This window comes from Xanthobacter cornucopiae (genome assembly GCF_043195065.2).
Classification (GTDB): Bacteria; Pseudomonadota; Alphaproteobacteria; order Rhizobiales; family Xanthobacteraceae; genus Xanthobacter.
In genome coordinates, this window is record NZ_CM195531.1 from 3304973 (window position 1) to 3361878 (window position 56906).

Below are 56906 nucleotides of genomic sequence, written 5' to 3' on the forward strand. Positions count from 1 at the left end.
TGTCGTAGCGCTCCTCCATCTTGCGGGCGACGTTGATCATCGCCTTGGAGCACACCATCATCGCCGCCTTGGCGCGGTGCGAGGACGCGACGTCCTTATACTTCCCGTCACCGGAGATGCAGGCCAGGATGCGGATGCCCAGCTCGTCGAGCAGCGGCTTCACCTGCCACAGCTCGCCGGACAGATTGTATTCGCCGATGATATTGATGTCGTAGGGGGTGGTGTACTCCGGCTCCTCGGTGCCGATCACATGCTCCAGAATGGCCTCGCCCGCCAGCTTGTTGCCCAGGTTCTTGGGGCCCACGAAGCCGGGGGAGTTGATCGGGATCACCGGCTTGCCGAACTTCTCCTTCGCCGCCTTGCAGACCGCGTCGATATCGTCGCCAATCATGGCGGGCACGCAGGTCTGGTAGACGAAGACGGCCGGAGGATCGTATTTCTCGATGATTTCCTTGATGGACTTGAACAGGCGCTTTTCGCCGCCGAACACCACGTCGGTCTCGTTGATGTCGGTGGTGAAGCCGGTCCGCCAGATGTTGGAGCCGGACGACTTGGCGCCGCGATTATCCCAGGAATTGCCTTCGCAGGCGATGGGGCCGTGCACGAGATGGGCGACGTCGGTGAAGGGCTGAAGCGCGATCTTGGCGCCGTCGAAAGCGCAGCCACCGGCCGCGCCACCGGGCTGCAGCTGCTTGGTGCACCCCTTCTTCTTCTCGGCTTCGGACTTGTTCTGGTTCTTCCCGCATCCCGGTTCGTTGAAGACGGCCTGAATCGTGCTGGACAACGAGCTCATGGATCTCTCCTTCAACAAAGGGGCTGTGTCGGATCGCGGAAAATCTTGGGATTCCCCCTGCAGGGTCGGCCGGGCGGGGCCCCGGACCGGCTCGCGGTCACATCCTGAAAAACCCGGGCGGGAGAGCCCGCCCGGGTCGAGGACATCAACGGATGATGTCGAACGAGTAGTCGGTCTTCGCCGGCACGTTGGTGTTGGCGTCGATGGTGTCGAAGATCTTGTCGAGGATGGTGATCAGGACGTTCATGCCGCCCTGATAGCCCCACACCGGACGGCGGTGGTGGTGGTGACGGTCGAAGATCGGGAAGCCGATGCGGATCAGCGGGGTGCCCGTGTCACGCTCCAGATACTTGCCGTAGGTGTTGCCGATCAGGAAGTCCACCGGCTCCGTGAAGAGCAGCGACCGCATGTGCCACAGGTCCTTGTTCGGGTACACCTTGCAGTTCTGGCCGAACGGCGAGGAGTCGAACACCTTCTGAACCTTCGCCGCCCACTTCGGGCCGCCGTTGGTGGACAGCACGGTGGTGGGCTCGGCGCCGAGCTCGAGCAGGAAGGAAGCCAGGCCCAGGCACAGGTCGGGATCGCCGTAGATGGCGAACTTCTTGCCGTGGATGTGGGCGGCGGAGTCGGCGATGGCGTCGACCAAGCGGCCACGCTCGCGGGCGAGCTCCTCGGGGATCTCCTTGCCGGTGAGGCGGGAGACTTCCATCAGGAACTTGTCGGTGCCGGCAACGCCCACCGGGTGGTTGAACGCCGCCACTTCGTGGCCATGGTTGGCGATGAAGGGCAGGGTCTTCTCGGTGCAGTATTCCTGCATGGAGATGGTGGCCTTGGCGTGCACCGCCTCGGCGGCTTCCTCCAGCGTGGTGCCGCCGTCATACATGCGGAACTCGCCGTCGGTGGGGGTGTCCCACACGTCGGAATTGTCGCCGAGGATGGTGTATTCCACGCCCATCAGGTTGAAGATGCGCTTGATCTCGCGCAGGTTGCCGACGGTGTAGCCGTCGAAACCGCCGAGGAAGTTGATCTTCCCGTTAGGAACGCGCTCGATCTTCGGCGCGGTGCCGGCCTTGCCGTCCCAGAAGTGCTCCAGCACACCCTTCATGGCGTTGTCGTAGCCGGTGACGTGGCTGCCGACGAAGGCCGGGGTGTGGGCGAAGGGAACGTCGTACTCAGCCGGGACCGAGCCCTTTTCCTTCGCGGTCTTGATGAAGGCGTTCAGATCGTCACCGATGACTTCCGCCATGCAGGTGGTGGAGACCGCGATCATCTTCGGCTTGTACATCGAATAAGTATTGGCGAGGCCGTCAATCATGTTGTTGAGGCCGCCGAACACCGCCGCGTCTTCCGTCATGGACGAGGACACGCAGGAGGTGGGCTCCTTGAAGTGGCGCGAGAAGTGCGAGCGATAGTACGCAACGCAGCCCTGCGAGCCGTGCACGAACGGAACCGTGCTCTCGAAACCAACCGCCACGAACACTGCGCCGAGCGGCTGGCAGGCCTTGGCCGGGTTCACCGTCAGGGCTTCGCGGGCGAAGTTCTTTTCCTGGTACTCGGGAGTCTTGGCCCACTCACGGATCCGCTCCACCTCGGCCGGATCGCGGGGGTTCTCGAACATCCGCTTCTTATTGGCCAGCATCTGCTGGTATTCGGGACCACGGAAAAGCTCGAAGTGATCGAGCACGTTATCTGCATTTTGTGGCATAGCGAACCCCTTATGGTGGGTCTTGAACTCGACTTGCCCGCCCGGTGCCCCTCCCGCGGACGGGAGGGGCGGGGACGAACGTTCGATGGCGAACGCTTAACCGCGCGCGATCACTCGGCGGCCAGCAGGGTCGGCTTGGACGGCGACTTCTTCCACGGGGTCTGGGTCATCTTCCACACCGGGGAGTTGATCGCCATGTCCATGTCGCGGGCGAAGATGGCGAAGCCGTCATAGCCGTGATACGGGCCCGAGTAGTCCCAGGAGTGCATCTGCCGGAACGGCACACCCATCTTCTGGAACACGTACTTTTCCTTGATGCCGGAGCCGACCAGGTCGGGCTGGATCTTCTCGACGAACTTCTCGAACTCATAGCCGGTCACGTCGTCATAGATGATCGTGCCATCCTTGACGTAGTGCTGGGCGGTGCGCTGATAGTCGTCGTTGTGGGCGAACTCGTAGCCAGTGCCCACCACTTCCATGCCCAGGTCTTCGTAGGCGCCGATAACGTGACGGGGACGCAGGCCGCCCACGTACAGCATCACGGTCTTGCCTTCGAGCCGCGGACGGTACTTGGCGATGACCGCGTCCATCAGGGGCTGGTACTTGGCGATGACGCGCTCGGCGCCTTCCTTGATCTTGTCGTCGAAATAGCTGGCGATCTTGCGCAGCGATTCGGCAATCTTCGACGGACCGAAGAAGTTGTACTCGCACCACGGAATACCGAACTTCTCTTCCATGTGCCGCGAGATGTAGTTCATCGAGCGGTAGCAGTGAAGGACGTTCAGCTTGGCCTTGGGGGTGTTCTCCAGCTCGGCGAGCGAGCCGTCGCCCGACCACTGGGCGATCACGCGCAGGCCCATTTCCTCGAGCAGGATGCGCGAAGACCAGGCGTCGCCGCCGATGTTGTAGTCGCCGATGATGGCCACGTCATAGGGGGTCGACTCGAACGGGGCGACCCGGTTCGGATCCTGCTTGTCGAAGATCCAGTCACGGATGGCGTCGTTGGCGATGTGGTGGCCCAGCGACTGGGACACGCCACGGAAGCCTTCGCAGCGCACCGGAACGATGGTCTTGCCGTCGTATTCCTTGGACTTGACCTTGGACACGGCCTCGATGTCGTCGCCGATGAGGCCGATCGGGCACTCGGACTGGACGGTGATGCCGTTGTTGAGCGGGAACAGCTCCTGGATTTCGTCCATGATCTTGGCGAGCTTCTTGTCGCCACCGAAGACGATGTCCTTTTCCTGGAAGTCGGAGGTGAACTGCATCGTCACGAAGGTGTCGATGCCCGTCGTGCCGATGTAGTAGTTACGACGCGCCGCCCAGGAGTACTGGCCGCAGCCGACCGGGCCGTGGGAGATGTGGATCATGTCCTTGATGGGACCCCACACCACGCCCTTCGAACCGGCGTAGGCGCAACCGCGGATGGTCATCACGCCCGGGATGGACTTGATGTTGGACTTCACGCCGCAGTCCGACTTGCCGGACTCGTGGACGTTGAGGTGCTTCGCGCGGCGCTTCGCGGTCTTTTCGGGATAGACCTTGAGGACTTCCGCGATGAGTTCCTTGTTGCGCGCCTTGATTTCGGCAACGCTCTGCTTTTCGGCCAAGCTCATCTTGAAATCTCGCTCTCGTTGGGGTTGCCGTCGAGCCGGCCGGCCCGCGTCGCGGACCAGCCGGGTTCGTCATATTCCGCCTCAGGCGGTGAGCTCGGCGGCGGTCTTGCCGACCTGGCTCTCGTCGACGGCCTTCATGATGCCATGCTCCATGAGCAGGTCTTCGAGCTCGTCCATGGTGATCGGGGTCGGGATGATGCCGTTGCCGGCATTGGCGTGCACCTTGGTCGCCAGGTTCCGGTAGTGCTGGGCCTGGGCGCTGTCGGGCGCATACTCGATCACGGTCATGCGGCGCAGCTCGGCGTGCTGCACGATGTTGTCGCGCGGCACGAAGTAGATCAGCTGGGTGCCGAGCTTCTTGGCCAGGCTCTCCGCCAGCTCCAGCTCCTTGTCGGTCTGGCGCTCGTTGCACACCAGGCCGCCCAGGCGCACGCCGCCGGAGTTCGCATACTTCAGGATGCCCTTGGAGATGTTGTTGGCCGCGTACATGGCCATCATCTCGCCGGACATGACGATGTAGATTTCCTGCGCCTTGTTCTCGCGGATGGGCATGGCGAAGCCGCCGCACACCACGTCGCCGAGCACGTCGTAGGACACGTAATCGATGCCCTCGTAGGCGCCGTTCTCCTCAAGGAAGTTGATGGAGGTGATCACGCCGCGGCCGGCGCAGCCGACGCCCGGCTCCGGGCCGCCCGACTCCACGCAGCGGATGTCGCGGAAGCCGACCTTCATCACGTCCTCGAGCTCGAGGTCTTCCACCGAGCCGGCGTTGGCGGCCAGCGACAGGATGGTGTCCTGGGCCTTGGCATGCAGGATCAGGCGGGTCGAGTCGGCCTTGGGGTCGCAGCCCACGATGAGGATCTTCTGGCCCATCTCCGCCAGGGCGGCCAGGGTGTTCTGGGAGGTGGTCGACTTGCCGATACCACCCTTGCCGTAAAACGCGATCTGTCGCAGCGACATCTTGCTCTCCTAATGAACTTCAGCCGGTGGCGGCGAACCGCCGGGGCGCGGTTGCCGCCCGTTCAACCGATGCACCCCCGTTGCCCGGGCGCACCCCTTGCACGCAGCGCTCGGGTGCAGATGCAGCTCTGTTTAAGCTCGCAGGGCCTGCAACCCGTTGCCCACCTTGAAGGATAGCAACGAGCGTGCCAGCGGCATCCGCAGTCAAAAACTATTCAAATGTAGAGGGATAGCCGGGTAGCTGCGGAGCCGGACCGCATGTTCAGAACCCGACACAGCAATCTGGCGCCGGACAACCGCCCCGGCGACTGTTGGAAATGAAACATGACAGCCCAAAGCCCCCGTCCGCCCTGTCCGCGTCCCGGCGACCGGGAGCCAGGGATTGGGGTGGCGCTGGCATGCCGGCTCGCCCGCAGGCGCGGCCATCCGGCACGCCCAATGGCCACCACCGGCCGAACAGCCGTGACGCGGCCGGGGCCTCCGGACGCGAAGAAGGCGGCGGAGGCCTGGACCGGGAGCCACCAGGCGCCGGCCGCCGCTTCGGCGCCGACAATCGCCACGCGGCAAGCGACAGGGAAAGGATTGGCGGGGTGGAGCGAAAGGGGACAGGCGAGCGGCGCCGAGTGTGCGCCGGATCCCGGCGGCTCCTGGCGGCCTTCAGCCAGCGGCGGCCACCCCGCGCTGGCTGACCTGCCCGGGCCGCCCCCGGCGATACCAGAGCGTAGCCGGGAAGCGCGCGAACGAATTGGACTCGCGCCTTGGCAAGCGCGCGCCGCCACCGTCCCTTCGGGCGTAAAAAACGCACGGATGGGCCGTGCCGAGATGTGGGGGCAGCCGCGCCCGGCGAGGCCACGGCCGGAAAACAAAAACGCCGGCGCGAGGCGCCGGCGTTGGGATCAACCGAACAGGCTCTCAGCCTTCTTCAAGGCGTGCACGAACCGATCCACTTCCTCGCGCGTATTGTAGAGACCGAACGAGGCACGACAGGTGGCCGAGACGCCGAACCGTTCCAGCAGCGGCATGGCGCAATGGGTGCCGGCCCGGACGGCGATGCCGTCCTGATCGATCAGGGTCGCGAAGTCGTGGGCATGGCCGCCTTTCATCTCGAATGAGATGATCGCGCCCTTGTCCTTCGCGGTGCCGATCACGCGGATCGAGTTCAGCTCGCGCAGGCGCTCCATGGCGTAAGTCAGCAGGTCCTGCTCATGCGCGCGGATCCGCTCCTTGCCGATGGAGGTGATGTAATCCAGCGCCGCGCCCAGGCCGGCGGCCTCGACGATCGCCGGCGTCCCGGCTTCGAAGCGATGGGGCGGATCGCCATAAGTGACGGTATCCTGCCGCACCTCGCGGATCATCTCGCCGCCGCCATTGAACGGCGGCAGCGTATCGAGCACCTCATACTTGCCGTAAAGCGCACCGATGCCGGTGGGTCCATACAGCTTGTGGCCGGTGATGACATAGAAATCGCAATCGATGTCCTGCACGTCCACATCCAGGTGGACCGCGCCCTGGGACCCGTCCACCAGCACCGGGATGCCGCGCGCGTGGGCGATGCGGGTCACCTCCTTCACCGGGACGGTGGTGCCAAGCACGTTCGACATCTGGGTGATGGCGACGATCTTGGTGCGATCGGTGAGCAGCTTCTCGAACGCGTCGAGCAGGAAATTGCCCTCGTCATCCACCGGCGCCCACTTGATGACCGCCCCCCGGCTCTCGCGCAGGAAGTGCCAGGGCACGATATTGGCGTGATGCTCCATGATGGAGATCACGATCTCGTCGCCCTCGTTGATGTGGGTGCGGCCAAAGGTGGAGGCAACCAGATTGATGGCCTCGGTGGCATTGCGGGTGAAGACGATCTCTTCGTTGCGCCGGGCATTGAGGAAACGCGCCACGCGCTCGCGCCCGCCCTCGTAGGCCTCGGTGGCGGCATTGGCGAGATAATGCAGCCCGCGATGCACGTTGGCATATTCCGCCGTGTACACCTGCTGCATGCGGTCCAGGACCGCCTTCGGCTTCTGGGCCGAGGCGCCATTGTCAAGATAGACGAGGGGCTTGCCGTTCACCTGGATGCCGAGGATCGGAAAATCCTCGCGCACCCGCATGACGTCATAGCCGCCGTTGGTCACAGCGGGATGCATGGTCTCACTTCCGCTCGAGGAGCCAGGTCTGGGTGGCGTCGGTCAGGGCGGCGCGCACCCCTTCATGACCGATAGCATCAATCACCTCGCCCACGAAAGCCTGGATCAACAGCGCCTCCGCTTCCTTCTCAGGAATACCCCGGGCCATCATGTAGAATTTGAGCTGCTGATCCAGCGATCCGGTGGTACAGCCGTGGCCGCACTGCACGTCGTCGGCGAAGATCTCCAGCTCCGGCTTGTTGTCGGATTCCGCCGTGTCGGACAACAGCAGCGCCCGGCTCATCATCCGCGCGTCGGTCTTCTGCGCGCTCTGGCGCACGGCGATGCGGCCCTGGAAAATGTCCTGAGCGGAACCGTCCACCACGGTGCGGAACTGCTCCCGGCTCTGGCAATGGGGCGCGACGTGCTCCACCGACAGCATGGTGTCGGAATGCTGCTTGCCGGCCAGCAGGCTCACGCCCGACAGGCGCGCCTCGGTGCCCTCTCCCAGGATCTGCACCAGCAGCTGGTTACGCACCGTCTGGCCGCCAAGGGTGAAATTGGCGTTGGCGAACCGGGCATTGCCCGCCACCTGAGCCAGCAGGGTCGAGATATGCAGGGCCTCGCCGCCTTCCGCGGTGATCTTCACTCGCTCGACGCTCGCTCCCTCGCCCACCACCACCTCAAGGGCAGTGTTGACGTGATAGGCGGCACCGTCCGGCCCTTCGTGGCTCTCCAGCAGCAGCACGCGCGCGCCCTTGCCCGCCAGCAGCAGCGAGCGGGTGAACGTGGCCGTGGCTGTCGTCTCGGTGGTCACGTGGATCACCAACAGCGGCCGGTCGATCTGCGCCCCATCGGCCACCGTCACCACCACGCCGTCGCCCATGAAGGCGGTGTTCAGCGCCAGGGCAGCATCGGCACTGGGCACCGTCTTGCCCAATTGCGACACCACCAGCGGATCCGCCACGGCGAGGGCCGACGCCAGCGAGGTGATGGCAAGGCCCGGTTCCAGATCGGCGAGATCGGACAATTCCGGGGCGAACGCGCCGTTGACCACATAGAGCCGGCGGGCGGTGATGCCGCCCAGCATGGCGGCGCCGGCGGCGGCCCGGGCGAGCGCGTCGGCGCCCGGCGCGGGCGCCAGCGCCGGCGCCTCGCGCAGCAGGGCGCGCAGATCGGTGTACTTCCAGCTTTCCACCCGCCGGTGGGGCAGGCCCACCGCCGCGAAGGCGTCAAAGGCGGCATCGCGGCGCGCGGCGATCTCGGCGTCGCCCGGCAAGGCGGACTTCACGGCGGCGAAGGTGTCGGCGAGAGCCAGCTCCGCGGCGGTCTTCATGAGGCGAATATCTGCGGCCATGGTCGTCACGCCGCTTCGTTCTGGTACTGGGCGTAGCCAGTGGCCTCGAGTTCCAGGGCCAGCTCCTTGCCGCCGGTGTGGACGATGCGGCCGGCGGCGAACACGTGCACCACGTCCGGGACGATATAGTCCAACAGGCGCTGGTAATGGGTGATGACCAGCATGGAGCGCTCCGGCGAGCGCAGGGCGTTCACGCCGTTCGACACCACCTTGAGCGCGTCGATGTCGAGACCGGAATCGGCCTCGTCAAGGACACAGAAATACGGCTCCAGCAGCATCATCTGGAGCGTCTCGTTGCGCTTCTTCTCTCCGCCGGAGAAGCCGACGTTCACCGGGCGCTTCAGCATCTCGGTGTCGATGCCGAGCTTCTTGCCCAGTTCGCGCACCTTGCGCACCAGCTCCGGAGAGGTCAGCTCCGGTTCGCCGCGCTTGCGGCGCTGGCTGTTCACCGCGGTGTGCAGGAACGCCATATTGGACACGCCGGGGATTTCCAGCGGGTACTGGAAGCACAGGAACAGGCCCTGCGCGGCGCGCTCGTCCGGGGTCAGGGAGAGCAGGTCAACGCCCCGCAGGAACACTTGGCCGGCCGTCACCTCGTAGCCCGGCTTGCCGGACAGCACATACGACAAGGTGGACTTGCCGGCGCCGTTCGGCCCCATGATGGCGTGCACCTCGCCCGGATTGATGGTGAGGTTCATGCCGTTGATGATCTTCCGACCGCCGGCGATCTCGGCATGAAGATCGCGGATTTCCAGCAAGGGGGTCATGGCACGGATCCTCTGTTTCAAGATTTCGTCGAAGCCGGGGTCAGCCGACACTACCTTCGAGGCTGATGGAGATCAGCTTCTGCGCTTCCACCGCGAATTCCATCGGCAACTGCTGGAGCACATCGCGTACAAAACCGTTCACCACCAGGGCGACCGCGTCCTCCTGGCTCAGGCCGCGCTGCATGCAGTAGAACAGCATGTCCTCGGAAATCTTGGAGGTGGTCGCCTCGTGCTCGAACTGGGCCTTGGGGTTCTTGGCCTCGATGTAGGGCACGGTGTGGGCGCCGCAGGCGTTGCCGATCAGCAGCGAGTCGCAATTGGTGAAGTTGCGCGCGCCCTCCGCCTTGCGATGGGCCGAGACGAGGCCGCGATAGGTGTTGTTGGACCGCCCGGCGGAGATGCCCTTGGAGATGATCCGGCTGGTGGTGTTCTTGCCCAGATGGATCATCTTGGTGCCGCTGTCCACCTGCTGGCGGCCATTGGAAATGGCGATGGAGTAGAACTCTCCTGACGAGCCCTCCCCGCGCAGCACGCAGCTCGGATATTTCCAGGTGATGGCAGAGCCGGTCTCCACCTGGGTCCAGGAAATCTTGGAATTCCTGCCGCGGCAATCGCCGCGCTTGGTCACGAAATTATAGATGCCGCCCTTGCCCTCGGAATCTCCTGGATACCAGTTTTGCACCGTTGAATACTTGATCTCAGCGTCGTCGAGCACCACCAATTCCACCACCGCGGCGTGCAGCTGGTTCTCGTCGCGCATCGGGGCGGTGCAGCCCTCCAGGTACGACACATAGGCGCCCTTGTCGGCAATGATGAGCGTGCGCTCGAACTGACCCGTGTTCTTTTCATTGATGCGGAAGTAGGTCGACAGCTCCATGGGGCAGCGGACGCCCGGGGGAATGTAGACGAACGACCCGTCCGAGAACACCGCCGAATTGAGCGTGGCATAGAAATTATCGGTGGTGGGCACCACCGTGCCAAGATACTTCCGAACCAGATCGGGGTGCTCGCGCAATGCCTCGGAGATGGGCATGAAGATCACGCCCGCCGCCTTCAGCTCCTCCTTGAAGGTGGTCGCCACCGAGACGCTGTCGAACACTGCGTCCACGGCGATCTTCGGGCGTTCCCCTTCCGGCACTTCCACACCGGCGAGGATTTCCTGCTCGCGCAGCGGAATGCCGAGCTTCTCATAGGTCTTGAGAATCTCGGGGTCCACCTCGTCCAGAGACTTCGGGGCCTTGAACTTCTTGGGAGCGGAATAATAATAGAGATCCTGGAAGTCAATTTGAGGGAAATCAACGCGGGCCCAGGTCGGCTCGGACATATTCAGCCAACGACGATACGCGTCCAGGCGCCACTCCAGCATCCATTCCGGCTCGTCCTTCTTGGCGGAAATGAAGCGGACGATGTCTTCCGACAGGCCCTTCGGCGCCTTCTCGGATTCGATCTGCGTTTCGAAGCCGTATTTGTACTGGTCGACGTCGATGGAGCGAACCTGTTCGACTGTTTCCTGTACGGCCGCCATTTCGTCCTCCGTTCAACTTCCCAGTGTTCACGGCCGCCACACCCCGGCGCACCGCATTGATCTCCGAAAGGCGGCGCGCGAAACCCAAGGGGGCAGGCACGTTCAAGCTCCGGACATCGGCGACAACCTCATGGATCGATGACGCTCGATCCCACTTGCTTTTCCATCCCGGCGATCAGGCGGCCGGTGCGGTTCGCCGCGCACGGCGCAGGCGAACCGCGAAGCTTCGGAGGACGCGCGAAAACCGAGCCCGAACGGCCGCGTCGCACATCCTCACCGAAGAAAACTGAAGCGCCGAAGATGGTGACCCCGGCGCACGCCAGCCACAGGCCGGCACCAGGGCCGTCAGGCCGGAACGCAGGTATTCTCCACCGGGCACACCACCGCGCACTGCGGCTTGTCGAAGCTGCCTTCGCACTCGGTGCACTTCTTGGGGTCGATGACGTAGGTGTCGCGCTTCAGGCTGATCGCGGCATTGGGGCACTCGAACTCGCAAGCGCCGCAAACGGTGCATTGAGAGGTAATGATCTTGTAGGCCATGGGCTAGCTCCGCTGTGTGCAGATAATGGCAGGCCCACTCTCCCTTTCAAGCCGCGTGCCAGACGCTAACTTATTGATCTGGAATTATTATTTTTCAGCATCCAGAGACGGCGCCTGTCGTGCCCCCGACACCCTGTCGCAAGTGCGACACCCCTGCCATGCGAAAGGCCGGTGAGAAGGGTTTCTCACCGGCCTTTCGAAGACTTTCCGTCATATCCCGCCGGCGTCGACGACGGGCGGACCGGATCAAAAGCGCTTGATCTCGATGTCGTGCTTCTTGAGGGCGTAGCCGATCTGCCGTGGCGTGAGGCCCAGCAGGCGCGCCGCCTTCGCCTGCACCCAGCCGGCACGCTCCATGGCATCCACCAGGCGCTCACGCTCCGACGGATCGTCGTCGTCGCTGGCCGGGCGGACCGCGGCGGCCGCCGCCGACGACGACGCGAGCGGCACCGGAAGCGGAGCCGGCAGACGCGGCGCCGTGTTCGAGTTCGCCGCCTCGCCCGTGGCCGCCGGCGGCGGAGCGGCCACCACCGGCAGCGGGATGTCCACCGCCCGGCGCGCCCCGGCCTCGGCCGGATTGCGCCACAGCAGCGCCGACAGACATTCGTTGTGGCGACAGGCGAAATCGTCGCGATGAATGGCGTCGCCCTGGGCCAAGGTGGCGGTGCGCTGCACGCAGTTTTCCAGCTCGCGCACGTTGCCGGGGAAGCCGCAGTTCATCAACACGTCCATGGCGTCGCGGCCGAACATCAGATCGCGGGTGTTCTCCCGATTGAAGCGCTCCAGGAATTCGGTCGCCAGCAGGGGGATGTCGGCGCGGCGGTCCCGCAGCGAGGGCACCAGCACCGGGATCACCGAGATCCGGTAATAGAGGTCAGCGCGGAACTCGTTGCGGGCCACCGCCTCCTCGAGGTTGCGATTGGTCGCCGCGACGACGCGCACGTTCACCTTGAGGGTATGGGAGCCGCCGACCCGCTCGAACTCCTGCTCCTGCAGCACCCGCAGCAGCTTGGCCTGGAAGGCGGGAGAGATTTCGCCGATTTCGTCGAGGAACAGCGTGCCCTTGTCCGCCAGCTCGAAGCGGCCCTTGCGAGCGCCCACGGCGCCGGTGAAGGCGCCCTTCTCATGGCCGAACAGTTCGGATTCGAGCACCGATTCGGGCAGGGCCGCGCAATTGAGCTTGATGAACGGCCCCTTGGCGCGGTTGGAGAGCTCGTGGATCGCCTTCGCGATCAGCTCCTTGCCGGTGCCGGACTCGCCGCGCAGCAGCACCGGCGAATGGGACTTGGCGACGATGTTGATCTTGTCGAGCAGCGACCGGATCTCCGGGCTGTCGCCAACGATCCCGTCCACGAACACCTTGCGCCGCTCGCGGGTCGGCTTCAGCTCGGACAACTCTTTCTGCAGGCGCCCGCTCTCCGCCATCAGCCGCTCGCGGTCCCGGGAAACGACACGATGCAGCTGCACCGTCTGGCCGATGAGGTTGGCCACCATGGTCAGGAAGCGCACGTCCGAATCGAGCCGGAACACCGAGCGTCCGTCCCACACCCGGTCGATGGTGAGCGTGCCGATGACGCGCGAGGCGACGCGAATCGGCACGCCGATGAAGGACACCCGCGTCTCGTCGGAGGCGCCCAGGGCCGCTGCGTCGGCGGCGCTGAAGGCCGGGTGGCTGGCCACGTTCTCGGCGATCAGCGGCACCGCCGTGGCGATGACCTGGCCGATGGCCTTCTCGGGCAGGCGGGCGCGATAGCGCGCATCCGTCCCCTCGTTCCAGCCGACCCCCACGGTGATATCGGGAATGCCGTCATCCTCGAGCAGCGAGATGACGCCGTGGCGCATCTGCAGAAAAGACGACAGCAGGTTCACCACGCTCGACAGCGTGGTCTCCAGGCGGTTCGGTCCCGTCAGGATCTTCGAGATCTCATAGATCCCCGTCAGAGCCACATCGCTCAACGACACGACAGGCATGTGCGCCGATGCAGAATCCCGTTCCAAGTGAACCGCTTCTTCTAAGGCCATGGTGCTGTCTCCGTCACCTAGGACCGTTTCCCCATACCGTTTGTCTGATTAGCGACATTTTGAGTTAGTTTGGTTCTCATGTCGTGCACAACCTGAAGGCAAAACCGCCCACTTCTTGGGCATGCCATCATAACGAGCTGTGATCATGGGGAAAATCGACATGCGGATGCCGCATGTATTTTTCGTCGCATCCGCGACATGCGTCAGGCTCGCGGACATACAATTTGTTTCTCTACGAGAAATAGGACAGTTTCCGCCCCCCGCGCGGCATTTTCATGCCCAAGCTTCACCTTGGCGTGATCTTGCGCCGTGCGCACGCGCGCGATCTGTTGTTCCGGGCCTGCTGGAGGTCCTGCGCCACCGGCCGCCGGGGAGCGGGCGAATCGCCTGCCACGTCGCGAACGCGGCGCCCCTAAAGGAACAAGGCGAGGCGGGCGGCGGCCGCCTGCTCGCCCTCGGTCCGCAGCAATGCCGGCACGTCCTGGCCGGGCAGCGGCCGGAAGAACAGGAAGCCCTGGGCACTTCCGCAGCCGCGCTCGCGCAGGAAGCGGGCCTGGCCGGCGGTCTCCACCCCCTCGGCCACCACCCGCATGCCGAGATTGCGCCCAAGCTCGAGCACCGCGCAGACGATGGCGGTGTCGAAGGTGTCTTGCCCGATGTCCTTCACGAAGCCGCGGTCGATCTTGATGGTGTCGATGGGCAGCTGCTTCAGGTGGATCAGGCCGGCGTAGCCGGTGCCGAAATCGTCCAGCGCCACACCCACCCCAGCCCGCTTCAGCTCATCCAGGATCGGCGCGACATGATCGGAATCGCGGCCGAGGAAGACGGTTTCGGTGATCTCCATGTCGAAGCGATCCGGCTGCAGGCCGGCGGCATGGAACTGGCGCAGCAGCTTGGACGCGAGATCGCGGTGGGTGAACTCCGCCGGCGAGAGATTGATGGCGATGCGGCCGCAGTCGTAGCCGGCCTCGATCCAGCCCCGCACGTCGCTGGTGACCTTGCGGACCATCCGCTCGCCGATCAGCACCGCCACCTCGCGGTCCAGCAGCGCCATCTCAAACGCCGCCGGCGCCAGCACCGCGTGGGCCGAGCGCCGCCACCGCACCAGTGCCTCGAACCCGGCGAGCCGCCCGGTGGCCAGCGAAACCTTCGGCTGGTAGTAGGGAACGATCTGGTCCTCGGCGAGGGCGTCAATGATGTCGCGCAGCAGCGACAGGCGCTCCGACACCGCCTGCCGCATGACCGGCGTGTAGATCATGAGGCGGTCCCGGCCCTGCTGCTTGGCGGCGTAAAGGGCGAGGTCCGCGTCCTTCATCAGCTCGCCATAGGAACAATCGTGCTCGGGACAGGCCGCGAGACCGACGCTGGCCTTGGTGGACAGCTGGCGTCCCCGGTGCGACACCGGGCGCCGCAGGTCGCCGAGAATGCCCTGGGCCAGCCGCCGGCCCGCCTCCAGCGCCTCGGGCGCCACCAGCAGCACCACGAATTCGTCGCCGCCCAGCCGCGCCACCGTGGCCCGCTCCCCCGCCAGCGCGGCCAGGCGTTGCGCGGTCTCCGACAGCAGCAGATCGCCGGCGTCATGGCCCAGGGAATCGTTGACGTCCTTCAGCCCGTCGAGATCGATCAGCAGCAGGCACAGCCCCTCGGCCGGCCGCCGCGTCGCCAGCGCCGCCTCCAGGCGGGCATGAAAGGCGGCCCGGTTCGGCAGGCCGGTGAGGGCGTCGTGGGTGGCGGCGTGGCGGACCTGCTGCTCCACCGCCGTGCGCTCGGTGACGTCGATAACGGCCGCCACCATGCCCGGCGTGCCGCCCAGCTCGATCGGCGCCGCGGCCACCAGCACCTCGCGCCGGCTGCCGTCCGCGAGCCGCACGCTCCCGGCGAAGTCGGTCACCGCGCCTTCGTCCCGCAGCCGCCGCAGCAATTGCTCGCGCTGCTGTGGCGAGACGTGGACGTCGGAGATCCGCAGCCGGGCGATCTGTTCCCGGGGAGCGCCGTAGAAACGCAGGGCAGCCTCATTGAATTTCAGCACCGCGCCGTCCGACAAGGTGGTCACCACCACCGGCAGCGGCACCGCCTGGAACGTCTTCTCCAGGAGATTCTCGCTCTCCCGCAGCCGCGCGTTGGCGCGCCGGGCCGCCCGCACCGCGGCCCACTGCAGGCGATCCATGCGGTTGGAGCGCGACAGCACGATCATCAGGGCGGCGTTCAGCGTGGCCACCGCCACCCCCAGCCCGAGCAGCAGGCGCAACGGCAGGGCCGGGTCCAGGTAGCCCGCCAGCAGCATGGCGCTGGCACCCACGCCGTTGAGCACGCACAGCGCGAACGGCACCGGAACCGTGAGATAATAGATGGTCGGCAGCAGCACCACCACGAACAGCGCCAGTTCGCTGCGGCTGGTCACCAGCACCGCCACCCCGATGCCCGTCGCCCACTGCCACGCGCTCGCCACCACGTCGAGCGCGCGCACCCGCCGGCACAGATGGGCCGCCATCAGGCAGAACAGCGAGATGAAGATGACGCCGAAGCGGGCCGAGAGCGCCACCACAAAATGGGGGCTGCCTTCGAAACGCCAGTCGCTCAGGAGGAAAAAGGCGTTGAGCACCGCCGACAGGGCGAACAGCACCCGCGCATGGCGTTTGGCCTCATCGAGCCGGTCCGCCCGGAACGCGGCTTCCGTCGCCGGATCGGCGAACTCGCCGCCGAAGGCGGCCAGGCGCAGCTCCTCGGCGTTCGTCGACTGCGCCACGGCCCCCTCCGTCTCACACACCGGCTATATACGACAGGGAACGCTAAAAGTCTAAGTCTCGTCAATCATCTACGCCACGATTTCGGGATCCGGCAGGGGCCCATGCCCGTGCGGAAACGGGCCGCGGCGGCGGCCGGACGAGGCCGGTCGGGGAGCGGCTCGCGCCCGCCGGGCGCCCGCGCTATATGCCGTGCGAGCCGCCGGGCTCCAGCCCCGGCGGCGTTTCCGTGGCCTTACCGGAGCCCGCCGATGCTCGCTGCCCAGCGCATTCTCCTCGTCATCGGGGGCGGCATCGCCGCCTACAAATGCCTTGACCTGATCCGCCGGCTGAAGGAACGCGGCGCCACCGTGCGCGCCATCCTCACCCCGGCGGCCCGGCAGTTCGTCACGCCGCTGGCGGTGGGTGCGCTCAGCGGCGAGCGGGTTTTCGCCGATCTGTTTGATCTCACCGCCGAGCAGGACATCGGCCACATCCGCCTCTCGCGCGAGGCCGAGCTGGTGGTGGTGGCCCCCGCCACCGCCGACCTGATGGCCAAGATGGCGGGCGGCCACGCCGACGACCTCGCCAGCGCGGTGCTGCTGGCCACCGACAAGCCAGTGCTGATCGCCCCCGCCATGAACCCGCGCATGTGGGCCCACCCGGCCACGCGCCGCAACCTCGCCACGCTGACCGACGACGGCATCGCCGTCGTCGGCCCCAATTCCGGCGCCATGGCGGAGCGGGGCGAATTCGGCGAGGGCCGCATGGCCGAGCCGGCCGAGATCCTGGCCGCCATCGTGGCCCGGCTCGCCGCGGCGCCGGGCCCGCTGTCCGGCCGGCGGGTGCTGGTCACCTCGGGGCCCACCCACGAGCCCATCGACCCGGTGCGCTACATCGCCAACCGCTCCTCCGGCAAGCAGGGCCACGCCATCGCGGCCGCCGCCGCCGCCGCCGGCGCGGAGGTGGTGCTGGTGAGCGGACCGGCCGAGGCGCCCGATCCCGCCGGCGTCCGCGTCATCCATGTGGAAACCGCGCGCGAAATGCTGGCGGCGGTGGAAGCCAACCTGCCGGTCGATGCCGCCGTCTTCGCCGCCGCCGTCGCCGACTGGCGCGTCGCCGGCGCCGCCGGGCAGAAGATCAAGAAGGGCGCCGCCGGCGCGCCCGCCCTCACCCTGGTGGAGAATCCGGACATTCTCGCCACCGTGTCCCGGCACCCGACCCTGAGGCCATGCCTGGTGGTGGGCTTCGCGGCCGAGACCGAAACCGTCATCGCCCACGCCGAGGCCAAGCGCGCCCGCAAGGGCTGCGACTGGATCGTCGCCAACGACGTCTCCCCGGCCACTGGCATCATGGGGGGGGATAGCAACACCGTGCACCTGGTGAGCGCGGCCGGGGTGGAGCACTGGCCCCCCGCCTCCAAGGCCGAGGTGGCGGCCGAGCTGGTCGCGCGGATCGCCCGCGCGCTCGCTCACGAAATCGAGCCGAACCGCGAAGAGGACCGTCCATGAGCCGCCCCGTCGTCCCCATCCTGCGCCTGCCGCACGGCGCCGGGCTCCCCCTGCCCGCCTATGCCACCGCCGGCGCCGCCGGCCTCGACCTGCCCTGCGCGGTGCCCGAGGACGCGCCGCTGACGCTCGCGCCCGGCGCCTTCGCGGCGTTGCCCACCGGCTTCGCCCTGGCCCTGCCCGAAGGCTACGAGGCGCAGGTCCGCCCGCGCTCGGGCCTGGCCCTGAAGCACGGCATCACCGTGCTGAACAGCCCCGGCACGGTGGACTGGGACTACCGGGGCGAGATCAAGGTGATCCTGGTCAACCTTGGACCGGAACACTTTACCTTCACGCGCGGCATGCGCATCGCCCAGATGGTGGTGGCGCCAGTGGCGCAAATAATGCTGGCAGAATCCGGAGATTTAGTAGAAAGTGCGCGTGGTGCCGGTGGTTTTGGATCAACAGGCCTGTCCGGCGCGTGATCTAGAGATAGTCACAGAAAAATGCCGCGTTTATCCGACAAGAGCCTTCTCGCCATTGCCGCCGTGGTTGACGTCGCCGTCCATGCGCGCGGCACCCCGGTCGCCGCCAAGGCCCTCGCCGCCCGGCATGGCCTCCCCCCCCGCCGGCTGGAACCGGTGCTGCAGGCCCTGGTCCATGCCGGGGTCCTGAAAGGCGTGCGCGGTCCACGCGGCGGCTACGAGCTCGCCCGCGAGCGACGCCGGGTCTCGGTCGCCGAGATCGTCCGCGTGGTGGAGGGATCGGAGGAGGAGAAGGAGATCATCCTTCCGCCCCTTGTCACGGACGTGGTACAGCCAGCCGTGGCCTCCGCCGAGACGACCTTCGACACGGCCCTGGACGCGGTGACGCTGGAAGATCTCTGCCGCGCCGCCGACAACAAGGGGCACGGATCGGATCACGGCCGCATTGATTTTGCCATTTAATGGCCCTGCGGCTGCCTTGCAGGGCCGCAGCCCATAACGATCCTCAGGAGCGCGCCCATGGCCGAATCCGCCAAAATCATCCCCGCCAAGCTGCCGCGTCCCGGCCGCGGGCTGGTCTATGATTCCATTACCGACACCATCGGCAACACCCCCCTGGTGCGCCTGAAGCGCCTGCCGCAGCTGCGCGGCGCCAAGGCCGACATTCTCGCCAAGCTCGAGTTCTTCAATCCCATCAACAGCGTCAAGGACCGCATCGGCGTCGCCATGATCGAGGCGATGGAGGATGCCGGCGTGCTGGACGCCGACACCGTGCTGGTGGAGCCCACCTCCGGCAACACCGGCATCGCCCTCGCCTTCGTGGCCGCCGCGCGTGGCTACCGGCTGATCCTGGTGATGCCGGAGAGCATGTCCATCGAGCGCCGCAAGATGCTGGCGCTGCTGGGCGCCGAGCTGGTGCTGACCCCTGCCAACCTGGGCATGAAGGGCGCTGTCGCCAAGGCCGAGCAGCTCATTCAGGAGCTGCCCAAGGCGGTGATGCCCCAGCAGTTCAAGAACAAGGCGAACCCCGAGGTGCACCGGCGCACCACCGCCGAGGAAATCTGGAACGACACCGAGGGCAAGGTGGACGTGGTGGTGGCCGGCGTCGGCACCGGCGGCACCATCACCGGCATCGGCCAGGTGCTGAAGGCCTACAAGCCGTCGCTGCGGGTGGTGGCGGTGGAGCCCGAGGATTCGCCGGTGCTGTCCGGCGGCGCGCCGGGCCCGCACAAGATCCAGGGCATCGGCGCCGGCTTCGTGCCGGACGTCCTTGATCGCTCCATCATCGACGAGGTGGTGACGGTGGGCAACCAGACCGCTTTCGACACCGCCCGCGCGCTGGCCCGCTACGAAGGCATTCCGGGCGGCATCTCCTCCGGCGCGGCCATCGCCGCCGCCCTGGAGATCGCCGCGCGCGACGATCTGGCCGGCAAGACCATCGTCGCCATCGTTCCCTCGTTCGCCGAGCGTTATCTGTCCACGGCCCTGTTCGAGGGTCTCTGAGCCGCGCTGCCGCGACGGCCGGGCGTCTCGCCCGGCCGTCGCGGCTTCCTCATCCGGCCCGCCGCGTCCTGGCCCCCGCCGCGTCCTGGCCCACCTCCTGCGGACACCCAGGCCTGCGTAGACCGGGCATCAGCCGGCGCCCTCGATAGTCCCGTCATCCCGGCACGACGAGCACCCGCCCGCCCGGACCGGCCGCGCGCGGGCCTTCCACAGGCGGATCAGCGCCGCATGGCGCGCCGGATCGTAAAAGCCGGCGCCCGCCCGCCCCGCCCGCCGCGCCTCGCGCAGCGCCCGCGCGATGTCCTGCGGCTGAGCGAACATGACCGCCAGCGCCACCCGCCGCCGCTCCACCTGCGCCTCCGCCTCCTCACATCGGAAAGCCCTGATCCGTCCGCCGCGCGCGCCGATTCCCATGGCAGCCTCCTGCAACACGGCGCCATGCTGCGGGACAGGAGCGATAAGGGGGATAAGTTCCTAGACCGACGACTTCGCAAGCGGTTCTCGACGGACACAATATCTTTTATTATCAGGTTATTAATGCGCGCATGGCCGCTCCCTGGACAGTGAGCCGGTCCCCCTGCTTTTGCGGCCCCACATGATGGATGTAGGAAAAGATACCTACTACATGAGGTTGCAATGCCCCCGGTCGCCGCCCCGTCCCTGCCCCCGCCCGGCCCGAGCGAACCCCGAACCTGCGCGCTGCCACGTGTCCTTCCCCCGGCCCGCGATCCCGCCACGCGCGCCCGGATCGCCATCGCCCTCGTGTCGGCCGCCGATGGCATCGCCGTCGATGCCCTGCTCGCCCTGCGGCGCTCGTCGGCGCCGGTGGCAGCGGCGCGACAGCTCGCCATGTATCTCGCCCATGTGGTCCTCGGCCTGTCGCAGGCCGACGTGGCGCGCGCGTTCCAGCGGGACCGCACGACCGTGGCGCACGCCTGCCGCCGCATCGAGGATCAGCGCGACGGCGCCGGCTTCGACCGGCGCGTCAGCGCCCTCGAAGCCTGCATCCGCTGGGCGGCGGAGCACTAGGCCATGGCCCGCGCGCCCCATCCCCCCTCCTCCGTCGCCCCGGCTCCGGCCCCGGCGCCGCGTCGTCCCCGTGCCGCGCCGGGCCCTGCCACGCCCCGCCACAACATCTCGGAAAGCCCCCTCACCTGGCTGGCCCGCCGCAGCGGCCGCGACGGTCGTCCCCTGGTGGACGCCGCCCAGCTCGCGGCCGGCGAGCGCCTCAGGGCGGATTTCACCCGCGCCCAGCTCACGCCGCGCGTCACCAGCCGCTGGGAGCCCACGCCCGGCGGCGGCAGCGGCGGGCCGGAAGCCTTCACCGACATGGTGCTGGCCGCCAAGTCCCGCTTCGACAAGGCGATGGCGGCGGTGGGACCGGAACTGTCCGGCGTGCTGCTGGACGTGTGCTGCTTCCTGAAGGGCCTGGAGGAGGTGGAGCGGGACCGCCGCTGGCCGGCCCGCACCGCCAAGGTGGTGCTGGGTCTCGCCCTCGACCGGCTCGCCGCCCATTACGGCCTCAGCGCCACCGCGCGCGGCCGCGACCGCGCGCCCCTGCGCGGCTGGCAGGCCCCGGCCGACACCCCCGCCGCGCCGGAGCCCGGGCCGTAGCACGCCACCTCACCCCAGCGCCTGCGCCGCGTCGCAGATGACATCGAAGGCCGAGGCCACGTCGGCCTCGGTGGTGCTCATGGCGCCGGCCTGGAAGCGGATCGCCAGCCGCCCATCGACCCGGGTGGGGGTGAGGTAGATCCGGCCACCGTCATTGATCGCCTGGAGCAGCGCCAGCATGTGCTGGTCGCCGTCGCGCCCGTCGCCGGGATCGTGGCGGAAGGCGAACAGGGACAGCACCGGTTCCGCCGCCAGGCTGAAGCCCGGCGCGGCGGCGATCCGGGCGGCGAGCGCCTGGGCCCAGCGCACATGATTACGGATCATGCCCCTCAGCCCCTCGAGCCCATGCGCCCGCAGCACGAACCACAGCTTCAGCGCCCGGAAGCGCCGGCCGGTCTGGATCGACCATTCGCTGTAATCGACGATGCCCTCCTTGCCGTGGGTCTTCAGGTATTCGGGCTGGATGGCCAGGGTCCGCCGGTGCTGGTCGGGATCGCGGACGAAGTGGGCCGAACAGTCGAACTGGGCGCCCAGCCATTTGTGCGGGTTGAGCACAATGCTGTCGGCCCCCGCCACCCCCGCCCACAGCGGGCGGAACTCGGGGCAGATCATGGCGCTGCCGGCCCAGGCGGCGTCCACGTGCACGAACAGGTCGTGGCGCCGCGCCACCGCCACCACCTCGTCCACCTCGTCCATGGCGCCGACCCCGGTGCCGCCGACGCAGGCCACCACCCCGGCCGGCCGCAGGCCCGCCGCCCGGTCGGCGCGGATGGCCGCATCCAGCGCCAGCGGGTCCAGCCCGCGGCGCGACCCGCGGACCGGGATCCGCACCAGATTGTCCTCGCCGATGCCGGCGATCCAGCAGGCCTTGTCGATGGAGGAATGCACCTCGCCGGAGGCATAGACCCGCACCGGCGCCTGGCCGGCGAGGCCGCGCCTGTTGCCCGTGAAGTCCAGCGCCCGCTCGCGCATGGTCAGCAGCGCGCACAAGGTGGCGGAGGACGCGGAATCCTGGATCACCCCGCGCCACGGCGCCGGCAGGCCCACCGCCTGCCGCAGCCAGTCGATCATCACCGTCTCCATCTCCGCGGCGGCGGGGGAGGTCTGCCACAGCAGGCACTGGGCCCCCATGGCGGCGGTGAGAACCTCGGCAATGACGCTGGCCGGGCTGGCATTGGCGGGGAAATAGGCAAAGAAGCGGGGGTGCTGCCAATGGGTCATCCCCGGCACCACGATGCGCTCGAAATCGGCGAACAGGTCGGCCAGGGGCTCGGCCGCCTCCGGGGGCGCGGCCGGCAGGGCGGCGGCGATGGCGCCGGGAACGGTGGAGGCGCGCACCGGACGATCGCCGAGCCCCTGCCGATAGTCCGCAGCCCAGGCGGCGGCCCGCCCTGCCCACTCCCGGAAATCCCCATCGTCCATGCCGGCCTCCCCGCTTCGCGTTTAGCCGACATATCCTAGTCCCCGGCGCCGGGAAAACCGCCGTCGCGCCGCAGGCCGGGCACCGGGCCCGGCTGTCACCTTCGTGTCGGGCGGGGGCGCCCGCGCCATGCTAGACTTCCTCTCAAAACCCTTTTCCCCGAGGCAACGCCGCTCTAAGACGGCCGGACGAGACGCGCCGGGCCCGTCACGGCGCCACCAAAGAGGCAACGAGGAACATGCCCCAATACCGCTCCCGCACTTCCACCCACGGCCGCAACATGGCCGGCGCCCGTGGCCTGTGGCGCGCCACCGGCATGAAGGACGGGGATTTCGGCAAGCCCATCATCGCCGTGGTGAACTCCTTCACCCAGTTCGTGCCCGGCCACGTGCACCTGAAGGACCTCGGCCAGCTGGTGGCGCACGAGATCGAGAAGGCGGGCGGCGTCGCCAAGGAGTTCAACACCATCGCGGTGGACGACGGCATCGCCATGGGCCATGACGGCATGCTCTATTCCCTGCCCTCGCGCGAGATCATCGCCGACAGCGTGGAATACATGGTGAACGCCCACTGCGCCGACGCCATGGTGTGCATCTCCAATTGCGACAAGATCACCCCCGGCATGCTGATGGCGGCGCTGCGCCTCAACATTCCCGCCGTGTTCGTCTCCGGTGGCCCCATGGAGGCCGGCAAGGTGCTGCTCTCCACCGGCCCCAAGAAGGTGGACCTGATCGACGCCATGATCGCCGCGGCGGACGACAAGGTGAGCGACGCCGACGTGCAGGTGATGGAGCGTTCCGCCTGCCCCACCTGCGGCTCGTGCTCCGGCATGTTCACCGCCAATTCCATGAACTGCCTCACCGAGGCGCTCGGCCTGTCGCTGCCCGGCAACGGCTCCATCCTCGCCACCCACGCCGACCGCCGGCGCCTGTTCGTGGAGGCCGGCCACCTGGTGGTGGATCTTGCCCGCCGCTATTACGAGCAGGACGACGACAGCGTGCTGCCGCGCGCCATCGCCTCGTTCCAGGCGTTCGAGAACGCCATGACGCTCGATATCTCCATGGGCGGCTCCACCAACACGGTGCTGCATCTTCTGGCCGCCGCCAACGAAGGCGAGGTGGCCTTCACCATGGCGGACATCGACCGGCTGTCCCGCAAGGTGCCGGTGCTGTGCAAGGTGGCCCCGGCGGTCGCCAACATCCACATGGAGGACGTGCACCGGGCCGGCGGCATCATGGGCATCCTGGGCGAGCTCGACCGTGCCGGCCTCATCCATACCGGCCTGCCCACCGTCCACGCCCCCACCCTCAAGGACGCTCTGGACCGCTGGGACGTGAAGCGCACCCACCTGGAAAGCGTCACCACCTTCTTCCGCGCCGCCCCGGGCGGCGTGCCGACCCAGGTCGCCTTCAGCCAGGCCAGCCGCTGGGACACCCTGGACACGGATCGCCAGAAAGGCGTCATCCGCGATGTGGAGCACGCTTATTCCAAGGATGGCGGCCTCGCCGTGCTCTATGGCAACATCGCCCTCGACGGCTGCATCGTGAAGACGGCCGGCGTGGACGCCTCCATCCTGACCTTCCGGGGCCCCGCCCGCATCTTCGAGAGCCAGGACGCGGCGGTGGAGGCGATCCTCTCCACCGGCGGCGTCAAGCCCGGCGACGTGGTGCTGATCCGCTACGAGGGCCCGCGCGGCGGGCCCGGCATGCAGGAGATGCTCTACCCCACCTCCTACCTGAAGTCGAAGGGCCTCGGAAAGGCATGTGCGCTGGTGACGGACGGGCGCTTCTCCGGCGGCTCCTCGGGCCTGTCCATCGGCCATGTCTCGCCGGAAGCGGCGGAAGGCGGCGCCATCGGACTGGTGGAGGACGGGGATATCATCGAGATCGACATCCCCAACCGCACCATCCGCGTGGCGGTGTCGGACGAGGTGCTGGCCGAGCGCCGCGCCGCCATGGAGGCCAAGGGCGACGCCGCCTTCACGCCCGCCAGCCGCAAGCGGGTGGTGTCCCAGGCGCTGCAGGCCTATGCGGCGCTCACCACCTCCGCCGCGCGCGGCGCGGTCCGCGACGTGCGCGGCCTGAAGCGCTGACGGCGGCGCCGGCGGTCGTCCACCCGCATGTCGTCCACCCGCGTCCGCCCCCCACGCGGACGCGGGGCCGGCGTCCCGGTCCGGCTTGAGGTCATTGGCTCCGGCCTCCGAACGGCGCCAAGGGGACGCCTGCGCCCCCGATGGCTGCGCCGAAGGCTGGGCGTGCAGGGCGGGCGTCCCCTCTTCATCTGAATTTGACCTAGGTGCGCGAGCTGAACTCACGGACCCCGGTTGAGCACGCGCGGCGTCTGAACGACCCCACCTGGGGCCGATCGAAGACCGGGGCATGGCATCGGAAGTGCCGGCCGCCGGGCCAGGTGCTGACATGGCGGACGCCGGACGACACGACGGCGCGTGAGGTTCCCCGAAACACCATGCCCGGTCCGCGGTCGCCCCGGGGCCGGCTCCGGCCGGCACGGCCGGACACATCTCATACCATCGGCCCCGGTCTTCGACCGGTGCCAAGTGGGTCCGCTCAAGCGCCGCGCGGGCTTGACCAAAGGTCCATGAGTCACGCTCATGGGCCTTTGGTATCAGACCATCCGCCCGGTCTTCGATCGGCCCCAATTGGGTCTGCTCACGCGCCGTGCGAACTCGGCCGAAGACCTATGAGTCAAGCTCATGGGCCTTTGGTCTCAGCGGCAGGTCAGGCGGCCGTCGTCATTGGCGATGTCGCGGCCGGCGCTGCACCAGCTCACGGCGGTGGTGGCCTCGGTCCAGCGGCCGTTCCGGTCCTTGCAGCTGGCCTTCAGCCAGCCGGCCACCACGCGGATATCGCGGCAGGAGGCCGTGTACGAACCCGGCGGCGGACGCTCGCCCCAGGAGCCGCCCGAACCGCACCGCAGCGAGCCATTGTCGTTGTAGATGTCGGCGCCGCGCTGGCATTGCGAGACGTAGAGCGGCACCGAGGTGCGGAAGAAGCCGCCGCGATCCTGGCAGCGGGCCCGGATGGCGCCGCCGCTGAAGGTGATGTCCTGGCAGGTGGCGATGTAGGAGCCGGGCGGCAGCGGCTCGCCGCCCCCCCAGCCCCCGCTCGACCCGCCGCCCCGGTTGCCAGAGGATGAGCCATCGCAGCGCAGGCTTCCATCCTCGTTTGAAATGTCCCGCCCCCGGCAGGAGCCGACATGGAGCGTGGCGGGCAGCCAGGTGCCCAGCCGGTTCAGGCAGAGCGCGCGCAGCGTCTGCGAGTCGAAGACGATGTCGCGGCAGCTGGAGAGATAGGAGCCGGGCGGCGCCACATTGCCATAGGTGGTGGCCGGCTGCGTCGCGGGCCGGGTGGCCGGCTGGGTGGCGGGCTGCGTCGCCGGGCGCACGGGGGCGGTCACCACCGAGCCGCCAAACCCGAACAGGGACGACCCGCGGCCGCACCACAACTGCCCGTCCTTGTTCGCGATGTCGCCGGTGCAGGAGGCGAAGTCCTCCAGCAGGGTCACCACCCACCCGCCGTCGCTGGTCTCGCACACGGCTGCCAGATCGCGCCCGGAGCGAATCTTCGCCTCCTGGCAAGAGGCCAGGTAACTGCCCGCCGGCAGGTCCCGCGCTCCGGCCGGCGCAGCCGACGCCAGCAGCACCGCCACCATGCCGAGAACCGGCCAGACCCCGCGCGCCACCCCCATCGCCCCCTCCGCGTTCAACCCTCGCGCACCGTAAAGCACCACCTGCCGCACCGCCAAGCCTCGCCAACGTCGATCGCAGGGGCGCAGCCTGAGCCGCACGCCAGCCGGCCTGGCGGTGGGCCCCGCCCGCGCCCGGCGCCAGGGCCGCGCCCCGGACTCAACGGCAGGCGAGCTGGCCGTCCAGGTTGGCGATGTCGCGCCCGAAATTGGCGCACCAGTTGGCGACGATGCCGGCCTCCACCGCGCGCCCGGCATGGTCCGGGCAGGTGGCCTTCAGCCAGCCGTCCTCCAGGCGGATATCGCGGCAGCTGCCCATGTAGGAGCCGGCGGGGGGAAGCCGCGCCGCCGCGCGGGCGGCGGGCGTCTGGATGCCGAGCACCGTCAGCGCCCGCATGCAGAACAATGTTCCATTCCGATTGGAGATGTCGCCGACGCAGAAGGGGTAGTCCTCCAGCCGCGCCGCCACCCAGACGCCGCCCGCCGCCGCGCAAACGGCGGTCAGGGCGCGCCCCGACAGCGTCACCTCCCGGCAGGAGGCCAGATAGGTGCCGAGCGGGATCCCCTGGGCCACGGCCGGCATGGCCGGCACCGCCGCCCCCAGCGCCAGCAGCGCGCCGCACAGGCGGAGAACGCCCCACCGCAGAACACTTGGCCGCAGAACACTTGGCCCCCCTCGAATCACACCTCGCGCGGTCATCCGGTGATCCCTCGCGGTTGGCGGCCGGCGTGGCGCGCCGGCGGCAGAAGGGGGCGCGGACGCGCCCCCTTCCCGATCAACGGCAGATCAGCGCGCCGTTGAAATTGACGACGTTCGGCTGCGGGCTGCAGGTCGCAAGGTTCAGCCGCGCATCGCGCCAGTTGCCGTTCATGTCGCGGCAGTCGGCCGCCAGCCAGAAGCCCGCCACCCGCGCGTTGCGGCACGTCTGCAGGTAGGAGCCCGGAGGCACCGGACGCGGACGGCAGGTCAGGCGACCGTTGTCGTTGAAGATGTCGCCGCCGGGGGCGCAACCGAACAGGTCGAGGCTGGTGGGCCGCCAATCGCCGGCCCGGGTGCGGCACATGGCGTTCAGGGTGTTGCCGCGCTGGTCGATCTGCGAGCAGGTCGCGCGATAGGAGCCGGGAGGGCCATTGCCCTGGCCGGGACGGGGACCGGGACCGGGGCCAGGGCCGGGACCGGGGCCAGGGCCAGGACGGCGCTCACACCACAAGCGGCCGTTGAGGTTGGCGATATCACCCCGGCACTCGAAAAAGTTGTCGAGCCGCGTGGTGTTGAACACGCCCCGGCGCTCGGTTTCGCACAACGCCACAAGATTGCGGCCGCCGCCGCGCACCTGCACATCGCGGCAGGTGTTCAGGTAGCTCCCGGGAGGCGCCGGCTGCGCCCGCGCCGGCGCCCAGGCGCCGCCCGCGAGAATCAGGAAAAGGGCGAGCAGACCCGCCCAGCTTATGCGTCGTTTCATGTCAACTCCCAGCCCGAGATGGCGCGAGACCAGAATGCGGGACGGCCCGCGTCGCCGGCCGGGGCGCCACCACCCGACCCTGCCACCGCCGCGCCCCATCGGCCCCGCGCGCCGGGATGGACCCGGCAGGGGATTCGAGCACTCCCCCCGCTCACGCGGAAGAACACGGCAGGACAAGGCCTTGGATCATGCCCGCTAAGCGACGAGACGCGAAACCACCCCATGGGGCACACGGCTTCCCCGCCCGGACGGTGCCCCCACGCCCGGCGGTCATGGCGCCACGCGCGACGGGGCGTCGGCGCGGTTTCCCACAGGTCCGCTCATATCACGGCGGCGGAAAGGTCGCGACATCCGCTTGCGCAGCGGGCCGCCTCGCGCGTAGCTGTCGCATCCCCGGCGATGCCGTTGCGAACGGACCACGCCGCCTTATCTCCCCCGCGGAACGAGAACACACCGCCCATGACCATCCGCCTGCACCAGGGCGACCTGCCCGCCGACTTCGTGGCCGCGCCCGTGGTCGCCATCGACACCGAGACCATGGGCCTCAACCCGTTCCGCGATCGGCTGTGCCTGGTGCAGCTCTCCAATGGCGACGGCAGCGCCGACCTGGTGCAGCTTCCCCAGGGCGCCAACGCCCAGAGCGCGCCCAACCTCGTCCGCCTGCTCACCGATCCGGCGGTGACCAAGCTGTTCCATTTCGGCCGCTTCGACATCGCCGTGCTGCAGCATACGTTCCGGGTGATGCCGCAGCCGGTGTGGTGCACCAAGATCGCCTCGCGGCTGGTGCGCACCTACACCGACCGCCACGGGCTGAAGGAGCTGGTGCGCGAGCTGCTCGGCGTGGACATTTCCAAGCAGCAGCAGAGTTCGGACTGGGGCTCCGGCGACCTCACCGACGCCCAGCTCACCTATGCCGCCTCCGACGTGCTGTACCTGCACGCGCTCAAGGCGAAGCTGGAGGAGATGCTGGCCCGGGAAGGCCGCACCGCCCTGGCCGCCGCCTGCTTCGCCTTCCTTCCGGCGCGGGCCGCGCTGGACCTCGCCGGCTGGCCGGAGCAGGACATTTTCTCCCACTCCTGAGGCGGTCCAAGAGAAATGTGCGCTGCAGCAAGTCCTTATCGGGCGCTCTTGCGCGCGGCGCGCATTTCGGACACTTTGGCGGCCCGGCACGCGGGGCGACGTGTCGTCGGATCACCGATGTGTGGAAGCGTTTCCCCGGGGATCTGGCGCGCGAGCCGGCACTCACCTTGCCGCCGGATGGGGAAGATGAACCGACACGTGCCGCCACGCGACCTCGACACCGATGAGGCGACCGCCTTCACCCCGCCGCCGCCGCCCGACTTCCGCCGGGCGCAGCGGCACAGCTCCCGTGTGCGCTGGATCCGGCGCATCCTGCCGGTGGCGGTGATCGGCGGCGTCGTGCTGCTGGGCGCCGGGGCCCTGCTCAACAGCCTGAAGGTCAAGATCGACCTGCCGTTCGACGTCGGCCAGCTCACCTTGTCCGGCTCCCGGCTCACCATGGAACTGCCCAAGCTCTCCGGCTTCACCGACGACAACCGGGGCTATTCGGTCACCGCCAAGACCGCCACCCAGGACCTCACCCGCCCCGACGTGATCGACCTCACCGACATCGAGGCGAAGCTGGAGATGGCCGACCACGGCTGGGCCCGCGTGCAGGCCCGCAAGGGCAGCCTCGACACCAAGAGCCAGTTCATCACCCTCGACGACGGCGTCGAGCTGGCGATGAAGGGCGGCTATGGCGGCCACCTGGAGAATGCCGAGGTGGACGTGAAAAGCGGCACCATCGCCACCGCGCGGCCGGTGACCTTCACCTATCTCGACGGGCGGCTGGTGGCGGACACGCTTAAGGTGACCGACCGCGGCGAGAAGGCGCGGTTCGAAGGCCATGTGCAGCTCGACTTCCGCATCTCCGACATTTCCCGCGCCAATGCCGCCAAGGCGGAGGAAGCCAAGCGGGCGGAGGAGGTGAAGGCAGCCGAGGCACGGGCGGCGGCGCAGCGGGCGGCGCAGCGCCCCGAGCCCCCCCATGCCGACCGCGCCGCCGCCACCGGCTCCATTCCCGGCGCCCCGGCGGCCGCGGCCGGCGACGACATCCCCCTCATCACCTCTCCACGACCGGTGCCGCACCCATGACCACGACGCCCCGCCGCGCCCTCGGCGCCCTGATGCTGGCCGCCTCGGCGCTCCTGGCCGGCCCCGCTTTGGCGCAGACCCAGGGGCAGAGCGTGCCGAACGCGCTGCAGGGCTTCGCCCGCAACCGCGACGAGCCGGTGCGCATCAACGCCAATTCGCTTGAGGTGCGCGACAAGGACAAGGTGGCGGTGTTCTCCGGCAACGTGGTGGTGCTGCAGGGCGACACCACGCTGAACTCCAAGGACCTGCTCGTCTATTACGACGGCTCGGTGGGCGCTCCGGAAGAAGGCGCCGGCATGAAGCAGGGGCAGATTCGCAAGCTGGAGGCCACCGGCGGCGTGGTGGTGCGCACCAAGGACCAGACCGCCACCGGCGAGACCGGCATCTTCGAGATGCAGTCCAACACCGTCACCCTCACCGGCAAGCCGGTGGTGCTGACCCAGGGGCCGAACGTCATCCGCGGCCAGAAGCTGGTGGTGAACCTCGTCACCGGCGTGTCCCGCTTCGAGGGTGGGCGGGTGGAGAGCCTGATCGTGCCCGGCAGCCTGAAGAACCAGGCGCCGCCCGCGCCGGCAGCGCCCGGCGCCCGCTGAAGACGGCCGGCCTCCGGCCGGTTCCCGCTTCGCGCCACCTCAAAATCGTTCTATATCTGGTGACATCGGCTGTCCGGCCCCACGCCATCGCGCGGTGCCCGACGGGCTTTGCGCCCCGCGCGCCTACGTGCGTGCTCGCTTGCACGTCTCGGCGCGCGGCTTCGCCACGGTGCCGCCGGGCCTGCGCGGCGCGGGCCGAATGCGCGCGCCACCCTGCCGCAGCCCCACCCACCCCATTTCGGCCCATTTTTTGCTTGTAACGTTGCATCCCTCGCGCGGACGCTTTACACCTGTCGCTCATGGACCGCGGGCCGGAGGTAGAGTTGAACGTCCTTTCCCTATTCGGCAGGGGCGCCACCAAGCGCCGGAACAGCGAAATCAGCCTGAATCCCGACTTCGAGGCGGATCACGACAGCTTTCGCGCGCCGGGGGCCGCGTCCTCCCCTCGTCGTCCGGACGATGACAGGGACGACGACGGCGGCGGTGAAGCCTTTGTCACATGGCCGTCGCAACATGCCGACGCGCCCCCGCCCCATGCAGATGCGCCGCGCCGGCGCCAGCACGCGGACGACCCCTATGCCGACACGGGCGTCGGCGCCCTGGCCGCCTATGGCCTCGCCAAGACCTATGGCGGCCGCAAGGTGGTGCGCGACGTCTCCATGTATGTGCGCCGGGGCGAGGCGGTGGGCCTGCTCGGCCCCAACGGCGCCGGCAAGACCACCTGCTTCTACATGGTCACCGGCCTGGTGAAGGCCGATGCCGGCCGCATCGAGCTCGACGGCCACGACGTCACCCCCATGCCCATGTATCGCCGGGCGCGCCTCGGCATCGGCTACCTGCCCCAGGAGGCCTCCATCTTCCGCGGCCTCACCGTGGAAGGGAACATCATGGGGGTGCTGGAGGTGACGGTCTCCGACCGCCGCCAGCGGCAGGAGGAGATGGAGCAGCTCCTCGAGGAGTTCAAGATCACCCATGTCCGCAAGTCGCCCGCCATCGCCCTGTCGGGCGGCGAGCGCCGGCGCGTGGAGATCGCCCGCGCGCTGGCCAGCCGTCCATCCTTCATGCTGCTGGACGAACCCTTCGCCGGCATCGATCCCATCGCCGTGGGCGACATCCAGGCCCTGGTGCGCCACCTCACCACCCGCGGCATCGGCGTGCTCATCACCGATCACAACGTGCGCGAGACGCTCGGGCTCATCGACCGCGCCTACATCATCCATTCCGGCTCGGTGCTGATGGAGGGCGATCCCGACTCCATCGTCTCCAATCCGGACGTGCGGCGGCTCTATCTCGGCGAGGAGTTCCGCCTATGACCCCTGCCCTCCTCTGTCCCCGGGAGGAGCGTCGATGGCTCTGACCCCGAAACTGGAATTCCGGCAAAGCCAGTCTCTGGTGATGACGCCGCAGCTGATGCAGGCCATCAAGCTGCTGCAGCTCTCCAACATGGAACTGGTGGCCTATGTGGAGGCGGAGCTGGAGCGCAACCCGCTGCTGGAACGCGCGAGCGAGGACGGCGGCCCGGCCGAGAGCAACGAGATGGAGGCCCCCGAGCCGCCCGCCTCCGAGCGCGACGCCCAGTCCGGCGACTGGATGACCGGCGACATGGAGCCCAGCCGGGCGGAAATGGAAACACGGCTCGACACCGATCTCGGCAATGTCTTCCCCGACGACGCCCCGGCCGAGCGCGCCGCGGCCACCCCCTCCTCCAGCCCGTCTTCCTCGTCCAGCGAGTGGAGCAGCGGGGGCGGCGAGCGGGGGGAGGACTATAACCCGGAAGCCTTCCTCGCCGCCGAAACCACCCTTGCCGACCACCTGGAAGCGCAGCTCTCGGTGGCGGAAACCAGCCCGGCGCGGCGGCTCATCGGCCTGCACCTGATCGGCCTCATCGACGAGACCGGCTATTTCACGGGCGACATCGGCCAGGTGGCGGAGCAACTCGCCGCCAGCCGCGAGGAGGTGGAGGATGTGCTCCGCCTCATCCAGAGCTTCGAGCCCACCGGCGTCGGCGCGCGCAACCTGTCGGAATGCCTCGCCCTCCAGCTCAAGGAACGCGACCGCTACGATCCGGCCATGCGCGCCCTGGTGGAAAATCTTGAACTGCTGGCCAAGCACGACCGCAACGCCCTGAAGCGCATCTGCGGCGTGGACGCCGCCGACATCGCCGACATGATCGGCGAGATTCGCCGGCTTGATCCCAAGCCCGGCCTGGCCTTCGGCTCCGGGGTGGTGCATCCGCTGGTGCCGGATGTCTATGTGCGGCCCGGGCCGGACGGGGCCTGGCTGGTGGAGCTGAATTCGGAAACCCTGCCGCGCGTGCTGGTGAACCAGACCTATCACGCCACCGTGGCCAAGGTGGCCCGCTCGGCCGGCGACAAGAGCTTCCTGGCCGAGTGCCTGCAGAGCGCCAGCTGGCTCACCCGCTCCCTCGACCAGCGGGCGCGCACCATTCTCAAGGTGGCGAGCGAGATCGTGCGCCAGCAGGACGCCTTCTTGCTGCACGGCGTGCGGCACCTGCGGCCGCTGAACCTGCGCACGGTGGCGGACGCCATCGGCATGCACGAATCCACGGTGTCGCGGGTGACGTCCAACAAATACATCTCCACCCCGCGCGGCGTGGTGGAGATGAAGTTCTTCTTTTCCTCCGCCATCTCCGCATCCGGCGGCGGCGAGGCCCACTCGGCGGAATCGGTGCGCCACCGCATCAAGACGCTGATCGACGCCGAGGCGCCGGACGACATCCTCTCCGATGACACCCTGGTGCAAAAGCTGAAGGACGACGGCATCGACATCGCCCGCCGCACGGTGGCCAAGTATCGCGAGGGCATGAATATTCCCTCGTCCGTCCAGCGTCGGCGCGAAAAGAGCGCCCTGCGCAGCGAGGCGAGCTGAACGCGCCGGCGCGCGTCCCGCCACACCCCAGCCGGCGCGGGGGGTGCGCTCACGCCCGCTGGAGCTCATAGATCTCACCGCCGGTGAGGGCGGCGCTTCCGGGCCATATCTCGAATTGGACGCCCTGGTCCGTGCCGCCATTGCGCGGCGAGCTCGGAATGCCGAGGGCCATCGCCGCTGCGATCGACAGCTCGCCGATACTCCCGGCACCGCTGACGTCAGCCACCACGGCGTCAATGCTCCGGCCGCTGTAGCCGATCCTCGCCCGACAGCCGATGACCACACCCACCGCCCGCAGCCGGACGAGCGGATTGACCACCGCATAGGGCACGGTGACCGCATCCACATAGCGGGGGGTGATGGGTCGGCCTTTCCAGGCATAGGTGGTTCTGGAATAGACGTTGCCATTGGTGTCCGCGAGGGGGAACCCGTCGCCCCGGTCCATCAGCACGTTGTGCCAGCCGGCATTGGGCCAGCCGGCGTTGGCCAGGGCATCCAGGCCGTTATCATCCATGCGATAGGCGAAAGGCGCGCCCCTCTGCCCATTGGCCCCGTCGGCATCGATGGCGCCGCCGGAGTGCCAATGCACCCGCCCGTCATCATCCTGAACGACCGAAATCCCCTTGATCTTCGCCAGTTCGATCGGCATGTCGCCCTCCCGCGCCACAACCACTTTTCATAGTTGCACAACCTGATTTTACTGCAATGAAAAGTTGAGGGGCGAGGACGGCCACAGCCCGGCGCGGCGTGCCTCCGCCACCCGGGAAGGACGATCGGGGCGGACGGAGACCGGGCGATCCGATCCCGCGCGCTGACGCATCGCGCGGGATCGCCGGCGCATCCCGCCGGCCCGGATCACCCCGGGACCCGGGCCGCGTCAGACCAGGGTCAGCGTCACATCGATGTTGCCCCGCGTCGCGTTGGAGTAGGGGCACACGAAATGTGCCTTCTCCACCAGCTGCTGCGCGGCGGCGCGGTCCACCCCCGGCAAATCGATAGCCAGCCCGATGTCGAGGCCGAAGCCGCCGTCGGAGCGCGGGCCGATGCCCACGGTGGCGGTGACGGTGGCGTCCGCCGGCACCTTCGCCGTGCCGCCCTGGGAAGCGACGAACTTCATGGCGCCGAGGAAGCAGGCCGCATAGCCGGTGGCGAACAGCTGCTCGGGATTCACCCCCGCGCCGCCGGGGCCGCCCAGCTCCTTCGGCACCACCAGCTTCACGTCCAAAGTGCCGTCCAGGGTGCCGGACCGGCCATCACGGCCACCGGTGGCGCGGGCGGAGGTGCGATAGAGAACATTGACCGACATGATGTGTCCTTTCGGCTGGGAGAAGCGGAAACTTTAATGCGCTCACGATTAGATCGTGCACAATCTATCTCACGGCGCGACCTCGCCGTCAAGCGCTTGCGATAAGATCGTGCACGAATTATTTCTGCGACAGTCAGAGCCCCCACCCGGCGCTCCCGCGCATGGCGGAGCCCGGGTGCCGCAGCCCGCCGATCCGGAGCGCCCATGAGCGAGCACCCCCCTTCCCCCATGCCGAGGCCGCGCCTCGACCATCACCTGTGCTTTGCCATCTACGCCGCGGGCCACGCGTTCAATCGCGTCTACAAACCGCTGCTCGAGGCCATCGGCCTCACCTATCCTCAATACCTTGTGATGCTGCTTCTGTGGGAGCAGGACGACGTGCCCGTGGGCGCCCTCGGCGAGCGCCTGTCCCTGGACTCGAGCACGCTCACGCCGCTGCTGAAGCGCCTGGAGGCCATGGGCCACCTCACCCGCGCCCGCGATACCCGCGACGAACGGGTGGTGCGGGTGCGCCTGACGCCGCAAGGCCGTGCGCTGGAGCAGGCCGCCGAACGCATCCCCGAGTGCATCCTCGCGGCCACCGGCCTGGAGATCGAGGACCTCACCCGCCTGCAACACCAGATCACGGCGCTGCGCGCCCGCCTGGAGCAAGCCGTCGGAGGCTGAGCCCCCCCACAGGCAACCGCGCGGGCGGCCGCACGGGCGGCCGCACGGGCGACGATGCCATCGAGCGCCGCCGCGTGTCCCCGACCCGGCGACCGACGGTGATTCCCGCAAAGAACGGATGGGGCGCGCGGCCCGTCTTGCGTCTTCGCCAATTCCAGCTATATTTGTGCTGTCCCCGGATGGGGATGCCTCAGCGCCATCGCAGTCGAAGGTGATGAGAGTGGGTCCCGGCGGGGCCCGCTCCGTTTCTGTTTATCCGGCTGTCGTTTACCGGATACGCGCGGCGCACAGGCCTGAAATTGACCCCGGCATCGCGTCGCTGAACGGCGCGCGACGCCCAGCCGTCCCGGAGGGACATGACCGAGACCCTCGTCGTGCGCGACGACCCGAGCGAGCCGCGCCTCATCACCGAAACCGGAGTGGCCGCCCGTGTGGCCGCCATCGCCGAAGGCGTGCTTGGAGCCCTTGGCTATCGCCTGGTGCGCGTGAAGGTCACCAATCGCGACGGCGGCACCGTGCAGATCATGGCCGAGCGGCCGGACGGCACCATGAGCATCGACGATTGCGAGGCCGCCTCCCGCGCCCTCTCGCCGGTGCTCGACGTGGAAGACCCGATCACCAGCGCCTATCGCCTGGAACTGAGCTCCCCCGGCATCGACCGGCCGCTGGTGCGCCGCTCCGACTTCGTGCGCTGGGCCGGGCACGAGGTGAAGGTGGAGATGAGCGTTCCCGTGGACAGCCGCAAGCGGTTCCGCGGCATCCTCCTGGGCACCGAGGGCGAGCTCGCCCTGGTGCGCCGCCAGGACGCCCGCGCCGACGAAGACCCCACCGTGCGCCTGCCAGTGGGCGACATCCACGACGCCAAGCTGGTGCTCACCGACGCCCTCATCACCGAAGCCCTGCGCGCCGCCAAGGCGGCCGGCGCCGAGCTGGACGACGACGAGGAAGCGTTCCTGGAGGACGCGGACGCCGGCGCCGATGCCGACGCCCACGACGATAGCCAGGACGACGCCCGGGGCGAGACCCGGGACCAGGCGGCTGGAACCGCCCCTGCCGCCAAGGCGCGCAAGGCCCCCTCCGGCCGGGACGAGGGCAAGCGCGTGCGGCCCGCCATGGGCAAGCCAAAGGCGGACAAGGCCAAGAAGGCGGCGACCAAGAAGGCCAAGGCCAAGAAGTCGAACGCCAAGAAGTCCAACTTCGAGATCACCGGCACCGTGAAGGAGACGCACTGATGGTGGCCGTCAGCGCAAACCGGCTGGAACTGCTGCAGATCGCCGATGCGGTCGCGCGGGAAAAGTCCATCGACCGCTCCATCGTCATCGCCGCCATGGAGGATGCCATCGCCAAGGCCGCGCGCTCGCGCTACGGCCAGGAGACGGACATTCACGCGGACATCAATCCCCGCACCGGCGAACTGCGCCTGGCCCGCCACCTTCTGGTCGTCGACGAGGTGGAGAACACGGCCACCGAGATCACCCTGGACGGCGCCCGCCGCCACAATCCGGCGGCGCAGGTGGGCGACACCATCGCCGACACCCTGCCCCCCTTCGACTTCGGCCGCATCGCCGCACAGAGCGCCAAGCAGGTCATCGTCCAGAAGGTGCGCGAGGCCGAGCGCGACCGGCAGTATGACGAATACAAGGATCGCATCGGCGAGGTGCTGAACGGCCTCGTCAAGCGCGTGGAATACGGCAACGTGGTGGTGGACCTCGGCCGCGGCGAAGGCATCCTGCGCCGTGACGAGCTGCTGCCGCGCGAGACCGTGAAGACCGGCGACCGGATCCGCGCCTATATCTACGATGTGCGGCGCGAGCCGCGCGGCCCGCAGATCTTCCTGTCCCGCACCCATCCGCAGTTCATGGCGAAGCTGTTCGCCCAGGAAGTGCCGGAGATCTATGACGGCGTGGTCGAGATCAAGGCGGTGGCCCGCGACCCCGGCTCCCGCGCCAAGATCGCGGTCATCTCGCGCGACCAGTCGGTGGACCCGGTGGGCGCCTGCGTCGGCATGCGCGGCTCGCGCGTCCAGGCGGTGGTGAACGAGCTGCAGGGCGAAAAGATCGACATCATCCCCTGGAACCCGGACATCGCCACCTTCATCGTCAACGCGCTGGCCCCGGCCGAGGTGGTCAAGGTGGTGCTGGACGAAGATCGCGAGCGCATCGAGGTGGTGGTGCCGGATGCCCAGCTTTCGCTGGCCATCGGCCGTCGCGGCCAGAACGTGCGCCTCGCCACCCAGCTCACCGGCTGGAACATCGACATCATGACCGAGCAGGAGGAGAGCGAGCGGCGGCAGAAGGAATTCGCCGAGCGCACCAAGATCTTCGCCGAGGCGCTCGACCTTGATGAGATGATGGGCCAGCTGCTGACCTCCGAGGGCTTCACCTCGGTGGAAGAAATCGCCTATGTGCCCATCAACGAAATCGCCTCCATCGAGGGTTTCGACGAGGACACCGCCGCCGAGCTGCAGTCGCGCGCCCTGAAACATCTTGCCGCGGTGGAAGAGGGCTTCGACACCCGCCGCAAGGAACTGGGCGTCGAGGACGGGCTGAAGGAGCTTCCCGGCCTCACCACCAAGATGCTGGTGGCGTTGGGCGAGAACGACATCAAGACCGTGGAGGACCTGGCCGGCTGCGCCACCGACGACCTGATCGGCTGGTCGGAGCGCAAGGACGGGGAAACCACCCGCCACACCGGTGCCCTCGACGGCTTCGAATTCTCCCGCGAGGATGCCGAGCAGCTCATCATGCACGCCCGCGTCGCGGCTGGCTGGATCACCGCCGAAGAGGCCGGTGACGACGCCACCCCCGCAGACGCCTGAAAGCCGAAGGAGATGACCCGCGGTGAACGCAGAACTGGCAGAGGTGGAGACGGACGACGGACCGCGCGGGCTTGGCTCGCCGCGGGCGCCCTTGTCGCGCCTGTGCCTTGCCCGTCGGGTCGTCGCCCCGGTCGCCGACATGGTTCGCTTCGTGGTGGGGCCGGACGGGCGCATCGTCCCGGACCTCGCCCGTAAGCTGCCCGGGCGCGGCGCCTGGGTGACCGCGACCCGCGCCGATCTCGAAACCGCCCTGAAGCGCAAGGCCTTCGGCCGCGCCTTCAAGGGCAAGGGCGCGCCCCCGCCCGACCTCGTCGCCCTGATCGACGCGCTGCTGGAAAAGGACGCCCGCGCCAGCCTGTCCCTCGCCAACAAGGCGGGGCAGGTGGTGACGGGGACCATGAAGGTGGAATCGGCGCTCGCGTCCGGCTCCGCCCGCGTGCTCCTGCACGCCGCCGACGCCCGCCCCGACGGGGTGCGCAAGCTCGACGCCTTCGCCCGCCAGATGGCCCGGCAGGCGGAAGACACGGGCCGGCCGGCGCTCGACATTGTCAATTGCTTACCCGGCGTTGATTTGGACTTGGCGTTGGGGCGGTCAAATGTGGTACATGCGGCCCTGCTTGCGCATCCGACGACAGCGGGATTTCTCGCGCGCTGCCGCAAGCTCGGGCGCTGGCGGACGGGGATACCCGTCGGCGACGAGCAAGGGGCACCCGTGAGCGGGGACCTTATCGCTCTGGTTCCATCAGCTGATCACCAGAGCGGCGAAGACAAGGACAGCAGCCGAGCGCCCGGCCGGATGCAAGGAACGGATACGGAATGAACGACACGAAGACACCCGGCGACAAGACGCTCCATCCCGCCCCCGGCAGCAAGACGCTCACACTGAAGCGCCCGGTGGAGCAGGGCACGGTGCGCCAGAGCTTCAGCCATGGCCGCTCCAAGGCGGTCGTGGTGGAGAAGGTGAAGCGCCGCGTCATCCCCGGTGAGGCGGGCCAGCCCGCGGCTGCGGCTCCGGTCGCGCCGGCGGCGCCCGCGCGCCCCGCCGCTCCCGCGGCGGCGGTCGCCGCGCCCACGACTCCCCCCGCCCCGCCGCCCGCCGCGCCCGCTGAGATCCCGGTCGCCCCGGTGACCGCGGCACCCGCCACGCCGGCCGCTCCCGTCGCCGCTCCCGTCCAGGCTGCGGCTCCGGTTGCGCCGCAGCCGGTGGCGGCGCCCGCGCCCGAGGCCAAGATTCCCGACGCTCCCGCGCCCGCCGCGGAGGCGAAGGTCGCCACGTCGGCGCCGACCGCTGCGCCTGCCGCCACCGCGCCTGTCGCGGCGGCCGCGCCCGTCGCCCCTGTCGCCGTGTCGAAGCCTGCCGCACCCGCCGCCCGACCGGCCGCACCGGCCGGCGCCACGCCGCGCCCCTCCGCCCCGCAGGGCGCGAGCCAGGGCGGCGGCCACGGCGGTCCCCGGCCGGCCGGAGGCGCCGGCCAGCGGGCCGGTTCCGGCGGTCCTCAGCGCTCCGGCGCGCCGCAGTCCAACCGCCCCGGCCAGGGTTCGAGCCAGGGTCAGGGTCAAGGTGGCCAGCGGGCCGGCGGCGGCAGCGACCGCCGCGCCGGTGGTCCCCAGGGCCGCCCGGGCGCGCCGCGCCAGGGCGGCTCGGGCGTGGTGCTGCGCACCCTGACCGAGGAGGAGCGCAACGCCCGCGCCAGCGCGCTGGCGGATGCCCGCGTCCGCGAGGTGGAAGAGCGGCGCATGGCGGAAGAACGCCGCATCGCCGAGGAGGAGGCCCGCCGCCGCGCCGAGCGCGAGCGTGTGGAGCGCGCCGAGCGCGAGGCCGCCGAGGCCCGCAAGCGCGAGGAAGATGCCCGCCGGGCCCAGGAGGACGAGAGCAAGCGCCGCGCCGAGCAGGAGGCGCGCAAGCGCTTCGGCGAGGAGCAGGGCGCCGGTGCCAGCCGTCCGGCCGGCACCGCCACGCCGGCCCGCCCGGCCGCGCCGCGCGCGCCGACCACCGCCGCGACCACGGAAGAGGACGAGCGCCGCGCGGTCCGCAAGGGCCCGAGCGCGCGCGTCACGCCGCCGGCCAAGGTGCCCCGCGCACCCGCCGGTCCCGAGAAGCAGCGTGGCCGCCTGACCGTGGTCACCGCTTTGTCCGGCGAGGAAGAGCGCCAGCGCTCGGTGGCCTCGTTCCGCCGCCGGACCCAGCGCATGACCGGAAACCGGGCGCAGGAGAGCAAGGAAAAGATCGCCCGCGAGGTGATCCTGCCCGAGACCATCACCATCCAGGAACTCGCCAACCGCATGTCGGAGCGGGGCGTGGACGTGATCCGTCTGCTGATGAAGCAGGGGCAGATGCTCAAGATCACCGACGTGATCGACGCCGACACCGCCGAGCTGATCGCCGAGGAGATGGGGCACACGGTGCGCCGCGTCTCGGAATCCGACGTGGAAGAGGGCCTGTTCGACACGCCCGACGCCCCGGAAACCCTGCTGCCGCGCCCGGCCGTCGTGACCATCATGGGCCACGTCGACCACGGCAAGACCTCGCTTCTGGACGCGATCCGCAAGGCCAACGTGGTGTCCGGCGAGGCCGGCGGCATCACCCAGCACATCGGCGCCTACCAGGTGACCGCGCCCTCGGGCAGCAAGATCACCTTCATCGACACCCCCGGCCACGCCGCCTTCACCGCCATGCGCGCCCGCGGCGCCAAGGTGACGGACATCGTGGTGCTGGTGGTGGCGGCGGACGACGGCGTGATGCCTCAGACCATCGAGGCCATCAACCACGCCCGCGCGGCGGGGGTGCCGATCATCGTCGCCATCAACAAGATCGACAAGCCCGGCGCCAAGCCGGAGCGGGTGCGCAGCGAGCTGCTGCAGCACGAGGTGCAGGTGGAGAGCATGGGCGGCGAGACGCTCGAGGTGGAGGTCTCCGCCAAGGAGCGCCTCAACCTCGACAAGCTGCTGGAAGCGATCGCCCTGCAGTCGGAGCTGCTGGACCTGCGCGCCAGCCCCGACCGCGACGCCGAGGGCACCGTGGTGGAAGCCAAGCTCGACCGCGGCCGCGGTCCGGTGGCGACCGTGCTGGTGCAGCGCGGCACGCTGAAGGTGGGCGACATCGTGGTGGCCGGCGCCGAGTGGGGCCGCGTGCGCGCGCTGCTGTCGGACACCGGCGCCAATGTCGACACCGCCGGGCCATCGTTCCCGGTGGAGGTGCTCGGCTTCAACGGCACTCCCGAGGCCGGCGACCGCCTGGCCGTGGTGGAGAACGAGGCCCGTGCCCGCGAGATCACCGATTACCGCCAGCGCCAGAAGCGCGAGAAGGCCGCGGCCCGCTCCGCCACCATGCGCGGCTCGCTCGAACAGATGATGAGCCAGGTCAAGTCGACCGGGCGCAAGGAATTCCCCCTCATCATCAAGGGCGACGTGTCGGGTTCGGTGGAAGCCATCATCGGCGCCCTCGAGAAGGTGGGCAACGACGAGGTCCAGGCCCGGATCATCCATTCCGGTGCCGGCGGCATCAACGAGAGCGACGTGACGCTGGCGGAAACCTCCGGCGCCGCGATCATCGCCTTCAACGTGCGCGCCAACAAGGAAGCGCGGGACGCGGCCGAGCGGGCGGGCATCGAGATCCGCTATTACAACATCATCTACGACCTTGTGGATGACGTGAAGAAGGCCATGAGCGGCCTGCTCGCTCCGATCACCCGCGAGACCATGCTCGGCAACGCGGTCATCAAGGAGATCTTCGCGGTCTCCAAGGTGGGCAAGGTGGCGGGTTGCCAGGTCACCGACGGCATCGTGGAACGCGGCCAGCATGTCCGCCTCATCCGCGACAACGTGGTGATCCACGAGGGCAAGCTCGCCACCCTCAACCGCTACAAGGATGCGGTGAACACGGTGCACGCCGGACAGGACTGCGGCATGTCCTTCGAGAACTATCAGGACATGCGCGCCGGCGACGTCATCGAGTGCTACCGCGTGGAGATCGTGCAGCGCTCCCTGTAGGCGCCTCGCGGCTATTCCTCCCCTCCCCCGCACGATCCGGCTACCGCCGGGCGCGCGGGGGATCGGCTGCGGCCAATTCCGCCGCCGCGTGGGATAATGCCGGTGCGCCGGCGTGTACGGTCCACCGCCACACGTTTCCGGCCGATTCGCGTCGCCTATGGCGACGTGGATCGGCATGGCGTTTCCCTTTTCGACATCACCGGAGCGGCGCGGTCCAAGCCCGTCCGCTCCCCCTGAAGACGAAGGCGCCCGGCCCCGCCGCCGGCGCCGCTGAGGCTTGAACCCATGAGACATGAAACCCGCACCGGAGGCGGCCCCTCCCAGCGCATGCTGCGTGTCGGCGAGCTGGTGCGCCACGCCCTCGCCGACGTGCTGTCGCGGGGCGACCACATCGACCCCGTGCTCTCCGGCCACATCATCACGGTGCCGGAAGTGCGCATGTCGCCCGACCTGAAGATCGCCACCTGCTACGTCATGCCCCTCGGCGGCAAGGACATCGGCCCGGTGCTGAAGGCGCTGGACTCCAATAGCCGGCACCTACGCACCGAGGTCGCCCGGCGGGTCGACCTGAAATCCGTTCCGGAGCTGCGCTTCCGCAAGGACACCTCGTTCGACGAGGGCGCCCGCATGGACGCGTTGCTGCGCTCGCCCGAAGTCGTGCGCGACCTCGACGGCACCCCTGATCGCGACGACGAAGAGACGAACCGCGAATGACCTCCGCATCTGCTGCCGCCCCCGCCGCCCCGGAGCCCGCCGAAGCGCTGACGCCGGACCCGATCGTCCCGGCGCCGGACAACGCCGCCCTCGCCGCCGCCCCTGAAATCACCTCGGCTGAGGCCGCCCCGCCCCCCCCCGCCGGCCGGCCGCGTGGCCCGCGTGGCCCGCGCGAGCAGGACAACCGCCCCCGCGTGCCGAAGCGCGACCTCGACGGCTGGGTGCTGCTCGACAAGCCCGTGGGCCTCACCTCCACCCAGGCGGTGACCGTTGTGAAACGCCTGTTCGGCGCCAAGAAGGCCGGCCATGCCGGCACCCTCGATCCCCTGGCTTCGGGCTGCCTGCCCATCGCCTTCGGCGAGGCCACCAAGACCGTTCCGTATGTGATGGACGGCCGCAAGACCTATCGCTTCACGGTGCGCTTCGGCATCGAGACCGACACCGACGATGCCGAGGGCAAGCCGGTCGCCAGCTCCGACGCCCGTCCGGCGGACGCGGAGATCGTCGCGGCGCTGGCCAGCTTCCGCGGCGAGATCATGCAGGTGCCGCCGGCGTATTCCGCCCTGAAGATCGGCGGCGAGCGCGCCTACGACCTGGCCCGCGAGGGCGCGGCCGTGGTGCTGGAGGCGCGGCCGATCACGGTCTTCAGCCTGGAGTTGGTGGAGCGGCCCGACGCCGACCACGCGGTGCTGGAAGCCGAATGCGGCAAAGGCACCTACGTCCGCGCCATCGCCCGCGATCTCGGCCGCGTGCTGGGCTCCCGGGGCCACGTGGCGGCGCTGCGCCGCACCTCGGTGGGTCCGTTCCTGGAAGAGGACCTGGTGCCCCTCGACGAATTGCGCGAGCGCGCCGATGCCGGCGACGAGGCCCTGCTGGACGCCCTCGACCCGGTGGAATTCGCGCTCGAGGAGCTGCCGCAGATCGCCGTCACCCCGCCCGACGCGCACCGGCTGCGGTGTGGCCAGAACGTGATCCTGCGCGGGCGCGACGCCCCGATCATCGACGGTCACGCCGCCGTCTTCTGCCAGAACGCGCTGATCGCCATCGGCGACGTGGAAGCGGGCGAGATCTACCCCCACCGCGTGTTCAACTGGGCCAAGCGGGCCAAGCTGCCGCGCCGGCCCGACGCCGAGGCGCCGCGCTGAGCCGCCGGCCACCGCCCCCGCGTGGCCTCGCTCCGCGGCGGGCCGCCCCGGGCCACCCGGTCGGGACCGGTTCGCCGCCGGCGCGTCCGGCCGGTCCCGGCCGGTCAATATTCCGCTGGCTCTTAACGGGAAATCCGTTATAGTTCTTGCGCGCGGACGGTGCCCTTGGGTGCCGCTTTTTGCGTTGCCCTTTCGACCGTGCTGGACGACATCCCGGCCCGGCCGACCTCCGCCACCCCATCCGGAGGCCCCACCACGGGGCACCAGGGGCCGGCGTGTTTTCCACCTCGTTTGAAAGGATCGTCCGATGTCGATCACAGCCGAGCGCAAGCAGGCGCTCATCAAGGAATACGGCGCCAAGGACGGCGACACCGGCTCGCCCGAGGTTCAGGTGGCGGTGCTCACCGAGCGCATCGTGAACCTCACCGAGCACTTCAAGTCCCACCACAAGGACAACCACTCCCGTCGGGGCCTGCTCAAGCTCGTCTCGCAGCGCCGCAGCCTTCTTGACTATCTGAAGAAGAAGGACGAGGGCCGCTACAAGACCCTCATCGGGCGTCTCGGCCTGCGCCGCTGACGCCTGGGCCGCATCCGGGCACCGCGCGCCGGACTGCGGTCGCACCCCGCGCGCAAGAAGCACCGGTCACCGGGGGCGCCTGCTCCCGGGGCCGCAAGATCATAAAACCGACCCGGACGCAGCGTCGCCGGGACTTCGCGCGCCGCAGCGGCGCGCCGTCGCCGCAGGCATGGGGCCTGCCGCGCAGTCGCAAACGCCAGGGGACGAGTCATGGCAGGATCGCCGGACGCCACCGTGGGAGCGCCCTTTTGACAAGGGCCGCCTCGCGCGGCGCGTCTCGCCGTCTTGCTCATGGCTCTCCCGTTTTGCCATGAGAGAAAGACAAGACACCATGTTCAATATCCACAGCGAGACGCTGGACTGGGGTGGAACCACGCTGACCCTGGAGACGGGCAAGATGGCCCGCCAGGCCGACGGCTCGGTGCTCGCCACCTATGGCGACACCAAGGTGCTCGCCACCGTGGTCTCCGCCAAGGAAGCCAAGCCCGGCCAGGACTTCTTCCCCCTCACCGTCAACTACCAGGAAAAGACCTACGCCGCCGGCCGCATTCCCGGCGGCTATTTCAAGCGCGAGGGGCGGCCCTCGGAAAAGGAGACCCTGGTCTCCCGCCTGATCGACCGTCCGATCCGCCCGCTGTTCCCGGACGGCTACAAGTGCGACACCCAGGTGGTCGTCACCGTGCTCGCCCATGACCTGGAGAACGATCCCGACATCGTCTCCCTGGTCGCCGCCTCCGCCGCCCTCACCCTGTCCGGCATTCCGTTCATGGGCCCGGTGGGCGCTGCCCGCGTCGGCTTCATCGACGACGAATACGTGCTCAACCCCACCGTGGACGAGGTGAAGGAAAGCGCCCTCGACCTGGTGGTGGCCGGCACCGGCGACGCCGTGCTGATGGTGGAATCGGAAGCCAAGGAGCTGCCCGAGGAAATCATGCTCGGCGCGGTCATGTTCGGCCACCGCCACTTCCAGCCGGTGATCGAGGCCATCATCCGCCTCGCGGAGAAGGCGGCCAAGGAGCCGCGCACCTTCGAGCCGGCCGATGTCTCGGCCATCGAGGCCAAGGTCAAGGAAATCGCCGAGACCGATCTGCGCGCCGCCTACAAGATCAAGCAGAAGCAGTCCCGCTACGAGGCGGTCGGCGCCGCCAAGGCCAAGGTGAAGAAGCACTACGAGGAGCTGGCCCTTTCCGGCGAGAGCGTGCCCAACGCCCAGGTGGTGTCCGAGGTGTTCAAGGCGCTCGAAGCCAAGATCGTGCGCTGGGCCATCCTCGACGACGGCATCCGCATCGACGGCCGCGACGTGCGCACCGTGCGCCCCATCGTCTCCGAGGTCGGCATCCTGCCGCGCGCCCATGGCTCGGCCCTGTTCACCCGCGGCGAGACCCAGGCCCTGGTGGTCGCCACCCTGGGCACCGGCGAGGACGAGCAGTTCATCGACAGCCTGGAAGGCACCTACAAGGAGCACTTCCTGCTGCACTACAACTTCCCGCCCTTCTCCGTGGGCGAGACCGGCCGCATGGGCTCGCCCGGCCGCCGCGAGATCGGCCACGGCAAGCTGGCCTGGCGCGCCATCCATCCCATGCTGCCGGCCAAGCACGAGTTCCCCTACACCCTGCGCGTGGTGTCGGAGATCCTCGAATCCAACGGCTCGTCCTCCATGGCCACCGTCTGCGGCTCGTCGCTGGCGCTGATGGATGCGGGCGTGCCGCTGCGCCGCCCGGTGGCGGGCATCGCCATGGGCCTGATCCTGGAAGGCGAGAAGTTCGCGGTGCTGTCCGACATCCTCGGCGACGAGGATCACCTGGGCGACATGGACTTCAAGGTGGCCGGCACCGAGCAGGGCGTCACCTCGCTCCAGATGGACATCAAGATCGCCGGCATCACCGAGGAGATCATGAAGGTCGCCCTCACCCAGGCCAAGGACGGGCGCGTCCACATCCTCGGCGAGATGGCCAAGGCACTGACCACCGCGCGCGCCGAGCTGGGCGAGCATGCCCCGCGCATCGAGGTGATGAAGATCGCCGTGGACAAGATCCGCGAAGTGATCGGCTCCGGCGGCAAGGTGATCCGCGAGATCGTCGAGAAGACCGGCGCCAAGATCAACATCGAGGACGACGGCACCATCAAGATCGCCTCCGCCAATGGCGAGGCCATCAAGGCCGCCATCAACTGGATCAAGTCCATCGCCTCCGAGCCGGAAGTGGGCCAGATCTATGAAGGCACCGTGGTGAAAGTGGTGGACTTTGGCGCCTTCGTGAACTTCTTCGGCTCCAAGGACGGCTTGGTCCACGTCTCGCAGATGGCCAACGAGCGCGTGGCCAAGCCCTCCGACGTGGTCAAGGAAGGCGACAAGGTCAAGGTCAAGCTCATGGGCTTCGACGAGCGCGGCAAGACCCGCCTGTCCATGAAGGTGGTCGACCAGGCCACCGGCGAGGACCTGGAAGCCAAGGCCAAGGCCGAGCGCGAGGCCGCCAAGGCCGCCGCCGAGGTCGAGAACACGGGCGAGTCCGGCGCGGCGGAGTGATCCCCGCGCGGCTCGCGCACCTCGCATCAAAGGGCGGCCCCACGGCCGCCCTTTTTTCTGGCCGCGACGGCGGGCGCCCCGCTCCAGCCGCGAAGAATTTCCGCTCCACTGACCTATATCAATCCGGCCTGGCGCGCCCTGCCCTAAAGGTTCGGGTTAGCCTTGGCCCTGCCGTGGGCGGAAGCCACCGCTTGGGTCCGACGGACGCGCGCCACGTCGCCGCATGTGCACGCCGTGTCCTCGGCCTCATCGCACCTGAGACACCGGGACCGCGAAAATGCCTGCCATCTCGTTTCGGCCATCCGCGCGCGCCGCGTCCTCATGGGCGCCCCCGGCTCCCACCCGCACACTCCTTCATGGCTGACGCCGCCTGGCCCTCGCCAGCGTCCATACACCCGCGGGTTCAGCGCTTAATTTTGACCGCATCGGTTTTTTGAAAGGACGGGACATTGAAAAGCGTCGAGGAATTTCTGGCCTATGCCGCCAAGCTCGAAGAAGAGGCCGCTCTGCGTTTCGGCGAGCTGGCCGATGCCATGGATAGCTGCGGCAATGGCGATGTCGCCAAGCTGTTCCGTCAGCTGTCGGATTATTCGCGGCTCCACCTCGCGGACGCGCGGGCGCGCGCCCAGTATCGTGATATTCCGGACCTGAAGCCCGCCGAATACAACTGGCCGGACCTCGAAAGCCCGGAAACGGCGCAGATCTGGGCGGCTGACCCCTTCATCGGACACGGGCAGGCGCTGGAGATCGCCCGCGACGCCGAGCAGGCGAGCCTCGACTACTACCGCTCGATCTTCGAAAGCACCGACGACCCGGAAATCAAGGTGCTCGCCAAGGAGTTCTTCGAGGAAGAGAGCGAGCACGTCCGCGAGATCCAGAAATGGATCGCCGCCTATGAGGCCGGGCGCCGCCAGCCCGCCAACTGAGTCCCCAATGCTGCCGGCCCCGGCCACGCCCTAACGGGCTGGCCGGGGTCACCGGCACGGTCAGAACAGCTTCATGCCCGCCGGCAGCGACAGGCCACCGGTGAGGCTCTGCATCTTCTCCTGCATCACCCGCTCCGCCTTGGCCCGGGCATCGGCGAGCGCTGCGACGATGAGATCTTCCAGGATCTCCGCCTCGTCCGGCTTCATCAGCGAGGGATCGATGCGCACCGCCTTGCATTCGCCCTTGGCGGTGACGCGCACGGTGACGAGGCCGCCACCGGAGGCGCCGTCGACCTCGATCTGCTCCAGCTCGCCCTGCATCTGCTGCATGCGCTCCTGCAGCTCCTTGGCCTGCTTCATCATGCCGAACAGGTCGCGCATGGCCATCCTCCTTCTTCAGTAATCAAGTTCGTCGTCCGGCCCCGGGCCGGCGAAGGCGTCCTCCTCGGCGGGCGGCAGCACATCGGTGCCGCCGTCGTCGCGGGTGCGCACGTCCACCACCTCGGCGCCGGGAAAGCGGGCCAGCACCGCCGCCACCAGGGGATGGGCCTTGATGCCCTCCTCCCGCTCGGCGCGGCGCGCGGTGCTCTCTTCCGCCAGCGTGGCGCCGCCCGGCTCCTGGGACAGGGACACCAGCCAGCGCCGGCCGGTCCATTCGGTGAGCTTGCGGGCGATGTCCTGCACCACCAGCGGGCTGCCGCCCGGCGCCAGGGCGACCTCGATGTGCCCCTCCTCGAACCGGACTGGCCGCACCTGGGTTTCCACCGCCAGCTTCAGCATCAGATCGCGCTTTTCGCTGGCGAGCGCCGCGACGTCGGCGAAGCTGGCGAGGCGGGGCCCCGCCGCGACGGGCGCGGCCTGAACCCGGACCGAAGCGGGCTGCGGCCGCGCCGTGGCGCTGGCCAGCGCCAGCCGGGCGCCGCCGCCTCCCCCGCCGCCCGACGGGGCCGGAACCGGAGCGCCGGGGGACGGGGGCTGGTCCTTCAGCCGCCGCAGGGCCTCGTCCGGGGTGGGCAGATCGGCGGCATAGGCGAGGCGCACCAGCACCATGTCCGCCGCCTGGGCGGGCTTGGCGGCCTGCTGCACCTCGGCAATGCCCTTGGCGAGCATCTGCCAGGCGCGCGCCAGCACCCGCATGGACAGGCCCCGGGCCATCTGCGCTCCGCGCACCCGCTCGGCTTCCACCAAAGCCGCGTCATTGGCGGCGTCGGGCACGATCTTGAGGCGTGTCACCAGATGGGTGAACTCGGCGAGATCGGTGAGGATCACCGCCGGATCGGCGCCGGCATCATATTGGTCGCGGAACTCGGCCAGGGCGCGGGGCATGTCGCCCTTCATCAGCGCCTCGAACAGGTCGATGACGCGGCCCTTGTCGGCAAGGCCCAGAAGGCGCCGGACCTCTTCGGCCGACACCCGCCCGCCGCCATGGGCGATGGCCTGGTCCAGCAGCGACAGGGAATCGCGCACCGAGCCTTCCGCCGCCCGCGCCACGATGGCGAGGGCCTCGGGCTCGATGGCCACGCCCTCCTTGGCGCAGATGCCGTCGAGGTGCGCGGCCAGCACGCCCGCTTCCACCCGCCGGAGGTCGAAGCGCTGGCAGCGCGAGAGCACGGTGACCGGCACCTTGCGGATCTCGGTGGTGGCGAAGATGAATTTCACATGCTCCGGCGGCTCCTCCAGCGTCTTCAACAGGCCGTTGAAGGCGGCGGTGGAGAGCATGTGCACTTCGTCGATGATGAACACCTTGTAGCGCGCCATCACCGGGCGATAGCGGGCGCTCTCGATGATCTCGCGAATGTCGTTGATGGAGGTGTTGGAGGCCGCGTCCATCTCCATCACGTCCACATGGCGCGATTCGATGATGTCGCGGCACTGCTTGCCGGGCACCTCCAGGTCGAGGCTCGGCCCGCCGGGCGCGCCATCCATGGGCTCGTAATTCAGGGCGCGGGCGAGGATGCGGGCGGTGGTGGTCTTGCCCACCCCGCGCACGCCGGTGAGGATATAGGCCTGGGCGATGCGGCCGGAGGAAAACGCATTGCGCAAGGTGCGGACCATGGCCTCCTGGCCGATGAGGTCCTTGAAATTCTGCGGGCGATATTTGCGCGCCAGCACCCGATAGGCCGCCGGGGGGGGCGCGGGCGCGGGCGACACGCCGAGGTCGAGACCGCCGAGGGCGAGGCCTGGCCCGGCGTCCGCCCCGTGGTCATCCGTGTGCGCTGTGTGATCCTGGCTCATGGCCCTTACATAGAGCGTTTTTCACGCGAAGGGGATTCCGCGTCGCGTCATGCCGGTCCCGATCCCCACGCCAGCGGCGCGCCGCCCGCCGGCCGGGAACCGCGATCGGCGGAAGGGGCCGGCACCTGGGCGCCGGCCCGCGCTGCCACGCAGGCGGCCGCTCTATTTCGTCTTGGTGAGGATTTCGAGGTCGCTGACGCGCACGCAGTCATAGCGCCGGAAGCCCTGCTCCACCTCGGTCTTGGACTTGGCGTCGAGCTTCGCCGGAACATTGCGGGCGATGGAGGCCTTGCACGCCTCCTCGGTGGGATAGGCGGCTTCCTTCACCACCCGCACGTCGGGACCGGACAAGGCGTTCACGAGGATGATGACGACGACCCACATGCTTGAGGCTCCTTCAGGCAAACGCCGTGATCCACGCTTTGCCCTCCGGGCGAAAGCACGCCCTCCTAGCTCCGGATCGGAGCAGGATTGCGACGGGACCTGAGATTTCCCCAAGGGAATGAGAAGCGGAGCGACCGACTGGCCGAAGACGAACGGCCCCGTTCAGCCGCCAGCCAGGAGCCCGACACCCCGCCCCCACCAGCAATCCGGCGCCCAAAGGCGATACCACATCAACGCCGCGCGAAGGGCGCGACCGCGGACAGCTTCAAGGCATGAAGGGGTGGGAGGCTGGACGAAGACCCGAGACCGGGCTCGTTGGGGCTGCTTCCTTCCGGACCTGACCCAGTTGGCGAGTGACTCGTCCACCGCCAACCTCCCGACGGCTATATGGCAGGGGTGGGGGCGGGATGCAAGGGGGTGCGGGCGCAGGTCAGCGGCGAGGCGGCTGGTAGCTCGGCTACCAGCTGGAGGACATTCCTGAAGGCTGGGTCGCCGTCTTCATGCCCCGCGCGCCACCCCCATGCGCGGCGACCTCTTTTATATGCCAAAGGACCGCGTGGTGCCCCTGAACCTGCCCATGGTGCAGGCCATAATGGTGGTGAAACGCATGGGCTTGGGCTCAGGGGACGCGCTGAGGAAGGCGGGGCTGGTGTTTCCGGGGACGGAGGGGTGAGGGGGGAACGCCTTTGGATTCGGCAGATTGATACCGCGCTTGATCCCTCGCAGAAATGGCGACATTCTATTCGAATGAGATGTCCCCTTGCTGTGCGAAAGCATTTTCCACACTCGATTTAACCTCAGACTCAATTACAGTATTCATTTCGATTGGCGTCATTGCCAGCAGAGCGTTGCGGCGCTCTTTGGTTAATTTAAAGACAGTCTCTCCATGACTCGCGCCTGGGCGCCTCACCTTAAACACCCAAATTTCGTCTAGAAGACACGGAGTGCAAACAAAATGCGGTCCAGAAATACAATCAGATATGAAAAATCGAATGGCATAACACAAGCGATCACTCATTAGTTTTTCAGATTCACCCCCAACCGCCCCCCCCAAACATAAGGACCTGCAACCGGCCATTACGAATTTTAGATCTAAGAATCCAAAGATCTTTGAATTCCGCATCGGACACAATCAGGGACCCATGTACGTTATCGTCGATTTTTTTAAAATGGTACACGGTCGCATTCTCAAAATTTTCTTGCCATTCGAACGACCACCCGTGCTGACGCGTTATTTCCGAAATCTCATCGGATACATTACGAACGATAAAATATGGCAAACTCACGGATCTTATCAACGTCTCCAAGTACTGATGCATGCGGTCCGATTCTACGGAAGCGTTAATTGCGACCATTATGGAAGCAAGCATAGCCGAAAATGCCACGCCACCGACAATTACTCGATAGACTGATACTTGGCCATCTGAAAAAATTGCGCCAATAGCCGCCACACCAGCAGCAATTTGTGCAAGAACAACAACATTAATTCCCTTAATATCCATACGATTCCCCATTATAAGAATTTATTTGCGAATTAATATAATATGTAAAATTTTCAATAGCCATATAACTTTTAGATTTCTGCGACTTCACGCACTCCACTACCTTTGCAAGGGATCGGAGCCATCCAACTCGGGCACCTGGCATTCTATGTCGTCCCCGAGCTCCGGTTCGAAACGGGCCTCCTATAATCCCGGTCACCCCCCTTCCAGCCCACCCCCAAACCGCCATCCTCCCATCCATCGCCTCAATCACCTTAACCCATCAAAACCCTTGAATTACAACACCCCTCTCCCCTGGCACACCCCTTGCTGAAGCCAACCCCAGCCCCATCCGCCTCGACGCCGATGGGCAAGTTCAGCCAAGGGGGAACGCCTGATGGCCCTCGAGACGTTTTATGAAGTCATGCGGCGGCAGGGGATTACCCGTCGCTCGTTCCTGAAATATTGCTCGCTCACGGCGGCGGCGCTGGGGCTGGGGCCGGAATTCGCGCCCACCATCGCCGAGGCCATGGAAACCAAGCCGCGCACCCCGGTGCTGTGGCTGCATGGCCTGGAATGCACCTGCTGTTCGGAGAGCTTCATCCGCTCCGCCCATCCCCTGGTGAAGGATGTGGTGCTCTCCATGATCTCGCTCGATTATGACGACACGCTGATGGCCTCCGCCGGCCACCAGGCGGAAGCCATTCTCGACGAGGTGATGGAGAAGTATAAGGGCAATTACATCCTGGCCGTGGAGGGCAACCCGCCCCTCAATGAAGACGGCATGTATTGCATCATCGGCGGCAAGCCGTTCGTGGACCAGCTGAAGAAGGTGGCCAAGGACGCCAAGGCCATCATCTCCTGGGGCTCCTGCGCCTCCTATGGCTGCGTGCAGGCGGCCCGGCCCAACCCCACCCGCGCCACGCCGGTGCATGAGGTGATCTTCGACAAGCCCATCATCAAGGTGCCGGGCTGCCCGCCCATCGCCGAGGTGATGACCGGCGTCATCACCTATATGCTCACCTTCGACCAGCTCCCCGCGCTCGACCGCCAGGGCCGGCCGCTGATGTTCTATTCCCAGCGCATCCACGACAAATGCTATCGCCGGCCGCACTTCGACGCCGGCCAGTATGTGGAGACGTTCGACGACGAGGGCGCGCGCAAGGGCTATTGCCTCTACAAGGTGGGTTGCAAGGGCCCGACCACCTACAACGCCTGCTCCACCGTGCGCTGGAACGACGGCGTGTCCTTCCCCATCCAGTCCGGCCACGGCTGCATTGGCTGCTCGGAAGACGGGTTCTGGGACAAGGGCTCCTGGTATGCCCGCCTCGCCGATCTCAAGGGCTCCGGCTTCGGCATCGAGAGCAATGCCGACCGGGTGGGCCTGGCCGCCGCGGCGGCGGTGGGCGGCGGCGTCGCCATCCACGCCGCCATCAGCGCGCTGAAGCGCGCCCAGATCAAGCACACCGACAGCACCGGCGCCGATAAGGGAGGCGAGAAGTGACCATCCAGACGCCGAACGGCTTTTCCCTCGACAACAGCGGCAAGCGCATCGTCGTCGATCCGGTCACCCGCATCGAAGGCCACATGCGCTGCGAGGTGAATGTGGATGCGGACAACATCATCCGCAACGCGGTTTCCACCGGCACCATGTGGCGCGGCCTGGAAGTCATCCTGAAGGGCCGCGACCCGCGCGACGCCTGGGCGTTCGTGGAGCGCATCTGCGGCGTGTGCACCGGCTGCCACGCGCTCACCTCCGTGCGGGCGGTGGAGGATGCGCTCAACATCACCATCCCCAACAACGCCTATCTCATCCGCGAGATCATGGCCAAGGTGCTGCAGTGGCATGACCACGTGGTGCACTTCTATCACCTGCACGCCCTCGACTGGGTGAACCCGGTGAACGCGCTGAAGGCCGACCCCAAGGCCACCAGCGTGCTGCAGCAGTCCATCTCGGCCCACTCCAAGTCCTCGCCGGGCTATTTCCGCGATGTGCAGAACCGGCTGAAGAAGTTCGTGGAATCGGGCCAGCTCGGCATCTTCAAGAACGGATACTGGGACAACCCCGCTTATCTGCTGCCGCCCGAGGCCGACCTTCTGGCCGTCACCCACTATCTCGAGGCGCTCGACTTCCAGCGCGAGATCGTGAAGGTGCACACCATCTTCGGCGGCAAGAACCCGCACCCCAACTATCTGGTGGGCGGCGTGCCCTGCGCCATCAACATGAACGGCGACATGGCCGCCGGTGCCCCGCTCAACATGGAGCGGCTCAACTTCGTGAAGCTGAAGCTTCAGGAGGCCTTCGAGTTCTCGCAGAACGTCTATGTGCCGGACGTGATCGCCATCGCCTCCTTCTACAAGGGCTGGCTCTATGGCGGCGGGCTCTCCGGCCAGGCGGTGATGGACTATGGCGACTATGCCGCCATCCAGGGCCAGAAGCGCACCGACCGGCTGCCCGGCGGCGTCATCCTCAACGGCAACTGGAACGAGGTCCACCCCATCGACCCGCGCGACCCCGACCAGGTGCAGGAGTTCGTCGCGCACTCCTGGTACACCTACGGGGACGCCAACAAGGACAAGGGCCTGCATCCCTGGGACGGCATCACCGACCCGAAGTTCGATCTCGGCCCCAACTTCAAGGGCACGCGCACCAATATCGAGCAGGTGGACGAGGGCGCAAAGTATTCCTGGATCAAGGCGCCGCGCTGGCGCGGCAACGCGGTGGAGGTGGGCCCGCTGGCCCGCTACATCCTCGCCTACTCCCAGGGCGTGGACTATGTGAAGGGCCAGGTGGACGACGCGCTCGGCCGCTTCAACACCCTCGCCGGCACCCAGTTCACCCCCAAGCAGGCCCTGCCCACCACCATCGGCCGCACCCTGGCGCGGGCGCTGGAGGCGCACTATTGCGCGGTGATGATGCTGGAGGATTTCGACCACCTGATCGCCAACATCAAGGCCGGCGACACCGCCACCGCCAACATGGAGAAGTGGGACCCCGCCACCTGGCCGAAGGAGGCCAAGGGGGTGGGCACCGTGGCCGCGCCGCGCGGCGGCCTCGGCCACTGGATCAAGATCAAGGACGGGCGGATCGAGAACTACCAGTGCGTGGTGCCTTCCACCTGGAACGGCGGCCCGCGCGATCCCAAGGGCAATATCGGCGCGTTCGAGGCCTCGCTTCTCAACACGCCCATGCAGCGCCCCGAGGAGCCGGTGGAGATCCTGCGCACGCTGCATTCGTTCGACCCGTGCCTGGCCTGCTCCACCCATGTGATGTCCGACGACGGCGAGGAACTCGCCCGCGTCACCGTGCGCTAAAGGAGGGACCCATGTCCGATGCCTCCCTCCCCGGCGCCGCGCCCCCCGCGGTGCAGAAGGCCGCCCCGGCCCATGGGGCGGCGGATGGTGGAAAGCCGCTGACCACCGTCTACATCTATGAGGCGCCGGTGCGCCTGTGGCACTGGGTCAACGCCCTGTCCATCGTGGTGCTGTGCGTCACCGGCTATCTCATCGGCTCGCCCTTCCCCACCCTCTCGGGGGAGGCGAGCGCCCATTACCTCATGGGCACCATCCGCTTCATCCACTTCTCGGCGGGCTACATCCTGGCGGTGGCCTTCATCGGCCGGGTGGCGTGGGCGTTCGTGGGCAATCAATACTCCCGCGAGCTGTTCACCTTCCCGTTCTGGAAGAAGAGCTTCTGGCGGGGGTTCTTCACCGAGCTGCAATGGTACGCGTTCCTGAAGCCGCGGCCGCTGAAGTTCATGGGCCACAACCCGCTGGCGCAATCGGTGCTGTTCCTGGTGATGGTGCTGGGGCTGGTCTTCATGATCGTCACCGGCTTCGCCCTCTATTCGGAGGGCACCGGGCTGGGCAGCTGGCAGGACCGGATGTTCGGCTGGGTCATCCCGCTCCTCGGCGGCTCCATGCAGGTGCACACGCTGCATCACATCGGCATGTGGGTGATCATCCTGTTCGTCATCATCCACGTCTACACCGTGATCCGGGAGGACATCATGTCCCGCCAGACCATGGTGTCGGCGATCACCAACGGCTATCGCACCTTCCGGGACGACGACCCGGACTGAGCGGCGGGCGAGCCACCGACGAGCGTTCAGGGGCGCGGCACCAGCCGCGCCCCTTTTTTCGTGCGCTTGTAGCCCTATCGCCCTATGCCCTCCCGCCGCCCACAACGCCACACGGGCGGGAGAACTGGAATCTCCTGTTCCAATTTTTAAAGAAACCGAAAATACTCCTTTCGATCATCATCGCCTCGTCACGTTACCGGTATGCACGCGTCACAATCCCGATCAAGGCGTTAGCAGCCGGCTCAGCTCCTGGCACAGTCTTTGAATTGATCCATTTCAATTCAGGCGGCGCCAGACTGCCGTGGGAGGATGGGCCGGAAGGGAGAGTCGCATGGCTGAAGAAGCTGTGTTCGTCGACGAGAGTATACAAACGCGCATTCTCGTGCTCGGCATCGGCAATATTCTGTGGGCCGACGAAGGGTTCGGCGTGCGGGTGCTGGAAGCTCTGAACCGCGAATACGCCTTCCCCGACCATGTCACCCTGCTCGACGGCGGCACCCAGGGCCTCTACCTCCTGCCCTATCTTGAGGAAGCCGACGGCGTCGTGATCATCGACGCGGTGGACTATGGGCTGCCGCCCGGCACCATCCATGTCCTGACCGACGCCGAGGTGCCGGCGG

At 68.0% G+C, this 56906-nt stretch carries 48 protein-coding genes and 1 other RNA gene (2 of these 49 running past the window's edge); 26 read left to right on the forward strand and 23 right to left on the reverse strand.

Translation table 11 applies throughout. The features are described 5' to 3' along the window. The 11 genes from nifE to V5F53_RS14675 all read right to left on the reverse strand — a co-directional run. On the reverse strand, positions 1-793 hold the 5' portion of the coding sequence (nifE, locus tag V5F53_RS14625) for a nitrogenase iron-molybdenum cofactor biosynthesis protein NifE (protein WP_393995127.1). The gene continues 1109 nt to the left of window position 1, outside the view; 793 of the gene's 1902 nt are visible here — the first part of the coding sequence; its start codon is at positions 791-793; its stop codon lies beyond the left edge, outside the window. Positions 794-938: 145 nt separating this feature from the next. Beyond that, complete coding sequence (gene nifK, locus V5F53_RS14630; protein ID WP_393995126.1) at positions 939-2498, reverse strand: nitrogenase molybdenum-iron protein subunit beta; 1560 nt, start codon at positions 2496-2498, stop codon at positions 939-941. 110 nt (positions 2499-2608) lie between these two features. After that, positions 2609-4114 carry a nitrogenase molybdenum-iron protein alpha chain gene (nifD, locus tag V5F53_RS14635; RefSeq protein WP_393995125.1) on the reverse strand — a complete coding sequence of 502 codons (1506 nt, stop codon included), beginning with the start codon at positions 4112-4114 and terminating at the stop codon, positions 2609-2611. An 81-nt stretch (positions 4115-4195) separates the two neighbouring features. Beyond that, positions 4196-5074: a nitrogenase iron protein gene (gene nifH, locus V5F53_RS14640; RefSeq protein ID WP_393995124.1), complete on the reverse strand. Its 879-nt coding sequence runs from the start codon at positions 5072-5074 to the stop codon at positions 4196-4198. Positions 5075-5970: 896 nt separating this feature from the next. Further along, positions 5971-7212 carry a cysteine desulfurase gene (locus V5F53_RS14645; RefSeq protein WP_393995123.1) on the reverse strand — a complete coding sequence of 414 codons (1242 nt, stop codon included), beginning with the start codon at positions 7210-7212 and terminating at the stop codon, positions 5971-5973. A gap of 4 nt (positions 7213-7216) precedes the next feature. Next, complete coding sequence (gene sufD, locus V5F53_RS14650; RefSeq protein WP_393995122.1) at positions 7217-8527, reverse strand: Fe-S cluster assembly protein SufD; 1311 nt, start codon at positions 8525-8527, stop codon at positions 7217-7219. 26 nt (positions 8528-8553) lie between these two features. Then, a complete protein-coding gene (sufC, locus tag V5F53_RS14655; RefSeq protein WP_393995121.1) occupies positions 8554-9315 on the reverse strand; it encodes a Fe-S cluster assembly ATPase SufC in 762 nt (253 codons plus the stop codon). Positions 9316-9355: 40 nt separating this feature from the next. Beyond that, complete coding sequence (gene sufB, locus V5F53_RS14660; protein ID WP_393995120.1) at positions 9356-10840, reverse strand: Fe-S cluster assembly protein SufB; 1485 nt, start codon at positions 10838-10840, stop codon at positions 9356-9358. Positions 10841-11185: 345 nt separating this feature from the next. Next, entirely contained in the window at positions 11186-11380 is a 195-nt protein-coding gene (locus V5F53_RS14665) for a 4Fe-4S binding protein (RefSeq protein WP_393995119.1), read from the reverse strand. A 246-nt stretch (positions 11381-11626) separates the two neighbouring features. Continuing rightward, positions 11627-13351 carry a nif-specific transcriptional activator NifA gene (gene nifA / locus V5F53_RS14670; protein ID WP_393995118.1) on the reverse strand — a complete coding sequence of 575 codons (1725 nt, stop codon included), beginning with the start codon at positions 13349-13351 and terminating at the stop codon, positions 11627-11629. Positions 13352-13814: 463 nt separating this feature from the next. Continuing rightward, positions 13815-16148 (reverse strand): putative bifunctional diguanylate cyclase/phosphodiesterase, encoded by a 2334-nt coding sequence (locus V5F53_RS14675; protein WP_393995117.1) that lies wholly within the window; start codon positions 16146-16148, stop codon positions 13815-13817. 249 nt (positions 16149-16397) lie between these two features. Here V5F53_RS14675 and coaBC point away from each other — a divergent pair, with 249 nt between their 5' ends. From coaBC to cysK, 4 genes are read left to right on the forward strand one after another with little or no spacing between them, the layout of a single operon-like run. Next, the gene (coaBC, locus tag V5F53_RS14680; RefSeq protein ID WP_393995116.1) at positions 16398-17636 is read left to right on the forward strand and encodes a bifunctional phosphopantothenoylcysteine decarboxylase/phosphopantothenate--cysteine ligase CoaBC; all 1239 of its coding nucleotides are present in this window, start codon (positions 16398-16400) and stop codon (positions 17634-17636) included. Then, positions 17633-18097, forward strand: a complete 465-nt coding sequence (gene dut, locus V5F53_RS14685; protein WP_393995115.1) for a dUTP diphosphatase — start codon at positions 17633-17635, stop codon at positions 18095-18097. The genes coaBC and dut overlap by 4 nt, the downstream gene beginning before the upstream one ends. Before the next feature lie 21 nt (positions 18098-18118). Then, entirely contained in the window at positions 18119-18559 is a 441-nt protein-coding gene (locus V5F53_RS14690) for an RrF2 family transcriptional regulator (RefSeq protein WP_393995114.1), read from the forward strand. A gap of 57 nt (positions 18560-18616) precedes the next feature. Continuing rightward, a complete protein-coding gene (cysK, locus tag V5F53_RS14695; protein WP_393995113.1) occupies positions 18617-19600 on the forward strand; it encodes a cysteine synthase A in 984 nt (327 codons plus the stop codon). Between the two features lie 129 nt (positions 19601-19729). Here cysK and V5F53_RS14700 read toward each other — a convergent pair whose 3' ends face one another. Beyond that, complete coding sequence (locus V5F53_RS14700; protein WP_393995112.1) at positions 19730-20014, reverse strand: hypothetical protein; 285 nt, start codon at positions 20012-20014, stop codon at positions 19730-19732. Between the two features lie 222 nt (positions 20015-20236). Here V5F53_RS14700 and V5F53_RS14705 point away from each other — a divergent pair, with 222 nt between their 5' ends. Together V5F53_RS14705 and V5F53_RS14710 are read left to right on the forward strand one after the other, a co-directional pair. Beyond that, the gene (locus V5F53_RS14705; RefSeq protein ID WP_393995111.1) at positions 20237-20629 is read left to right on the forward strand and encodes a helix-turn-helix domain-containing protein; all 393 of its coding nucleotides are present in this window, start codon (positions 20237-20239) and stop codon (positions 20627-20629) included. A 3-nt stretch (positions 20630-20632) separates the two neighbouring features. Next, positions 20633-21214, forward strand: a complete 582-nt coding sequence (locus V5F53_RS14710; RefSeq protein ID WP_393995110.1) for a DUF6456 domain-containing protein — start codon at positions 20633-20635, stop codon at positions 21212-21214. Positions 21215-21223: 9 nt separating this feature from the next. On the opposite strand, the gene V5F53_RS14715 is transcribed toward V5F53_RS14710, so the two are convergent. Next, entirely contained in the window at positions 21224-22636 is a 1413-nt protein-coding gene (locus V5F53_RS14715) for a pyridoxal phosphate-dependent decarboxylase family protein (protein WP_393995109.1), read from the reverse strand. 236 nt (positions 22637-22872) lie between these two features. On the opposite strand from V5F53_RS14715, the gene ilvD reads away from it, so the two are divergent. Next, positions 22873-24726, forward strand: a complete 1854-nt coding sequence (gene ilvD, locus V5F53_RS14720) for a dihydroxy-acid dehydratase (RefSeq protein WP_393995108.1) — start codon at positions 22873-22875, stop codon at positions 24724-24726. Between the two features lie 635 nt (positions 24727-25361). Here ilvD and V5F53_RS14725 read toward each other — a convergent pair. The 3 genes from V5F53_RS14725 to V5F53_RS14735 all read right to left on the reverse strand — a co-directional run bounded on the left by V5F53_RS14725 (position 25362) and on the right by V5F53_RS14735 (position 27802). After that, positions 25362-26342 carry a CVNH domain-containing protein gene (locus V5F53_RS14725; protein WP_393995107.1) on the reverse strand — a complete coding sequence of 327 codons (981 nt, stop codon included), beginning with the start codon at positions 26340-26342 and terminating at the stop codon, positions 25362-25364. 157 nt (positions 26343-26499) lie between these two features. Continuing rightward, positions 26500-27039, reverse strand: coding sequence for a CVNH domain-containing protein (locus V5F53_RS14730; RefSeq protein WP_393995106.1), 540 nt, complete (start codon positions 27037-27039; stop codon positions 26500-26502). Positions 27040-27115: 76 nt separating this feature from the next. After that, positions 27116-27802 carry a CVNH domain-containing protein gene (locus V5F53_RS14735; RefSeq protein WP_393995105.1) on the reverse strand — a complete coding sequence of 229 codons (687 nt, stop codon included), beginning with the start codon at positions 27800-27802 and terminating at the stop codon, positions 27116-27118. 459 nt (positions 27803-28261) lie between these two features. Here V5F53_RS14735 and V5F53_RS14740 point away from each other — a divergent pair, with 459 nt between their 5' ends. The 5 genes from V5F53_RS14740 (at position 28262) to rpoN (ending at position 33438) form a co-directional block, all read left to right on the forward strand. Beyond that, positions 28262-28882 (forward strand): ribonuclease D, encoded by a 621-nt coding sequence (locus tag V5F53_RS14740; protein WP_393995104.1) that lies wholly within the window; start codon positions 28262-28264, stop codon positions 28880-28882. Positions 28883-29068: 186 nt separating this feature from the next. After that, complete coding sequence (gene lptC, locus V5F53_RS14745) at positions 29069-29956, forward strand: LPS export ABC transporter periplasmic protein LptC (RefSeq protein WP_393995103.1); 888 nt, start codon at positions 29069-29071, stop codon at positions 29954-29956. Next, positions 29953-30549 (forward strand): LptA/OstA family protein, encoded by a 597-nt coding sequence (locus V5F53_RS14750; RefSeq protein ID WP_393995102.1) that lies wholly within the window; start codon positions 29953-29955, stop codon positions 30547-30549. Before lptC ends, V5F53_RS14750 begins: the two co-directional genes overlap by 4 nt. Positions 30550-30872: 323 nt before the next feature. Continuing rightward, a complete protein-coding gene (gene lptB / locus V5F53_RS14755; RefSeq protein ID WP_393995101.1) occupies positions 30873-31862 on the forward strand; it encodes an LPS export ABC transporter ATP-binding protein in 990 nt (329 codons plus the stop codon). Positions 31863-31896: 34 nt separating this feature from the next. Continuing rightward, positions 31897-33438 carry an RNA polymerase factor sigma-54 gene (gene rpoN, locus V5F53_RS14760; protein WP_393995100.1) on the forward strand — a complete coding sequence of 514 codons (1542 nt, stop codon included), beginning with the start codon at positions 31897-31899 and terminating at the stop codon, positions 33436-33438. Positions 33439-33487: 49 nt separating this feature from the next. On the opposite strand, the gene V5F53_RS14765 is transcribed toward rpoN, so the two are convergent. Further along, the gene (locus V5F53_RS14765; protein ID WP_393995099.1) at positions 33488-34087 is read right to left on the reverse strand and encodes a hypothetical protein; all 600 of its coding nucleotides are present in this window, start codon (positions 34085-34087) and stop codon (positions 33488-33490) included. A 228-nt stretch (positions 34088-34315) separates the two neighbouring features. Further along, a complete protein-coding gene (locus V5F53_RS14770) occupies positions 34316-34744 on the reverse strand; it encodes an organic hydroperoxide resistance protein (RefSeq protein WP_393995098.1) in 429 nt (142 codons plus the stop codon). 204 nt (positions 34745-34948) lie between these two features. On the opposite strand from V5F53_RS14770, the gene V5F53_RS14775 reads away from it, so the two are divergent. The 10 genes from V5F53_RS14775 (at position 34949) to V5F53_RS14820 (ending at position 48104) form a co-directional block, all read left to right on the forward strand. Continuing rightward, on the forward strand, positions 34949-35410 hold the full coding sequence (locus V5F53_RS14775; RefSeq protein ID WP_393995097.1) for a MarR family winged helix-turn-helix transcriptional regulator: 462 nt from the start codon (positions 34949-34951) through the stop codon (positions 35408-35410). Positions 35411-35766: 356 nt separating this feature from the next. Next, positions 35767-36642 (forward strand): ribosome maturation factor RimP, encoded by an 876-nt coding sequence (gene rimP, locus V5F53_RS14780; protein ID WP_393995096.1) that lies wholly within the window; start codon positions 35767-35769, stop codon positions 36640-36642. After that, positions 36642-38228: a transcription termination factor NusA gene (gene nusA, locus V5F53_RS14785; protein ID WP_393995095.1), complete on the forward strand. Its 1587-nt coding sequence runs from the start codon at positions 36642-36644 to the stop codon at positions 38226-38228. Before rimP ends, nusA begins: the two co-directional genes overlap by 1 nt. A 22-nt stretch (positions 38229-38250) precedes the next feature. Further along, complete coding sequence (locus V5F53_RS14790) at positions 38251-39048, forward strand: RNA-binding protein (protein WP_393995094.1); 798 nt, start codon at positions 38251-38253, stop codon at positions 39046-39048. Next, the gene (gene infB, locus V5F53_RS14795; protein WP_393995093.1) at positions 39045-42218 is read left to right on the forward strand and encodes a translation initiation factor IF-2; all 3174 of its coding nucleotides are present in this window, start codon (positions 39045-39047) and stop codon (positions 42216-42218) included. The genes V5F53_RS14790 and infB overlap by 4 nt, the downstream gene beginning before the upstream one ends. A 285-nt stretch (positions 42219-42503) precedes the next feature. Then, positions 42504-42932: a 30S ribosome-binding factor RbfA gene (rbfA, locus tag V5F53_RS14800; protein ID WP_393995092.1), complete on the forward strand. Its 429-nt coding sequence runs from the start codon at positions 42504-42506 to the stop codon at positions 42930-42932. Next, positions 42929-44077, forward strand: coding sequence for a tRNA pseudouridine(55) synthase TruB (gene truB, locus V5F53_RS14805; protein ID WP_393995091.1), 1149 nt, complete (start codon positions 42929-42931; stop codon positions 44075-44077). The genes rbfA and truB overlap by 4 nt, the downstream gene beginning before the upstream one ends. Positions 44078-44384: 307 nt before the next feature. Then, the gene (gene rpsO, locus V5F53_RS14810; RefSeq protein ID WP_393995090.1) at positions 44385-44654 is read left to right on the forward strand and encodes a 30S ribosomal protein S15; all 270 of its coding nucleotides are present in this window, start codon (positions 44385-44387) and stop codon (positions 44652-44654) included. A gap of 331 nt (positions 44655-44985) precedes the next feature. After that, positions 44986-47178 (forward strand): polyribonucleotide nucleotidyltransferase, encoded by a 2193-nt coding sequence (pnp, locus tag V5F53_RS14815; protein WP_393995089.1) that lies wholly within the window; start codon positions 44986-44988, stop codon positions 47176-47178. 449 nt (positions 47179-47627) lie between these two features. Then, the gene (locus V5F53_RS14820; protein WP_393995088.1) at positions 47628-48104 is read left to right on the forward strand and encodes a ferritin-like domain-containing protein; all 477 of its coding nucleotides are present in this window, start codon (positions 47628-47630) and stop codon (positions 48102-48104) included. A 60-nt stretch (positions 48105-48164) separates the two neighbouring features. Here V5F53_RS14820 and V5F53_RS14825 read toward each other — a convergent pair whose 3' ends face one another. The 5 genes from V5F53_RS14825 to V5F53_RS14845 all read right to left on the reverse strand — a co-directional run bounded on the left by V5F53_RS14825 (position 48165) and on the right by V5F53_RS14845 (position 52225). Further along, positions 48165-48485, reverse strand: coding sequence for a YbaB/EbfC family nucleoid-associated protein (locus V5F53_RS14825; protein ID WP_393995087.1), 321 nt, complete (start codon positions 48483-48485; stop codon positions 48165-48167). Positions 48486-48500: 15 nt separating this feature from the next. After that, positions 48501-50339, reverse strand: coding sequence for a DNA polymerase III subunit gamma/tau (locus V5F53_RS14830; protein ID WP_393995086.1), 1839 nt, complete (start codon positions 50337-50339; stop codon positions 48501-48503). A 162-nt stretch (positions 50340-50501) separates the two neighbouring features. Continuing rightward, on the reverse strand, positions 50502-50723 hold the full coding sequence (locus tag V5F53_RS14835; RefSeq protein WP_393995085.1) for a hypothetical protein: 222 nt from the start codon (positions 50721-50723) through the stop codon (positions 50502-50504). A gap of 279 nt (positions 50724-51002) precedes the next feature. Next, positions 51003-51101: signal recognition particle sRNA small type (gene ffs, locus V5F53_RS14840), an RNA gene on the reverse strand. A 653-nt stretch (positions 51102-51754) separates the two neighbouring features. Further along, on the reverse strand, positions 51755-52225 hold the full coding sequence (locus V5F53_RS14845) for a hypothetical protein (protein WP_393995084.1): 471 nt from the start codon (positions 52223-52225) through the stop codon (positions 51755-51757). A gap of 376 nt (positions 52226-52601) precedes the next feature. On the opposite strand from V5F53_RS14845, the gene V5F53_RS14850 reads away from it, so the two are divergent. The 4 genes from V5F53_RS14850 to V5F53_RS14865 all read left to right on the forward strand — a co-directional run. After that, entirely contained in the window at positions 52602-53708 is a 1107-nt protein-coding gene (locus V5F53_RS14850) for a hydrogenase small subunit (protein WP_393995083.1), read from the forward strand. Further along, the gene (locus V5F53_RS14855; RefSeq protein ID WP_393995082.1) at positions 53705-55519 is read left to right on the forward strand and encodes a nickel-dependent hydrogenase large subunit; all 1815 of its coding nucleotides are present in this window, start codon (positions 53705-53707) and stop codon (positions 55517-55519) included. The genes V5F53_RS14850 and V5F53_RS14855 overlap by 4 nt, the downstream gene beginning before the upstream one ends. Before the next feature lie 11 nt (positions 55520-55530). Next, entirely contained in the window at positions 55531-56286 is a 756-nt protein-coding gene (gene cybH / locus V5F53_RS14860; RefSeq protein WP_393995081.1) for a Ni/Fe-hydrogenase, b-type cytochrome subunit, read from the forward strand. 331 nt (positions 56287-56617) lie between these two features. Continuing rightward, positions 56618-56906, forward strand: the 5' end (the start) of a protein-coding gene (locus V5F53_RS14865; protein WP_393995080.1) for a HyaD/HybD family hydrogenase maturation endopeptidase. It continues 353 nt past the right edge of the window; only the first 289 of its 642 coding nucleotides appear in the window; its start codon is at positions 56618-56620; the stop codon falls past the right edge of the window.

Excerpts from the sequence above, each read along its gene's own strand:
- nifK (WP_393995126.1), bottom strand. The coding sequence starts at position 2,498 with ATGCCACAAAATGCAGATAACGTGCTCGATCACTTCGAGCTTTTCCGT.
- nifD (WP_393995125.1), bottom strand. The coding sequence starts at position 4,114 with ATGAGCTTGGCCGAAAAGCAGAGCGTTGCCGAAATCAAGGCGCGCAAC.
- nifH (WP_393995124.1), bottom strand. The coding sequence starts at position 5,074 with ATGTCGCTGCGACAGATCGCGTTTTACGGCAAGGGTGGTATCGGCAAG.
- V5F53_RS14645 (WP_393995123.1), bottom strand. The coding sequence starts at position 7,212 with ATGCATCCCGCTGTGACCAACGGCGGCTATGACGTCATGCGGGTGCGC.
- sufD (WP_393995122.1), bottom strand. The coding sequence starts at position 8,527 with ATGAAGACCGCCGCGGAGCTGGCTCTCGCCGACACCTTCGCCGCCGTG.
- sufC (WP_393995121.1), bottom strand. The coding sequence starts at position 9,315 with ATGACCCCCTTGCTGGAAATCCGCGATCTTCATGCCGAGATCGCCGGC.
- sufB (WP_393995120.1), bottom strand. The coding sequence starts at position 10,840 with ATGGCGGCCGTACAGGAAACAGTCGAACAGGTTCGCTCCATCGACGTC.
- V5F53_RS14665 (WP_393995119.1), bottom strand. The coding sequence starts at position 11,380 with ATGGCCTACAAGATCATTACCTCTCAATGCACCGTTTGCGGCGCTTGC.
- nifA (WP_393995118.1), bottom strand. The coding sequence starts at position 13,351 with ATGCCTGTCGTGTCGTTGAGCGATGTGGCTCTGACGGGGATCTATGAG.
- coaBC (WP_393995116.1), top strand. The coding sequence starts at position 16,398 with ATGCTCGCTGCCCAGCGCATTCTCCTCGTCATCGGGGGCGGCATCGCC.
- dut (WP_393995115.1), top strand. The coding sequence starts at position 17,633 with ATGAGCCGCCCCGTCGTCCCCATCCTGCGCCTGCCGCACGGCGCCGGG.
- V5F53_RS14690 (WP_393995114.1), top strand. The coding sequence starts at position 18,119 with ATGCCGCGTTTATCCGACAAGAGCCTTCTCGCCATTGCCGCCGTGGTT.
- cysK (WP_393995113.1), top strand. The coding sequence starts at position 18,617 with ATGGCCGAATCCGCCAAAATCATCCCCGCCAAGCTGCCGCGTCCCGGC.
- V5F53_RS14700 (WP_393995112.1), bottom strand. The coding sequence starts at position 20,014 with ATGGGAATCGGCGCGCGCGGCGGACGGATCAGGGCTTTCCGATGTGAG.
- V5F53_RS14705 (WP_393995111.1), top strand. The coding sequence starts at position 20,237 with ATGCCCCCGGTCGCCGCCCCGTCCCTGCCCCCGCCCGGCCCGAGCGAA.
- V5F53_RS14710 (WP_393995110.1), top strand. The coding sequence starts at position 20,633 with ATGGCCCGCGCGCCCCATCCCCCCTCCTCCGTCGCCCCGGCTCCGGCC.
- V5F53_RS14715 (WP_393995109.1), bottom strand. The coding sequence starts at position 22,636 with ATGGACGATGGGGATTTCCGGGAGTGGGCAGGGCGGGCCGCCGCCTGG.
- ilvD (WP_393995108.1), top strand. The coding sequence starts at position 22,873 with ATGCCCCAATACCGCTCCCGCACTTCCACCCACGGCCGCAACATGGCC.
- V5F53_RS14725 (WP_393995107.1), bottom strand. The coding sequence starts at position 26,342 with ATGGGGGTGGCGCGCGGGGTCTGGCCGGTTCTCGGCATGGTGGCGGTG.
- V5F53_RS14730 (WP_393995106.1), bottom strand. The coding sequence starts at position 27,039 with ATGACCGCGCGAGGTGTGATTCGAGGGGGGCCAAGTGTTCTGCGGCCA.
- V5F53_RS14735 (WP_393995105.1), bottom strand. The coding sequence starts at position 27,802 with ATGAAACGACGCATAAGCTGGGCGGGTCTGCTCGCCCTTTTCCTGATT.
- V5F53_RS14740 (WP_393995104.1), top strand. The coding sequence starts at position 28,262 with ATGACCATCCGCCTGCACCAGGGCGACCTGCCCGCCGACTTCGTGGCC.
- lptC (WP_393995103.1), top strand. The coding sequence starts at position 29,069 with ATGAACCGACACGTGCCGCCACGCGACCTCGACACCGATGAGGCGACC.
- V5F53_RS14750 (WP_393995102.1), top strand. The coding sequence starts at position 29,953 with ATGACCACGACGCCCCGCCGCGCCCTCGGCGCCCTGATGCTGGCCGCC.
- rpoN (WP_393995100.1), top strand. The coding sequence starts at position 31,897 with ATGGCTCTGACCCCGAAACTGGAATTCCGGCAAAGCCAGTCTCTGGTG.
- V5F53_RS14765 (WP_393995099.1), bottom strand. The coding sequence starts at position 34,087 with ATGCCGATCGAACTGGCGAAGATCAAGGGGATTTCGGTCGTTCAGGAT.
- V5F53_RS14770 (WP_393995098.1), bottom strand. The coding sequence starts at position 34,744 with ATGTCGGTCAATGTTCTCTATCGCACCTCCGCCCGCGCCACCGGTGGC.
- V5F53_RS14775 (WP_393995097.1), top strand. The coding sequence starts at position 34,949 with ATGAGCGAGCACCCCCCTTCCCCCATGCCGAGGCCGCGCCTCGACCAT.
- rimP (WP_393995096.1), top strand. The coding sequence starts at position 35,767 with ATGACCGAGACCCTCGTCGTGCGCGACGACCCGAGCGAGCCGCGCCTC.
- nusA (WP_393995095.1), top strand. The coding sequence starts at position 36,642 with ATGGTGGCCGTCAGCGCAAACCGGCTGGAACTGCTGCAGATCGCCGAT.
- infB (WP_393995093.1), top strand. The coding sequence starts at position 39,045 with ATGAACGACACGAAGACACCCGGCGACAAGACGCTCCATCCCGCCCCC.
- rbfA (WP_393995092.1), top strand. The coding sequence starts at position 42,504 with ATGAGACATGAAACCCGCACCGGAGGCGGCCCCTCCCAGCGCATGCTG.
- truB (WP_393995091.1), top strand. The coding sequence starts at position 42,929 with ATGACCTCCGCATCTGCTGCCGCCCCCGCCGCCCCGGAGCCCGCCGAA.
- rpsO (WP_393995090.1), top strand. The coding sequence starts at position 44,385 with ATGTCGATCACAGCCGAGCGCAAGCAGGCGCTCATCAAGGAATACGGC.
- pnp (WP_393995089.1), top strand. The coding sequence starts at position 44,986 with ATGTTCAATATCCACAGCGAGACGCTGGACTGGGGTGGAACCACGCTG.
- V5F53_RS14825 (WP_393995087.1), bottom strand. The coding sequence starts at position 48,485 with ATGCGCGACCTGTTCGGCATGATGAAGCAGGCCAAGGAGCTGCAGGAG.
- V5F53_RS14830 (WP_393995086.1), bottom strand. The coding sequence starts at position 50,339 with ATGAGCCAGGATCACACAGCGCACACGGATGACCACGGGGCGGACGCC.
- V5F53_RS14835 (WP_393995085.1), bottom strand. The coding sequence starts at position 50,723 with ATGTGGGTCGTCGTCATCATCCTCGTGAACGCCTTGTCCGGTCCCGAC.
- V5F53_RS14845 (WP_393995084.1), bottom strand. The coding sequence starts at position 52,225 with ATGGATATTAAGGGAATTAATGTTGTTGTTCTTGCACAAATTGCTGCT.
- V5F53_RS14850 (WP_393995083.1), top strand. The coding sequence starts at position 52,602 with ATGGCCCTCGAGACGTTTTATGAAGTCATGCGGCGGCAGGGGATTACC.
- cybH (WP_393995081.1), top strand. The coding sequence starts at position 55,531 with ATGTCCGATGCCTCCCTCCCCGGCGCCGCGCCCCCCGCGGTGCAGAAG.